The organism is Klebsiella sp. 10 (genome assembly GCF_018223925.1).
Taxonomy (GTDB): Bacteria; Pseudomonadota; Gammaproteobacteria; order Enterobacterales; family Enterobacteriaceae; genus Klebsiella; species Klebsiella pneumoniae.
In genome coordinates this window covers 1-57,671 of record NZ_JAGRRB010000012.1, presented here as the reverse complement: position 1 = coordinate 57,671, position 57,671 = coordinate 1, and the positions used below count along the sequence as shown (strand labels likewise).

Below are 57,671 nucleotides of genomic sequence, written 5' to 3'. Positions count from 1 at the left end.
GCTGCGGTTTATCGGGCGCAAAGCACACTGCCTGCGCGCCGTTGCGCGCGATCGCCAGCAGGGTAATCACCGCCTCATGGATTTCACTGCCGTCGTACACGCCGCAGCCGCCCAGTACCACACCAATTTTTTTCATCGCTTTCGCTCCTCCATGCAACTCGCTGAAACCAGTCAAAAATGTCGATTAACTCGCTATGCTTCACATATTTTACTGATTCATGTAACAAATTAGTTAAGCTTTGCTATCTTAATGAGCGAGCAATCCACTTCTTCGGTTGCGCCACGTAACAACATCACTCAAACAACACTGGCTCAACCACCAGTTCCCTGGTGTTGGCGCAGTATTCGCGCACCCCGGTCTGTCCGGGGTCATTTTTTGCTGGCTTTCGCCACCCACGCCTTCAGTACCGCTACATCGTTTTGCCACTCGGATTTCATCTCTTCAACCCATTCAGCGACATTATCAGACCAGGCAGGCAGATCCGGAGTCTGGATCTGCTGGCCCAGCTGCTGGATGTGGCGCAGTCCGATAGAACCGGCCGCCCCTTTGATCTTATGTCCCTCTTCGACAATCCCTTTTTGGTCGCGGGCGGTCAGATTAGACTCCAGAACGGACATGTAGCCCGGCATCATCTTCTCAAACACCGCGAGACCATCGTTGATAAGCTTCGGTCCCACCAGCTCGATATATTGCTCCAGCATATCGGTATCCAGCACCGCGTCGGCTTTATGCAGATCGGCCGCCGGCGCTTCCTGCGCTTCCTCATCCGGTGCATCCCAGAATTTCTTGATCATGGCCGTCAGCGCTGGCACCGATAGCGGCTTACTCAACACATCGTCCATTCCGGCGTCGAGATACTCTTTCTTATTCTTCAGCACGTTGGCGGTCAGGGCGACCAGCGGCGGTAGCTCGTCAGCGGCAAAGCGCTGTTTCAGTTCCCGGGAAATATCCAGTCCGGTCATGTCCGGTAACTGAATATCCAACAGCACAAGGTCATATTCGCCTGGCTCAAACATCTCCAGCGCGGCTTTCCCGGTCATCGCCACATCAACGCTGTTACCCAGTTTTTCCAGCACTGAACGGGCCACAATAACGTTGAGCTCAATGTCCTCAACCAGCAGCACGTTGAGCGCCGGTAATGGCATGTCGTCTTCCGCCAGCGTATCTTCCACTTCTTCCGCAATGGCTGGCGCATGGACGGTAAGCGTAAAGGTCGCCCCTTTACCCGGCTGGCTGGTAACGCTGATATCACCGCCCATATTACGCGCCAGGCGACGCGAGACGGCGAGACCAATCCCGGTTCCGGTGGCCGGTTTGCCGCCGTGGCTGTCTTTGACCTGGTAATACATGGCGAAAATTTTGTCCTGTTCCGCTTCAGGAATACCAATTCCGGAGTCTTCCACTTCGAAGTGCAGGATATCGCCTTCGTCATAGCGCACGCGGACGTTTACCCCTCCGCCCTGCGGGGTAAACTTCACGGCGTTACTGATAAGATTCCACAGGATCTGCCGCAGGCGGGTCCCATCCGTGATTACCTTATGCGGCAGCGGCAGGCTCGGCTCCAGCACAAAGCGCAGCCCCTTCTGCTGTGCCTGCAGGCCGGATAGGTTTTCAAGGTCGGCAAGGAAGCTGGTGAAGTCCACCGGCTGGTTATCGAGCTGCACCTTGCGGCGCTCCATTTTGTCCATGTCGATAATATCATTGAAGATATTCCCCAGCGTCACCGCCGATACATGGATAGTTTTCAGGTATTTTTCCTGTTCGCTGGTCAGTTCGGTATCCAGCAAAATTCGGCTCAGCCCGACGATCCCGTTTAGCGGGGTACGCAGCTCATGACTGATGGTGGAAATAAAGGTGGTTTTATCCCGGCTGGCGCGCTCAAGAGCGTCCTGATAGCGTTTACGTTCGGTGATATCGCGGCCGAAGCCCATCAGGCCGCGACGCTTACCGACGCGATCGTAGTAGGGGACCTTGCGGATTTCAAAGCACGCTTTGCGGCCATCGGGATAGTCCAGCCACTGCTCATAGGTCAGCGATACATTATGGCGGAACACCTTCTCGTCGGTCTCCAGTACCTTTTCCGCCGCCTCTTCGCTATAGACGTCCTGCGGTTTGAGGTGGATCAGCTGTTTCTCGCTTTTGCCGGTCAGCAGCTCCATCGCCCGGTTACAGCCTGAAAACTCCTTATCCTCATTGCGATAGAAGACCAGGTCCGGGGAAGCATCAAGGAAAGAGCGCAGAAAGGAGGATTGCTGTTCGAGCTGGATCTGTGTCTCTTCACGCTCTTTCATCTCAATCTTCAACTGCTCGAGGGTGGTCTCGCGCTCGGCTTCCGCTTTTTCACGTTCGCCAATCTCCTGATTCAACTGCGCGATGTTATCTTTCAGTTGGACGTTCAGCTTTAGATCGCGCTCACGCATCTCCTCCAGCTTGTCCACCAGCCGCGAAAGACGCTGACGGGACTCTTCGAGCTGCTCCACCACCACCGAGAGAAAGTAGACCGCCCAAGGCGTGATCAGCAGGCCAAAGAAGATAGAGCGGATAACGTCGATACTTTCAACCTGGCCATGCAGCACCATGGTAACCGCCATCTGTACCACGATGGCCAGCACCACCAGCGCAAGAGCCAACAGCATCGAAAAGCGGACCAGACCCAGCTTCATCATCAGGTCGACATAATACTGCGCCAGCATACGAATTTGCTTCATAGGGGATTCCTTCACGACAACTCCGCACAATAATACTCAATTCTGAGCAATGCGCTGTAAGTTGTGCAAAAAATGCGGGCAGGAGTCGATACGGCGGCCGGCCGCAGAGGCGAACCAGCCGCAAAAGAGGGGGATCAGAAGAGGGATTAACGCTTGCTTAACGCCTCCCAGAGTCCTTTCAGGTAGGTCACGCCGAGGGCGCGGTCGAACAGGCCATAGCCCGGCCGTCCGGTCTCTCCCCAGATAAAGCGACCATGATCCGGGCGAATATAGCCGTCGAATCCGTTGTCATACAGCGCTTGCATCACTTTGTACATATCCAGGGAGCCGTACTCTGACGGATGGGCGCACTCGTAAAAGTCTTTATCCTGCATCAGCTTTATATTGCGGACGTGGGCAAAATGAATTCGCTTACGCCGCGTAAATTCGGCCAGGATGGCGTACACGTCATTATCAGGATCTTCGGCAATCGAGCCGGTGCAGAGCGTAATGCCGTTGGCGGGTGAATCGACGGCCCGGCAGATCCAGTCCAGATCGTCGCGGTTTTTGACCACCCGCGGCAGGCCAAAAATGGAGTACGGCGGGTCGTCCGGGTGGATCGCCATTTTCACCCCAACCTCTTCGCAAACCGGGATCACCGCCTGCAGAAAATAAACCAGGTTCTCCCGCAGCTTCTGATCATCCACCGCGCTATATTTGGCAAACAGGGTCTGCACCTCCGCCAGCCGTTCCGGCTCCCAGCCCGGCAAGGCGAAGCCGTTTGAATTCTCAAGCACCTCCTTCACCACGTCTTCCAGCCGCTTATCGATATCTTTCTTCTCAAACGCCATCGTCAGCGAGCCATCCGGCAGGACGTAGTTCATATCCGTCTTCATCCAGTCGAAAACCGGCATGAAGTTATAGCAGATGACTTTAACGCCAAAGCGGGCAAGGTTGCGGATGGTCTGCTGGTAGTTGGCAATATAGCGGTCACGGGTAGGTAGGCCGATTTTGATGTCGTCATGGATGTTGACGCTCTCTATCACCTCCATTTTCAGGCCTGCGGCATGGGCCTGACCGACCAGACGCTCAATTTTATCCACCGGCCATACTTCGCCCACCGCGACGTCGTAGAGCGCGCCGACCACCCCCTCAACGCCAGGCACCTGGCGAATATGTTCTAATGAAATCTTGTCTTCCTCTGGTCCAAACCAGCGCATTGTCATCTGCATTGTCTTCACCTGCTCAACTTAGTTTAATTTACCCTACTACCATACCAGTAATCATAGATGATTGAGCGTTGGCTGTCGTGATAGCGATCACATTCCTGCCGACCGGCTCGCCAGCGGTGAATGCGTCGGTGCATTCATAATTTTTTTCAATTTATTTCAATAGATTAATCATGCCATGGCTTTTTCTGCCGAGCTTTCTCAAATGTGATCCAGGCCTGATTATGATCTTTTGCATACTTGTATGGTAATAAAAGTAGCGTAATTTGTTCAGAAAAAAGACAATGGAAGGAATCAAAATGAGAAGCGTCGTCGTCAAAGAGCCAGGCCAACTGAACATTGAATCACGTCCGGTTCCAGTTCCGGGCGCCCATGAAGTACGGGTGAAAATTGCTTTTGCCGGGATCTGTGGTTCCGATGTACACATCTATCACGGCCACAACCCTTTCGCGAAATATCCCCGCGTCATCGGCCATGAATTCTATGGCATCATCGACGCCGTCGGCGAGCAGGTATCTCCGGCACGCATCGGCGAGCGTGTCGCGGTGGACCCCGTTGTCAGCTGCGGCCATTGTTATCCTTGCTCGGTAGGAAGGCCGAATGTCTGTACGCAGCTCCAGGTCATAGGAGTTCACCGCGACGGGGGATTTAGCGACTATGCCTGCGTGCCGGCGAAAAATGCCTGGCGCATCCCCGAGGCTATCAGCGACCGTCAGGCAACGATGGTTGAGCCTTTTACCATCGCGGCAAATATTACCGCCCAGCTGCAGCCCACGGCGCAAGATATTGCCCTGGTTTACGGCGCTGGCCCGATGGGGCTGACAATCATTCAGGCGCTAAAGGGGGTATATGGCGTTAAGCAGGTGATCGTCGTGGATCGCATTGCCGAACGTCTGCAGATGGCCCGGGAAAACGGCGCCGATCTGACGCTCGATAACACTGACCAGCCGCTCGCGGAACAGCTGGCGCAGCGGCAGCTTGCCCCCACGCTGGTCATTGATGCCGCCTGCCACCCGGCGATCCTGCAGGAAGCCATTCTCCTCGCCTCCCCCGCCGCCCGCATCGGTATACTCGGTTTCTCCGGCGAGGCCTCGACCCTCACTCAGCAAAGCATCACCAGTAAAGAAATTTCTATTTTCTCCTCCCGGCTGAACAGCGGGCGTTTTCCGCTGGTCATCGACTGGATGGAGAAAGGCCTTATTCGTCCGGAGGCGTTAATCACCCATTGTATGCCGCTGGAGCAGGTGAAAGAGGCCATGGAGATTTTTGCTAACGACCGTAAGACCTGCTGCAAAGTGCTGCTGCAGCTGGGTTAAACCGGCATCGTATAGAATAACGGCCGACGGATATCTGCATATCCGCCGCGCCTGATATAAATAATATAATGAGCATGGTGTTATCATGGGAAAAAATATCCGCTGGATTATCGTCCTGTTATTATTTTTAGTATATATGATAAATTATCTGGACCGGGTGGCATTATCCATCACGGTCCCGATGATTGAAAAGGACCTTGCACTTAACGCTGAACAATTCGGCATTATTTTCGGCAGCTTTTTCTTCGGCTACGCGGTATTTAATTTTATTGGCGGTTTGGCCGTGGATAAGTTTGGCGCAACGCTGGTAATGGGCCTGGCGGTCGGTCTGTGGTCGCTGTTTTGCGGCTTAACCGCGGTAGCCACCGGCTTTTATTCCATGCTGGTGCTGCGGGTGCTTTTCGGGATGGCGGAAGGCCCGATCTGCGCATCGGCGAACAAGATGATCAACGGCTGGTTTCCTAAAAAGCAAGCGGCTACCGCCGTCGGCTTTCTCAGCGCAGGCTCTCCGCTGGGCGGCGCGGTCGCCGGCCCCATCGTCGGTTACCTGGCCCTGGCATTCGGCTGGCGCCCGGCTTTTATGATTATTTTCGCTATCGGTATTGTATGGATGATAGCGTGGTTTTTCATTGCCGCTAATTCGCCCGAAAAGCACAAAAAAGTCAGCCAGGAAGAACTTAAGCTGATTAATAAAATGAAAGAAGAAGAAGTCGCGCTGGAAACAATAGAAAATCAAACAGCTCACTCGCTGGGTTATTATTTGAAACAGCCAATTATTCTGGTAACGGCCTTTGCCTTCTTCTGCTACAACTATATTCTGTTTTTCTTTCTCAGCTGGTTCCCGTCCTATCTGGTACAACAGCACCATCTGGATATTAAACAGATGAGCCTTACCACTATGATCCCATGGATAGTCGGCTTTGTCGGTCTGGCGCTTGGGGGCTATATTTCCGATAAAATTTTTAAACTCACCGGGCGCCTGCTGCTGTCGCGCAAAATTGTGCTGGTGGTATGCCTGCTGATGGCCGCTATCTGCGTGGGACTGGCGGGTACCGTCAGCAGCGTCGTGCCTGCCGTTCTGCTGATGTCGGTCTCCATCTTTTTCCTCTATGTAACCGGGGCGATCTACTGGGCGATTATCCAGGACGTGGTGCATAAATCCCGCGTCGGCGGCGCCAGCGGCTTTATCCATCTTATCGGCAGCGTCTCCGGCATCGTGGGGCCGATTGTTACCGGCTATATCGTGCAGTCTACTGGTAAATTTGACAGCGCTTTCGTTCTCGCCGGCACTATCGCCGCGCTTGGCGCCCTGCTGGTGCTGTTCGTGATCAAAACTCCGCGTGTGACGATGAAAGCCAGCCAGGCATAAATGGCAGGAGCGCGATGTCCGGCATTGTTCCGGACATCGCGCTCGTACTTCTCACTCAGCCTGGGGAGCAACCCAGCTACGGCCCAGCGCCGAGCCCTGAGCGCCCTGCTGATTCAGATAACGATCCAGTTCAACCATGCCGGTCCAGCGATTTTCACACCACAGCGGCGCCAACAGCGTGGGCCGACGGGCGCTGGCGGAAATACGGTGGTAGATCACCTCCGGCGGCGTATGGCGGATCATCTCTCCAGCGGTGACGGTATACGCCTCCAGCTCAATGCCATCGAGACGCCCGGCCTGCCACGCTTTGGCCATAATGCTGCCTTTCACAATATGCAGTGGATGCAATTTGATCCCATCCACGCCGGTCGCCACTACCTGCTCCAGCGTCTGCAGACAATGCCCCTGGCTCTCTCCGGGCAGACCGACGATCAGATGCGCACAGACTTTCAGCCCCCGCTCTCGCGCCAGGCGCGCGGTACGCTGATAACAGGCGAAATCGTGTCCACGGTTAATGCGATGCAGGGTCTTATCATGAGCAGTTTGCAGCCCCAGCTCCAGCCATACCTCATACCCTTGCTGATGGTATTCACTCAGCAGGTCAAGGACCGCCTGCGGAACGCAGTCCGGGCGGGTGCCGACGCACAGGCCAACGATATTTGCGGCACTGACGGCCTGACGATACATTGAACGGAGCACCTGCACTTCAGCGAAGGTGCTGGTGTAGGCCTGAAAATAGGCCAGATAGCGCTTCGCCCGGTTGACGAGCTGCGCCTGATGAGCGAGCTGTTCGGCGATAGAGCGATGCTGCTGCGCCTCATCGGCAAACGATGCCACGTTACAGAAAGTGCAACCGCCGCGGCCCAGCGTGCCGTCGCGGTTTGGGCAGCTAAAACCGCCGTGCAGCGTTAGCTTATGGACCTTTTCGCCATAGCGACGCATAAGATCCCCACCAAACATATTGACTAATTTCTGTAACTGCATAATCTGATAGACCGCCCTCAACAAAGGGGGCCAAGCCTGCCACTTTTCGTCACCGACGGCGATGACATAGATCAATCGTCAGCGCGGCGATCAACCCTATTGCATAAACAATCAAGATTACTGCAATTTCATTCAACCCCCAGGTGATGAGTTTTCCTTATATTTTATCTTAGCATTGCCCTAATCTGCTTTCTGGTAAAAAACGGTATTAATGTCCAGTAGTTAAAAATATTGCAGTCAAATATGCTAATAATGAAATGTATTTCAGCGCATATTGGTAATGCAAAGCCGCGTGCACAGTGAGACAGATCACACTAGCCGCACCACCAGCAGGCGTATTCAAAGCATAAAAATTGCCATTATTTTCTTTAATAACAATTAGTTAACTTGTGTATAGCACATTTTTGTATTAATAAGATTGCCATTTGACGTAAGTGTGGATTCCCGATAAGTTGGGAATCCGCTGGAAGCTTTCTGGATGAGCACTCTGCTCATCATATTTATGCAGTAATTGAGATTCCCTCTTAACAGCAAGTCCTCAAACTTGTGTACCGATGCGAAAAGGATTTAAAGAGGGCGAATGCGAGGTGTAAACCCCGTCGCCATGCTCTTTCTGTGCCTGTGCGCAATCGGTATCGGAGGGTGTCCGTAGAGCCTGGGGAGGTTCACTGATATGTTGTACGACAAATCCCTTGAGAGGGATAACTGTGGTTTCGGCCTGATCGCCCACATAGAAGGCGAACCTAGCCACAAGGTAGTGCGAACCGCAATACACGCACTGGCCCGCATGCAGCACCGTGGCGCAATCCTTGCCGATGGTAAAACCGGCGACGGTTGCGGTCTGCTGCTGCAAAAACCCGATCGTTTCTTCCGCATCGTTGCCGAAGAGCGCGGCTGGCGTTTAGCCAAAAACTACGCCGTTGGGATGCTGTTCCTGAATAAAGATCCTGAGCTGGCTAAAGCGGCGCGCCGCATCGTTGAAGAAGAACTTCAGCTTGAGACCCTGTCGATTGTCGGCTGGCGCGATGTGCCGACCAACGAAGGCGTGCTCGGTGAAATCGCCCTCTCCTCGCTGCCCCGTATTGAGCAAATCTTTGTCAACGCCCCGGCTGGCTGGCGCCCGCGCGATATGGAGCGCCGTCTGTTTATTGCGCGTCGTCGCATTGAAAAACGCCTGCAGGAAGACAAGGATTTCTACGTTTGTAGCTTGTCCAATCTGGTCAACATCTATAAAGGTCTGTGTATGCCGGCGGATTTGCCGCGCTTCTACCTGGACCTCGCGGACCTGCGCCTGGAGTCGGCTATCTGCCTGTTCCACCAGCGCTTCTCCACCAACACCGTACCACGCTGGCCGTTGGCGCAGCCGTTCCGCTACCTGGCGCACAACGGTGAAATTAACACCATTACCGGCAACCGCCAGTGGGCCCGCGCCCGTACCTATAAGTTCCAGACCCCGCTGATCCCTGACCTGCACGACGCCGCGCCGTTCGTTAACGAAACCGGCTCCGACTCCAGTTCTATGGACAACATGCTGGAGCTGCTGCTGGCCGGCGGGATGGACATCGTGCGCGCCATGCGTCTGCTGGTGCCGCCAGCCTGGCAGAACAACCCGGATATGGATCCGGAGCTGCGTTCGTTCTTCGACTTTAACTCCATGCATATGGAGCCGTGGGACGGCCCGGCGGGCATCGTCATGTCCGATGGCCGCTACGCGGCCTGTAACCTCGACCGTAACGGTCTGCGCCCGGCGCGCTACGTCATTACCAAAGATAAGCTCATCACCTGCGCCTCCGAAGTCGGCATCTGGGATTACCAGCCTGACGAAGTGGTCGAGAAAGGCCGCGTGGGCCCGGGCGAGCTGATGGTTATCGATACCCGTGCCGGACGCATTCTGCACTCAGCGGAAACCGATGACGATCTGAAGAGCCGCCACCCGTATAAAGAGTGGATGGAGAAAAACGTTCGTCGCCTGGTGCCGTTCGAAGATCTGCCGGACGAAGAGGTTGGCAGTCGCCAGCTGGATGACGACACGCTCGCCAGCTACCAGAAACAGTTTAACTACAGCGCGGAAGAGCTGGACTCCGTCCTGCGCGTGCTCGGCGAAAATGGCCAGGAAGCAGTCGGTTCGATGGGCGATGACACGCCTTTCGCCGTGCTCTCCAGCCAGCCGCGCATTATCTACGATTACTTCCGTCAGCAGTTCGCCCAGGTGACTAACCCGCCGATCGACCCGCTGCGCGAAGCGCACGTCATGTCGCTGGCTACCAGCATCGGCCGCGAAATGAACGTCTTCTGCGAAGCGGAAGGCCAGGCGCATCGTCTGAGCTTCAAATCGCCGATCCTGCTGTACTCCGATTTTAAACAGCTGACGACGATGGAAGAAGAGCACTATCGCGCCGACGTCCTCGATATCACGTTCAACCCGGCAGAGGCCTCCCTCAGCGAGACGGTGAAAGCGCTGTGCGATAAAGCGGAGCAAATGGTGCGCGACGGCACCGTGCTGCTGGTGCTCTCTGACCGCAACATCGCCAAAGACCGTCTGCCGGTACCGGCGCCGATGGCCGTTGGCGCGATCCAGACCCGTCTGGTCGATAAAAGCCTGCGCTGCGATGCCAACATCATCGTTGAAACCGCCAGCGCCCGCGATCCGCACCACTTCGCCGTGCTGCTCGGCTTTGGGGCGACGGCTATCTATCCATACCTCGCCTACGAAACGCTGGCGAAGCTGGTCGACAGCAAAGCCATCGATAAACCGTACCGTGCGGTGATGCTGAACTATCGCAACGGTATCAATAAAGGTCTGTATAAGATCATGTCCAAGATGGGGATCTCGACCATCGCCTCCTACCGCTGCTCGAAGCTGTTCGAAGCGGTCGGTCTGCATCGCGATGTCTCCGATCTCTGCTTCCAGGGCGTGGTCAGCCGCATCGGCGGCGCCAGCTTCGACGACTTCCAGCAGGATCTGCTGAATCTGTCGAAACGCGCCTGGCTGGCGCGTAAGCCGCTGGCCCAGGGCGGTTTGCTGAAATATGTGCACGGCGGCGAATATCATGCCTACAACCCGGACGTGGTGCGCACCCTGCAGCAGGCCGTGCAGAGCGGCGAATACAGCGATTATCAACAATACGCGAAATTGGTTAACGAACGTCCAGCGGCCACGCTGCGCGACCTGCTGGCGCTCAACCCAGGCGAAGACGCTATCAGCATCGACGAAGTAGAGCCGGCGAAGGAGCTGTTTAAACGCTTCGATACCGCGGCGATGTCGATCGGCGCCCTGAGCCCGGAAGCGCACGAGTCGCTGGCGGAAGCGATGAACAGCATCGGCGGCTTCTCCAACTCCGGTGAAGGCGGTGAAGACCCGGCGCGCTACGGCACTAATAAAGTGTCGCGCATCAAGCAGGTCGCGTCCGGCCGCTTCGGCGTCACGCCAGCCTACCTGGTCAATGCCGACGTCATCCAGATCAAAGTCGCCCAGGGGGCGAAACCGGGTGAAGGTGGCCAGCTGCCGGGTGATAAAGTCACCCCGTACATCGCTAAACTGCGCTATTCGGTACCGGGCGTCACGCTGATTTCCCCGCCGCCGCACCACGATATCTACTCTATCGAGGATCTGGCGCAGCTGATTTTCGACCTCAAGCAGGTCAATCCGAAAGCGATGATTTCGGTCAAACTGGTTTCTGAGCCGGGCGTTGGCACCATCGCCACCGGCGTGGCCAAAGCCTATGCCGACCTGATCACCATCGCCGGCTACGACGGCGGCACCGGGGCGAGCCCGCTCTCTTCGGTGAAATATGCCGGCTGTCCGTGGGAGCTCGGCCTGGTGGAAACCCAGCAGGCGCTGGTCGCTAACGGTCTACGTCATAAGATCCGTCTGCAGGTGGATGGCGGCCTGAAAACCGGTCTCGATATCATCAAAGCGGCGATCCTCGGCGCGGAGAGCTTCGGTTTCGGTACCGGCCCGATGGTCGCGCTGGGCTGTAAATACCTGCGTATTTGCCACCTGAACAACTGCGCTACCGGCGTGGCGACCCAGGATGACAAACTGCGTAAGAATCACTATCACGGTCTGCCGTTCAAAGTGACCAACTACTTTGAATTTATCGCCCGTGAGACCCGCGAGCTGATGGCCCAGCTGGGCGTCAAGCGTCTGGTGGATCTGATTGGCCGCACCGATCTGCTCAAAGAGCTGGATGGGTTCACCGCCAAGCAGCAGAAACTGGATCTGGGTAAACTGCTGGAGACCGCAGAGCCGCATCCGGGCAAAGCGCTGTACTGCACCGAGAACAACCCACCGTTCGATAACGGCGTGCTCAACGCCCAGCTGCTGCAGCAGGCGAAACCGTACGTGGATGAAAAGCAGAGCAAGACGTTCTGGTTTGATATCCGTAACACCGACCGCTCCGTGGGGGCCTCGCTGTCCGGGTATATCGCCCAGACCCATGGCGACCAGGGACTGGCGGGCGACCCGATCGTCGCTCACTTTAGCGGCACCGCGGGCCAGAGCTTCGGCGTGTGGAACGCCGGCGGCGTGGAACTGCATCTGACTGGCGACGCCAACGACTACGTCGGGAAAGGCATGGCGGGCGGTCTGCTGGCCATTCGTCCGCCGGTGGGCTCTGCGTTCCGCAGCCATGAAGCCAGTATTATCGGCAACACCTGCCTGTACGGCGCGACCGGTGGTCGTCTGTACGCCGCAGGCCGCGCGGGCGAGCGTTTCGCCGTGCGTAACTCCGGCGCCATCACCGTGGTGGAAGGCATCGGCGACAACGGCTGCGAATATATGACCGGCGGCATCGTCTGCGTGCTCGGAAAAACCGGCGTCAACTTTGGCGCAGGGATGACCGGCGGCTTTGCCTATGTCCTGGATGAAGATGGCGACTTCCGCAAACGCGTGAACCCGGAGCTGGTGGAAGTACTGGACGTTGATTCTCTGGCCATCCATGAAGAGCACCTGCGCGGTTTAATCACCGAGCACGTACAGCTTACCGGTTCGCAACGCGGCGAAGAGATCCTCGCCAACTGGCCGGCCTTCTCCGCGAAGTTTGCGCTGGTTAAACCAAAGTCCAGCGATGTTAAAGCACTGTTGGGTCACCGTAGTCGTTCCGCAGCTGAGCTGCGGGTGCAGGCGCAGTAAGGGGTTAAGATGAGTCAGAACGTTTATCAATTTATCGACCTGCAGCGCGTTGATCCGCCAAAGAAACCGCTGAAGATCCGTAAAATTGAGTTTGTGGAAATTTACGAGCCGTTTTCAGAAGGCCAGGCCAAGGCGCAGGCGGATCGCTGCCTCTCCTGTGGCAACCCGTACTGCGAATGGAAGTGCCCGGTGCATAACTACATCCCGAACTGGCTGAAGCTGGCCAACGAGGGGCGTATTTTTGAAGCGGCCGAGCTGTCGCATCAAACCAACACTCTGCCGGAAGTCTGCGGGCGCGTCTGCCCGCAGGACCGCCTGTGTGAAGGCTCCTGTACGCTGAACGATGAGTTCGGCGCGGTGACCATCGGCAACATCGAACGCTATATCAACGATAAGGCATTCGAGATGGGCTGGCGTCCGGATCTCTCCGACGTGAAGCCGACCGGTAAAACCGTCGCGATCATCGGCGCTGGCCCGGCGGGCCTCGCCTGCGCCGACGTGCTGACCCGTAACGGCGTCAAGGCGGTGGTATTTGACCGCCATCCGGAAATCGGCGGCCTGCTGACCTTCGGTATCCCAGCGTTCAAGCTGGAAAAAGAGGTGATGACCCGCCGCCGGGAGATCTTCACCGGCATGGGCATTGAGTTCAAACTCAATACCGAAGTGGGCCGCGACGTGCAGCTCGACGACCTGCTGAAGGAGTACGATGCGGTGTTCCTCGGCGTCGGGACCTATCAGTCGATGCGCGGTGGACTGGACAACGAAGACGCCCCGGGTGTTTACGACGCGCTGCCGTTCCTTATCGCTAACACTAAGCAGATCATGGGCTTTGGTGAAACCGCCGATGAGCCCTATGTCAGCATGGAAGGCAAACGCGTGGTGGTGCTCGGCGGTGGCGACACCGCGATGGACTGCGTACGCACCTCCGTCCGTCAGAATGCGGCGCACGTGATCTGCGCCTATCGCCGTGACGAAGAGAACATGCCCGGCTCAAAACGCGAAGTGAAAAACGCGCGCGAAGAAGGCGTTGAGTTCCAGTTTAACGTCCAGCCGCTGGGCGTGGAAGTGAATGCCAACGGTAAGGTTTGCGGCGTGAAGATGGCGCGCACCGAAATGGGCCAGCCGGATGCGAAGGGCCGCCGCCGCGCGGAGATCGTCCCCGGCTCTGAGCACGTGGTGCCGGCTGACGCCGTAGTCATGGCATTTGGCTTCCGTCCGCACAGCATGGAGTGGCTGGCGAAGCACAGCGTCGAACTGGACTCCCAGGGCCGTATTATCGCCCCGGAAGGCAGCGAAAACGCCTTCCAGACCAGCAACCCGAAAATCTTCGCCGGTGGCGATATCGTTCGCGGTTCCGATCTGGTGGTCACCGCGATTGCCGAAGGTCGTAAAGCGGCGGACGGGATCCTCAACTACCTTGAAGTCTGATTAGGTCCGGAGCCTCACGCATAAAAGCCCGATGGTTAACGTCATCGGGCTTTTTTATTGCTCATTCGCCGGGTAAACCGCCGCTTTCAGCGCCGTATTATACCAGCCGCAGATATGCTCCAGGCGGGTAATCGCCGAGCCGACGGTCACCGCCCACGCGCCGCAGCGCATCGCCTCCGCCGCCTGGGCAGGCGTGTTATAGCGCCCTTCGGCAATCACTCTGCAGCCCGCCACGCTCAGGCATTGCACCAGCGCCAGATCCGGCTCATCCGGCGTCTCTTCTGCGGTATAGCCGGAGAGAGTCGTGCCGACAATCTCAGCCCCCAACTGCCAGCACTCGAGAGCATCGTCGAGAGATGAGCAATCGGCCATCGCCACTTTTCCCAGCCGATGAATTTCTGCTAATAGCGCCGACACTGACGCCGGACGCTGACGCTGGGTGCCGTCAATAGCAATAATATCCGCTCCGCCCTGCGCCAGCGCGTCGATATCTTCCAGCCACGGCGTAATACGCACCGGGCTATCGGGCAAATCGCGTTTGATCAACCCAATAACGGGCACCGTCACTAACGGACGAACGGCCTGCAGGTTGGCCTGGCCTTCGATGCGCAGCGCTACCGCTCCCGCCTGCTCAGCCGCCAGCGCCATTGCCGCGACGATAGCGGGATTATCCAGCGGACTGCCCGGCACCGGCTGGCAGGAGACAATTAATCCGCCATGATGACGGATACGCTGGTCCAGTTGTGCGAGTAAAGACATGTCTGCTCCCTAAAAACTACCTGTGGCGATGACGATACCAGCCATGGGACGCCTCGTTTGTGGCAGAGTTAACAAAGCGGACAGACAAAAAAACAGGCCCCGCAGGGCCTGTCAGAGAAGGGATTTACTTCACCACGCGCAGCGCCGGGCGACCACCGCGCGGCGGCGGCGTGTCGTCAGGATCGTCGTCGTGATTATCCGGCTTATCGCCATCGATCACCGACATCACCGTTTCGCTTTCACTCTCCGGCGCGACGTCATCATCGTTGAGGCTGCTGACGTCTTCGTCATAGGCCGCTTCCGGTTCGAACATCGTACCAGCGCCGTTCTCACGGGCGTAGATGGCGAGTACCGCAGCCAGCGGGACAGACACGTTGCGTGGTACGCCGCCAAAGCGCGCGTTGAAGCGCACTTCGTCGTTCGCCAGCTCGAGATTGCCTACCGCTCGCGGGGCAATATTGAGAACGATTTGCCCATCGCGCGCGTACTCCATCGGCACGAGCACGCCCGGCAGCGTCACATCCACCACCAGGTGCGGCGTCAGCTGGTTATCCAGCAGCCAGTCATAAAACGCCCGTAACAGATACGGGCGACGCGGCGTCAGCTGTGATACATCCATTATTTAGCCCCGACCGAGGCGCATTTCACGCTCGGCTTCAGTTAAAGAAGCGAGGAAGGAATCACGCTCAAATACGCGAGTCATATAGCCTTTGAGCTCTTTCGCGCCAGCGCCAACCAGCTCCACACCAAGAACCGGCAGACGCCACAGCAGCGGCGCCAGGTAGCAGTCCACCAGGCTGAACTCATCGCTCAGGAAGTAAGGTTTCTGGGTGAAGACCGGCGCGATGGCCAGCAATTCTTCACGCAGCTGCTTACGCGCAGCATCAGCTTGCGCTGCGGTACCGCTCTGGATGGTGTTCATCAGCGAATACCAGTCCTTCTCGATACGTTGCATATACAGGCGGCTTTCACCACGCGCCACCGGATAAACCGGCATTAACGGCGGGTGCGGGAAACGCTCATCCAGATACTCCATAATGATGCGGGATTCCCACAGAGTGAGCTCACGATCCACCAGCGTCGGTACGCTTTGATTCGGGTTGAGGTCAATCAGATCCTGAGGCGGGTTATCCTTCTCCACGTGCTCTATCTCAAAACTGACACCCTTCTCGGCCAGCACAATGCGGACCTGATGGCTATAGATGTCAGTAGGACCAGAAAACAGCGTCATTACCGAACGTTTGTTGGCAGCGACAGCCATGAAAACCTCCAGGTATATTCAGAATTTTGTACTGCTGCCGGCCACTCATGACCAGCCAGATGTAAAAACCCCATTAGCGCGATGTCACCTTCGTTCACGAATAAAACAAAAAATGAACAATCACCAGCATTTGGGCAGAAAATTGGATGATAGTTTACCAGATTTTGAAGACGTTGTGGTGAGGGGATTCTGGAAATGCTGAAAAAGTGGCGAGAACCGGCGCTATGCTTGTGGATAACAGCCGTTTTATCCATAAAAAAACCCGCCGAAGCGGGTTTTTTCGCAAATTGTTCTGCGTGAGCAGAAAACAATTAACGCTTGGAGAACTGCGGACGACGACGTGCTTTACGCAGACCGACTTTCTTACGTTCAACCTGACGAGCGTCACGAGTAACGAAGCCAGCTTTACGCAGTTCGGAACGCAGGGACTCGTCGTACTCCATCAGAGCGCGGGTGATACCGTGACGGATCGCACCAGCCTGACCAGAGATACCACCACCTTTAACAGTGATGTACAGATCCAGTTTCTCAACCATGTCGACCAGTTCCAGCGGCTGACGAACTACCATGCGGGCAGTTTCACGACCGAAGTACTGTTCCAGAGAACGCTGGTTGATAACGATTTTACCGTTGCCCGGTTTGATGAAAACGCGAGCTGCGGAACTTTTGCGGCGACCAGTGCCGTAGTATTGATTTTCAGCCATTGCCTATAATCCCGATTAGATGTCAAGAACTTGCGGTTGCTGTGCCGCGTGGTTGTGCTCGTTACCCGCGTAAACTTTCAGTTTACGGTACATAGCACGACCCAGCGGGCCTTTTGGCAGCATGCCTTTAACCGCGATTTCAATCACACGCTCAGGACGGCGGGCAATCATCTCTTCAAAGGTCGCTTCTTTGATACCACCGATGTGGCCGGTGTGGTGGTAGTACATTTTGTCTTCGCGCTTGTTGCCGGTAACAGCAACTTTTTCTGCGTTCAGAACGATGATGTAATCACCGGTATCAACGTGCGGAGTGTATTCCGCTTTGTGCTTACCGCGCAGGCGACGAGCCAGTTCAGTAGCCAGACGGCCCAGAGTTTTACCGGTCGCGTCAACAACATACCAGTCGCGTTTTACGGTTTCTGGTTTAGCTGTAAAAGTTTTCATTAAAAGCTTACCCAAATAATAAGTTACACGTTGGTGAACACCCAAACGTTTAGTCAGTTGAGGTTCACACGACATTGTCCAGCAAACCTACCCCTTCGAATAGCCTATGCCGGCGCATAGAAAGTTTCGGGAAAAAAACCTTCTCGTAACGTGGGGTCGCAAGATTATAGAGAAGTCGGGGTCAAAGATCGACCCCTTTATGAGATTTTTCAGGCCGCGCCCGGGGCGGCCTTGCGGCCCTGAATCCGCCTGAAAAAGTCCCCTGTCAGGGCATATGCGGACATTTGAGGTACTCTTCGCTCTGCATCTCCTGCAGACGCGAGAGACAGCGCTGGAACTCAAACTTCAGCCGCTCGCCCTGGTAAATGTCGTACAGCGGCACTGCCGCGCTGACCACCAGCTTTACATGGCGCTCGTAGAACTCATCCACCAGAGCGATAAAGCGGCGGGCCTCGCTCTCCAGCTGCGCGGTCATCACCGGCACGTCGAACAGCATCACCGTATGGAACAGTCGGGAGAGCGCGATATAGTCATGCTGGCTGCGCGCATCCACGCATAGCGTGGCGAATGACGCCGCCAGCGTCTGGTTTTCTACGCCGAGGGTAGGCAGCTCGCGATGGTTAATCTCCAGCGTCGGCCCGGCAGCGCGCGGCGCGCCCGCCAGCGCGAGCCACAATTTATCCATCTGTTCGCGGGTGTCGTTATTCAGCGGCGACAGCCACAGGTGCGCCTGCGTCAGGGTACGCAGCCGATAATCGATGCCGGCATCGACGTTCATAATATCGCAATGCTGCTTGATGGCGTCGATCGCCGGTAGAAAACGGGCCCGCTGCAGGCCATTGCGATAGAGTTCATCCGGCGGAATATTGGAGGTCGCCACCAGAGTGATGCCGCGGGCGAACAGGGCTTTCATCAGCCCGCCCAACAGCATGGCGTCGGTAATATCGGAGACAAAAAACTCGTCGAAACAGAGCACGTCGGTTTCCGCTTTAAAGCGGTCGGCGACGATCTCCAGCGGGTCGCTATGTCCCTGCAGGGTGGTCAGCTCTTCGTGTACGCGCAGCATGAAACGATGGAAATGCAGGCGCTGTTTACGCTCGCCCGGCAGGCTCTGGTAAAACAGGTCCATCAGCCAGGTTTTGCCTCGCCCCACGCCGCCCCACATATACAGGCCGCGGACAGGTGCCGTCCCGGCAGCCGGCTCGCGCTTACCCAGCAGTTTGCCGAATTTCGCGCGCAAACCGCCGCCTGACGCGACCGGCGCGGGCTGCGTCTGCAGTTCCTGGTAAATGGTATCAAGGCGGCTCACCGCTTCTTGCTGGACGTCGTCGGGTTGATGGCTGCCCTCTTTCAGGGCTAAAAGGTAACGCGATGTTGGAGACAGGCTTTGCATGATCTAATTGTTATTCCTTGAAAACCGTAATGCCGAAGCTCACGATTGACGAAAAAAAGGCCGTTCTACACTACGCGATGATACGCCAGGATTCCACTTCTGTGGAATTAGCGGTTATAGTGGCACTATCGGGCGCAGGCGGAGAGCCTAAGAGCCACCCTACGGAACCACAATACAACGGGAGATGTTCATGACCTGGGAATACGCGCTAATTGGGTTAGTCGTCGGTATCATCATTGGTGCCGTCGCCATGCGTTTCGGCAACCGCAAACTGCGCCAACAGCAGGCGCTGCAGTACGAACTGGAAAAGAATAAAGCCGAGCTTGAAGAGTACCGTGAAGAGCTGGTGAGCCACTTTGCGCGTAGCGCCGAACTGCTGGATAACATGGCGCACGACTATCGTCAGCTATATCAGCATATGGCGAAAAGCTCTAACAACCTGCTGCCGGACTCGATGGCAGACGCCAACCCGTTCCGCAACCGTCTGGAAGAGTCTGAAGCCAGCAACGATCAGGCGCCGGTCCAGATGCCGCGCGACTACTCCGAGGGCGCATCCGGTTTACTGCGCGGAGGCGCAAAACGCGATTAAGCCTCGCTGCGATTAAAATATTCTCCGGGCGCGCCCGTCGCGCCCGCTCCTTCCCCCACTTCCCGGCTACAATTTAAACCAGTCCCCACGTTGTTACCTGTGCAAAAATTCAATAACATCAGGTTATTCAGGACATTTTTCCATACACCTCAGGTTACGAGAGCCAGCATCTAATGAAGAAACAGACTTTGCTGTTGAGTGCGTTAGCGTTAAGCATTGGGTTATCGTTGTCGGTCCTGCCTCCGGCAGCGGCATCCTTACCGACTCAGGTGCCCGGCCAGGGCGCGTTACCAAGCCTGGCGCCGATGCTGGAAAAGGTTCTGCCGGCGGTGGTTAGCGTACAGGTGGAAGGCACCGCCTCGCCGACGCTCAATATGCCGGAAGAGCTGAAAAAATATTTTGGCGATAACGCCCCGCAGGAGCAGGCGCAGCCGTTTGAAGGGCTCGGCTCCGGCGTTATCATCGACGCGGCGAAAGGCTATGTGCTGACCAATAACCACGTCATCAATCAGGCGCAGAAGATCAGCGTCCAGCTGAACGATGGCCGTGAGTTCGATGCCAAACTGGTCGGGAGCGATGAACAGAGCGATATCGCTCTGCTGCAGCTGATTAAGCCAGACCACCTGACGCAAATCGCCATTGCTGACTCTGATAAACTTCGCGTCGGCGACTTCGCCGTCGCCGTCGGCAACCCGTTCGGCCTTGGCCAGACCGCCACATCCGGCATTATCTCTGCCCTTGGCCGCAGCGGCTTGAACCTTGAAGGGCTGGAGAATTTCATTCAGACCGACGCCTCGATTAACCGCGGCAATTCCGGCGGCGCGCTGCTGAACCTCAACGGCGAGCTTATCGGGATCAACACCGCGATCCTCGCGCCGGGCGGCGGCAGCATCGGCATCGGCTTTGCCATTCCAAGCAATATGGCGAAAACCCTCGCCGACCAGCTTATTCAGTTTGGCGAAATCAAGCGCGGCCTGTTGGGCATTAAAGGCATGGAAATGAGCGCCGACATCGCCAAAGCGATGAATCTCAACGTTCAGCGCGGCGCCTTCGTCAGTGAAGTCCTGCCAAACTCCGGCTCCGCCAAAGCGGGGATTAAATCCGGGGACGTCATCGTGAGTCTGAACGGCAAACCGCTGAACAGTTTCGCCGAACTGCGTTCGCGGATCGCCACCACCGAACCGGGTACCAAGGTCAAACTGGGCCTGCTGCGCGACGGAAAGCCGGTCGATGTCGAAGTGACCCTGGATAAGAGCACCTCCTCAACCGCCAGCGCGGAACTGATTATCCCGGCGCTGCAGGGGGCCTCGTTCAGCGACGGCCAGATGAAAGATGGCACCAAAGGAGTGGTGATCGATAATGTGGATAAAGGCAGCGCCGCCGCCCAGGTCGGTCTGCATAAGGATGACATTATCATTGGCCTTAACCGGCAGCGTATTCACTCAATTGCCGAACTGCGCAAAGCGCTCGAAGGCAAACCGCCGGTCATCGCCCTGAACGTGATCCGCGGCAACGAAAGCATCTATCTGCTGCTGCGCTGATTGTCTCTCCGGGCATCGCCGCCATGTGCGATGTCCGGACAACTCATGCTATGCTGCGCCTGACCATTCATTAACGATATCTGCATCATGCCTGGAAAGTTATTACGTTCAGTACTCATCGGTTTGCTTGTCGGGGGTCTGCTGCTGGCCCTGATGCCCTCGCTGCGCCAGTGGCAGTTGGCGCCGACTACCCAGAACGATACGGCAGACGACTCCCCGGCGAGCTATAACGCCGCGGTGCGCCGCGCGGCGCCCGCCGTGGTGAACGTCTATAACCGCGCCCTGAACAGCACCAGCCATAATCAGCTGACGCTGGGTTCCGGAGTGATCATGGATCAGCGCGGCTATATCCTGACCAACAAGCATGTTATCAACGATGCCGATCAGATTATCGTCGCCCTGCAGGACGGCCGCGTCTTCGAAGCGCTGCTGGTAGGATCCGATTCCCTCACCGATCTCGCCGTGCTCAAGATCAATGCTACCGGCGGGCTGCCGGTGATCCCGATCAATCCGAAACGCACGCCGCACATCGGCGACGTGGTGCTGGCGATTGGCAACCCTTATAACCTGGGGCAGACCATCACCCAGGGGATTATCAGCGCCACAGGGCGCATTGGCCTCAATCCGACCGGCCGCCAGAACTTCCTGCAGACTGACGCCTCGATCAACCACGGTAACTCCGGCGGGGCGCTGGTGAACTCCCTCGGCGAGCTGATGGGGATTAACACCCTCTCCTTTGACAAGAGCAATGACGGCGAAACGCCGGAAGGCATTGGCTTTGCGATCCCGTTCCAGTTAGCGACCAAAATTATGGATAAATTGATCCGCGATGGCCGGGTGATCCGCGGCTATATCGGCATTAGCGGCCGGGAGATCGCCCCGCTGCATGCGCAGGGCGGAGGGATCGATCAGATTCAGGGGATCGTCGTTAACGATGTGGCCCCGGACGGTCCAGCGGCTCAAGCCGGGATCCGCGCCAACGACGTAATCATCTCCGTGAATGACAAACCCGCCGTCTCGGCGCTGGAGACGATGGATCAGGTGGCCGAGATCCGCCCGGGATCGGAAATTCCGGTGGTCATCATGCGTGATGATAAGAAAATCACGCTCCATATCGCCGTCCAGGAATACCCGGCCACCAACTAAACGGCTCCCCGTTTGGGGAGCCACGTTAATCGCTAAATACCGGACCGGCCGGGAATCTGACCAGAAACCCGGTTTCCATGAATGCTAGACAATAAAAAGCCGGAACAGCGGTTCCGGCTCTTCTGTTAGGGCGAGATTACTTGTTGACGAAGTCTTCGCCGAGCGCGATATCTTTCTTCAGGGTGTCCAGCATGCCCCCCAGCGCCTGCTGTTCAAAGGCGCTGAGTTTGCCGATAGACTGTCGCTCTTCCACGCCGTTTTTCCCCAGCAGCAGCGGCTGGGAGAAGAAACGCGCATAGTGGCCGTCGCCTTCCACGTAGGCGCACTCCACCACGCCTTTTTCCCCCTGCATGGCGCGAACCAGAGAGAGACCAAAACGGGCAGCCGCCTGGCCCATCGACAAGGTCGCCGACCCGCCGCCCGCTTTCGCTTCCACGACTTCAGTACCGGCGTTCTGAATACGTTTAGTCAGGTCGGCAATTTCCTGATCGCTAAAGCTGACGCCGGGGATCTGCGACAGTAAAGGCAGAATGGTGACCCCGGAGTGACCACCAATGACCGGGACTTCCACCTCGGTTGCCGATTTACCTTTCAGCTCCGCCACAAAGGTATTGGAACGGATGATGTCCAGCGTGGTAACGCCGAACAGTTTGTTTTTATCGTACACGCCGGCTTTTTTCAGTACTTCGGCGGCGATAGCCACGGTGGTATTCACCGGGTTGGTGATAATGCCGATGCAGGCCTGCGGGCAGGTTTTGGCAATCTGCTGCACGAGGTTCTTCACGATACCCGCATTCACATTAAACAGGTCGGAACGATCCATGCCGGGCTTACGCGCCACGCCCGCGGAGATCAGCACTACATCCGCGCCTTCCAGCGCCGGAGTAGCGTCTTCACCGGAAAATCCTTTAATTTTTACATCTGTGGGGATATGACTTAGATCTACCGCCACGCCCGGCGTAACCGGAGCGATGTCGTACAACGAGAGCTCTGAACCTGAAGGCAGTTGGGTCTTAAGTAGTAGGGCAAGCGCCTGGCCGATACCACCGGCAGCGCCAAGGACTGCAACTTTCATCCTAAACTCCTTATTATGGTTAATTTAGTCTTTCGTTATTCCGTCGCCTGGACCTTAATTCACAAGATGAACAATTACAATGATTATGGCTGAAGAATGCATTATTGTGCGTAGCAATAGAACAGCGGCGCACTTTATGCTTCCTGACTGACCATCCAGCAAAGCGAAGTACCGGATCGACTATTGGTTACAATACACCCAGCCAGTTGCGCAAAACAACACCAACTCAATAACATTTCATTTACTTTTACATGGCTTTAAGCGTTGTGATGAGAACATGTTCCTTATACGGTTTTTTTGCTAAAATATGCCCCCTTCATAACATTATTGACCTATCCTTTCGCGGATTATTTGCATAAAAATTCATGGTTATGCATAATGATGTTGATTTTACCACCATAATCTGGGTGACTTATGCGAAGTTCGGCAAAACAAGAAGAACTGGTTAAAGCGTTTAAAGCGCTGCTTAAAGAAGAGAAATTCAGCTCGCAGGGAGAGATCGTCCAGGCGCTGCAGGAAGAGGGCTTCGAGAATATCAACCAATCGAAGGTTTCCCGCATGCTCACCAAATTTGGCGCGGTGCGTACCCGTAACGCCAAAATGGAAATGGTCTATTGCTTGCCTGCCGAGCTTGGGGTACCGACCACCTCCAGCCCGCTGAAGAATTTGGTGCTGGATATCGACTATAACGATGCCGTAGTGGTGATTCATACCAGCCCCGGCGCCGCACAGCTGATCGCCCGTCTTCTCGACTCGCTGGGCAAAGCGGAAGGCATTCTTGGCAGTATCGCCGGGGATGACACCATCTTTACCACGCCTGCGCGCGGTTTTACGGTGAAAGATCTGCACGACGCCATTCTGGTCCTGTTTGAGCAGGAACTCTGAGTAATTCCCCTCTGGCTACCGTCAGAGGGCGACTCCCCTTTCTTTTGCCTCTCCCGCCTTCTGGCACAACAACTATTTAACACTTAGTGTCATTTACGCCGTCTATACGTTCTTTTACTAACGCGAAAATCGTAAAACGCACAAAAGATCAAATTCGTATACCTTTATGAATTTATTAGAAATAAATCTTATCACTGTCGCTAACGTGTCATTTTTAATTCTTATCCGTTATAAAAAGCGCAATCCATTGTAACTATTAACGCACAAAACAATTAGCATGGTATTAATATTTTTGGTGATTAGTGTATACTTGGTTTTGTGATGAGGGTCACGAAACAAAGACCCCCAACAAAAAGATTCGACGAGGTGAACATCATGAAAATCAAAACCACTGTAGCTGCTATCAGCATCCTGTCCGTCGTGTCGTTTGGCGCTTTCGCCGCTGATATTATCAACAGCGAGCAGGCCCAGGGCCGCGAGGCCATCGGCACGGTTTCCGTCGGCGCGGTAGCATCTTCCCCGATGGATATGCATGAAATGCTGAACAAAAAAGCGCAGGAAGAAGGGGCTTCTTCTTACCGCATTATTGAAGCCCGCACTGGCGACCACTGGCATGCCACTGCTGAGCTGTATAAATAAGTTTTAGACGTCAACGATTAACCTGACAAAAATTCTCTACCGCGGCCCGGCGACATACATCGCCCCGCCGCGGCAAAACAAAGACTGGAGTAAAGATTATGAAACGCGCAATGATCATCGCATCCCTTGGCCTGGCTTCCCTTCTCTCTTTCGGTGCCAGCGCGGCTGTCCAGCAAGTGAACGCAGAGCAAGCCCAAAATCTGCAATCCATGGGCACCATCTCCGTATCCCAGGTAGGTAGTGCGCCAATGGACATGCGTCAGGAACTGGCGGCTAAAGCCGAGAAAGAAGGCGCCAGCAGCTACCGTATTATTGAAGCACGTACCGGCGATAGCTGGCACGCCACCGCTGAGCTGTACAAATAAACCCTCGTCGTCTTATTTCGACGACTTGCCCCCGCCTGCCGGGGGCTTTTTTATGCTTGTCGGGCATTAAAACGCAACTCCCCCTCCAGCTCTTCCTCTGCTTCATCAAACAATAAAATCAATGCGCCAAAGCGCCGGCGCTGCTTGTCATTTAAATGGATGAACTCAATATCCAGCGGCAGCGGTAGCAGGCCACCGGTCACTGCGTCCCATAGCGAATCCAGGTTGTTGACCTTATCCTGAGCCAGCTCGAAGGTTCGGGAAAACTCCCGGTAGAAATCCTGTTGTTCGGCGATTTCGTCAAAATCAAACGTATAGGTGGTCATGACAGCCCCTCCCGCTTCTCTTTCTGTCGCCGTTAAGTATAGCGATAAAAAAACCGACGCCTGGGCGTCGGTTTATGGGTTAGCTGCTGGTCAGCACATGCTGGTACTTATGCAGCATCTCAACCAGTCGCCGTACCGGCTCGGTAACCTGCGGCGAGGCCTCCCAGACCCGCAGCTTCTCCTGATAGACATCAAGCTCCGCCAGCAGCTGGGTAAAATAGCGCCGACGCTTATCATCGCTGCCGGCGGAGATCACATGGTCCGCGGTACGTCGCAGCTGACGATGGAAGGCGGAGAGATCGTCGTTCACCGGCACGGGCGCATCGCGCAAGCGCTGATGGGCGATGATTAACGTCAAGGCCAGACGGAAACGGGCGACGTCACCTGGGAATTTATTGAGTAATAAAAACAGCTGCTGATAGAGCGCGGGCAGATGATTCTCTTTGCGACGCGCCGAGTTGGTGGTCAGCGAAGAGACCGCCGCGGAGACAAACTGGTTCAGCAGCACCCGACCGGTTCTGGCCCGGGAGTTATCCCTGACAATGAGAATAACCATCAGAGCGAGGAAACAGCCGACGATCTGCCCCAGCGCGCTATCGAGGAACTGGCTGAACTGGAACTGCATCGGGTTATCCAGCACCAGAATGTTGATGGTGCTCGCCAGCGCCCCCAGCGATCCGAGACGCCTTTTCTGCACTTCGATCCCGATAAAGAACGCCATCGCCGCCAGGCTGATGCAAAGCAACAGCATGCTCTGCTGCGTCGCCGGCATGATCACCAGGAAGTACAAGGTGCCCAACGGTAACGCCGCCAGGGTGCCATAGAGGAAGTCTATCGCCACCATACGCGGGTTTGGCAGGCGCATCGCCAGCGCGGTAACCACGGCGATCATTACCATCGCGCCGCTGCCTGAGGTCCAGCCCGTCCACAGCCAGAATAGCGTTCCGAGAATACAGGAGACAGAGGTGCGCCAGAAGTTCACCATCGCGTGATGACGTTCGGCGGACTCCACTTTAACCACCGTTTCGCCGCGCAACACGCCATCCTCGATACGGCTGATTTTAGTATTCCCCACCACGCCGCGCTTAAGCAGCAGGTAACGCGTGGCGGCGCCCACCCAGCTATAAATCGTGACCGGGGTATTATGCTCGCCTTTCCAGGTCAGGAAGCGGCGCATGCGCTTCAGCTGCTGGTGAACATCCTGCACCGTCTCAACCGGCTCGGCGAACAGCTCGCGATAGTCGTCCGTGACCATTTCCGGGCGTGAGTTCTGAATCAGATAGGTTTCGCAAGCCTGGGTGATAAGGGTTAGCGAAAGGGTGTTGATCGCCTTCAGGCGCTGATTCGCCTTTGCCCAGCGTGAGGATTCCATAATCAGGTTGCTACGCATACCTTCCAGCGCCGTAGTGCGGCGTACCAGCGCTCCCCAGGCTTGATCCACTTCCTCTTTTTCACCGTGCGCGACGCATAACTGCATCAGCTTATACTGTGCAATCAGCAGATTATCGAGCTCGAGGTCGATCTCTTTTTTAATCGAACGCGGCGAAAACAGGAGATCGGCGACGATGGCGCTGACAATACCGATGACAATTTCGCTGCAGCGTTCGACAGCAAACTGCGGCGCCAGCATCGGATTGGTATGGATGGTAATAATGATAATCAGCGCGGTGTACCCGGCCAGCCCCCAGGCATAGGAGTTTTCGACCTTGACCAGCGACGAAACCCAGGTACAAAACCCGGCCCACAGACAGCAGACCAGCATCATCAACAGAGGCGCACGGATCATCAGGATGATGATAACCAGCGCCGCAATACAGCCAATAAAGGTCCCGGCAATACGCAACATACCGCGATAGCGGATCGCGCCGGAGTACGGTTCGCCGCCAGCAGCAAAGGCCGGCCCGGCGGCGACGATCGCTGCCGTCAGTACCGCCCAGCGCGGCGTTTCGAGCTGAAAATGGAAACCGACAAACAGCGCCAGCACCACCGCGCATGCAAGCTTAATGGCAAAGCGGAGATGCCGGGGAGCAATGGTATATGTCCCCATAGCGATTAACCAAATTCGCGCAGGCGCATAGCCAGTTTCTGGAAGAAGTTGGCCTGGCTGGTATCACGATCTTCTTGACCGGTGATCACTACCGTCGCCGTGGTGCCCGATGGCCACAGATTCCCCTGCTGGTGATCGAGGCGAATACGCACCGGCACACGCTGCGCCAGACGCACCCACTCAAGGTTGGAGTCGACCGAGGCCATCCCTTTCGAGTCGCTGCTGCTGCTGGCGTTGGTCACCCCCGCAGCGATACTGTCCACCGTCCCTTTAATGGTTTTGCTGCTGCCCAGCGGGGTAATCTCCGCACGATAGCCTGGACGGACGCCCTCCAGTTTGGTCTCTTCCAGATAGGCCATGACGTAAAACGTATTCTCTTTCACCAGCGCCACCGCCGTGGAGCCACGGGTGATAAATTCCCCAGTGTAGACGTTAAGGTTAGTCACCCAGCCATCCGCAGGGGCGCGAATGACCGTCCGCTCCAGATCTAGCCTGGCCAGGTCGCGACTAGCCACCGCTTTCGCCAGCTGATGTTCAACGGTTTGCAGTACGTTGTTCGCCTGATCAATCTCTTCCCGCGACATCGCCTGTACGCCAAGCTTATTACGCCGACCGGCTTCGACGCGTTTTTCCTGAGCTAACGTCTGATAATAGGCGACATCAGCTTCCGCCTGCGCCAGCGCTTTTTGGTAACGAGGTTGGTCAATAACGAACAATACCTGGTCTTTCTTAACCAGTTGGTTATCCTTGACGTTTACCTGAGAAATCAGCCCGGAGACGTCGGGGGCAATCGCCACAATGTCGGCGCTAAAGCGCGCATCACGCGTCCACGGCGAGGCGGTGTAATAAACCCAGGCGCGGAAAATCGCCACGAAGGCCAGAATGACCAGTATCACGGTAATGGCAGTACGGAGGATATTTCTTGTTAGTGTTTTCACATCAACCTCAAACGAACAAGCGCGATATCAAATAAAAAAGGCAGCAATAGAGCGCCGTATTAAACAGTGCTGGGTGCCAGACAAAATCGTAAATGCCGGTCGGAACCAGCAGTCGGTGCACCAGCCAAAAGATAGCCAGCGACAAAAGCAACTCGAAGAAGATCGGCGGAAACGATAAGCCGAAAATCACGATGACAGGAAACAGACTCATGATGACCTTGAATAAGAAGCGTACAGGTAGTGAGCAGATGCGTTTATTATGTAGCTAACAATATATTAACGTAACGATTGCCGCATTATCTACAATGTGTGATCTAAATCACTTTTAAGCCAGAGTGAATAATGGAACGATTAAAACGCATGTCCGTTTTCGCCAAAGTGGTCGAATTAGGTTCATTCACCGCAGCGGCCCGCCAGCTTCAGATGAGCGTTTCCTCGATCAGTCAGACCGTCGCCAAACTGGAAGATGAACTGCAGGTAAAGCTGCTCAACCGCAGCACCCGCAGCCTTGGCTTAACTGAAGCAGGTAAAATCTATTACCAGGGCTGCCGTAGGATGCTGTTTGAAGCGCAGGATGTCCATGAGCAATTATACGCATTTAACAATACCCCCATCGGGACGCTGCGCATCGGCTGCTCTTCAACTATGGCACAGAATGTTCTGGCGCGCATAACGGCGAAAATGCTCAAAGAATACCCCGGGCTCTCTGTTAATCTGGTCACCGGCATACCTGCGCCAGACCTGATCGCCGACGGCCTTGACGTGGTGATCCGCGTGGGCGCCCTGCAGGATTCCAGCCTTTTTTCCCGCCGCCTGGGCTCAATGCCGATGGTATTATGCGCCGCTAAAAGCTATCTGGCGCAGGCTGGCAATCCAGAGAAACCGGCCGACCTTGCCGGACATGCCTGGCTGGAATATAGCGTGCGGCCGGACAATGAGTTTGTCATTATCGCGCCGGAAGGGATCTCGACCCGCCTGACCCCGCAGGGGCGCTTCGTGACCAACGACCCTATGACGCTGGTGCGCTGGCTGACCGCCGGGGTGGGTATCGCCTATGTACCCTTAATGTGGGCGATCGAAGAGATCAACCGCGGTGAGCTTGAGATCCTGCTGCCCAGCTATCAGTCCGATCCGCGACCGGTCTACGCCCTGTATACGGAAAAGGATAAACTGCCGCTGAAAGTGCAGGTCTGTATCAACTATCTGACGGAGTATTTTGTCGACGTGGCGAAGATCTATCAGGGCATGCACGGGCGCGGGATCGCCCGGTGAAGCGGTTCCCGGCAGCGCCGGGAACCAGGTCAGGATCAGGCGGTGCCGCCGACGGTAAGGTTATCGACCTTCAGGGTCGGCTGGCCGACGCCCACCGGCACGCTCTGGCCCTCTTTGCCACAGACGCCGACGCCGTTATCCAGGCGCAGGTCGTTGCCCACCATCGAAATCTGCTGCATGGTCTCAATGCCGGAGCCAATCAGCGTGGCCCCTTTCACCGCCTTCGTGACCTTCCCTTTTTCGATCAGATAGGCCTCGGAAGTGGAAAAGACGAATTTACCGGAGGTGATATCCACCTGCCCGCCGCCGAAGTTAGGCGCAAAGATACCGTAGTCGACCGATTCGATAATCTCCTGTGGCGTCGACTGGCCCGCCAGCATATAGGTGTTGGTCATACGCGGCATCGGCAGATGGGCATACGACTCACGTCGGCCATTGCCGGTCGGTGCGACGCCCATCAGGCGCGCGTTGAGTTTATCCTGCATATAGCCTTTCAGAATGCCGTTTTCGATTAGCACGTTGTATTGCCCCGGCGTCCCTTCGTCATCAATGGCCACCGAGCCACGGCGATCGGCGATGGTGCCGTCATCCACTACGGTGCACAGCTCAGAGGCGACTAATTCCCCCATATGGCCGCTAAAGACCGAGGTGCCACGCCGGTTGAAATCGCCTTCCAGCCCATGGCCGACCGCTTCATGCAGCAGGACGCCAGGCCAGCCGGCGCCGAGCACCACCGGCAGCATCCCCGCAGGGGCGGCGACCGCCGAGAGGTTGACCAGCGCCATGCGCACCGCTTCTTTCGCCCAGGCATCGGCCCGCACGTCGCCCTCCTGGGAGGCGAGGAAATAGTCATAACCAAAACGCCCGCCACCGCCGCTACTGCCGCGCTCACGCTTGCCATCCTCTTCCACCAGCACGCTGACGGAAAGACGAACCAGCGGACGAACGTCGGCGGCCAGAGTGCCATCGGTGGCGGCGACCAGGATCAGCTCATACACCCCGCTCAGGCTGGCTGAAACCTCCTGCACCCGCTGGTCCGCCGCCCGGGCGACTTTGTCTACCCGGCGCAGAATATCCAGCTTCTCTTCCCGGGTCATACTCTGCAGCGGGTCGATGCTGGTGTACAGGGCACGATGCTCTACGGCGCCGAGGGTCTGCACTTTGCCATTGCCGGTGTCGCGCACAATGGTCCGCGCCGCCTGGGCGCTCTGCTCCAGCGCCAGTTTGCTGATCTGATCGGCGTAGGCAAAGCCCGTTTTTTCGCCGCTGACGGCGCGCACGCCTACGCCCTGGTCGATATTGTACGACCCATCTTTAATGATGCTGTCTTCCAGAACCCAGGATTCGTGATAGCTCGACTGAAAATAGAGATCGCCGTAATCGAGGCGGCGCTCGGTCAGTTGACCAAGAATGGCAAACAGGTCCTGATGATTCAGGCCATTTGCCGACAGTAATTGTTCACTTACCAGGTTCAGACTCATCGTTATGCTACTCGTTTGTTGCCGCCTGACAGGCGGAAATACAGAAGGCTATCTATTGAGATTGCGGCAATTCCCGGCAATCGTCAAATCATTGCTTTTTATTGCTGCGCGCCTGGCGCAGCACTTCATTGATCTGCGGCTGGTCAATCGGGCCAGTGATGCGATAGCGCAGAATCGAAACTTTATTCCACAGCGGACCCAGCACTTTGCTGGCGGCAAATACCGCCGCGCCGACGATGGGGTTGACGGCAAAGGCCGCCGCCACGCCGACGGTCGCGGAGATCTCCGGCGCCACCACCGCCTGCAGATCCAGCTGGCGACGCACCAGATCGACCGACCCTTTCATAGCAATATCCGCTTCAAGGCCATCCACCAGCGTATCATCGGTATGCAGTACGCCATCCTTAATCCATGCCGTACTGTTAATCGAATCAAAGTAAAAGCCTTCGCTGAAGGTATCGCTGAAATCGAAACGCAGTTTACGCAGCAGGGCATCCACACTCAGCAGACGCAGCAGCTGGCCAGCGTGCCCGGTACTCAGGTCGGTAAACTGCCCCTTGCCCAGGTGGCTTTTAATGATGCCATTGAGCGACGCAACATCGGGTGACCAGGGCGGCGCGCGCCAGTGCAGATCGTAGTCGATATCAAACGGCGAATCCTTCACCGGCGTGGAGACGCCAAAGAAATCCGCAAATGCATCCGTCTTATTGCCGTGCAGTCTGCCTTTCAGCGAGGTTCGAACCCCTGAAGGGGCGTTCACCCACACGCCGTTGGTCGTCAGCCGGCCAAACCCGGTATCCACCAGGCCGTTGGAGAGCGTTAAGGTATCCCCTTTGATCGCCACATCCCCATCGATGCGGCCATATTTTTGTCCCCACAGCCAGCATTCCGCGCAGCGTAGCTGCAGATCGGGCCAGCCATGGAAATCCAGCCGCGTCGCCGTCTGGGGGGCCACATTCTCTGTTGCGTTCTGGCCGCTGGCGCTGGCCGGATTGAAATAGAGATAACGCACATTTGCCAGCCACGGAGCATTGTCGCGCATCGTCAATATGGCATTGATCTCACGCCCCTGCGCCTCAACCTGCGAGCCGCCGGCGACCGGCTGGGACATCAGACTGACGTTGTTCCACTGTTGCCCCGCGAGGGCCAGCGACGGCGTACGCAGCACAATGCGCGGTGGAAAGAGCACGCTGCTGCTCACTTCATTTGCCGCGCCGTTCTCGAAGAGCGCCAGCCACTGCGCGCCATCCATCGGCGGCAGGTTGAGCTCGATACCGGGCTGATCGGGCAGCGGAGAGTGCCCTTTGCTGTCAGTGGTAAGGATCGCTCTATCCAGCGTCAGCTTATGATTGAGCAACCAGCGGCTGTTAATATGATTCTTCGCCCCGATGGAGCCGGTCAGGTCGAAGCTGCTCAGGCCGCCGGCGACGTTAATTTTGACCGGAAGGGGTTCGCCGGCGGGCTTACTGACTGGCGAAGGTAAGCGACTGCTCACATTCTTCAGATCGCCGTTGATATCGACCTTATAGCTGGCATTGCCATGGTACGGCAGTTCGATGGCGACCTTGCCATCCCACGGGACGCTACCGCTCAACGCCTCACTCACGGCTTTCGGCAGCAGCCCGGTGCGCGACGGCTGCCAGTTGGCATTCATCCCGACATCCACCAGAAACGCTTTTTCACCTTCGCGGGTGGAAAAATTGAGGTTCAGCGGCTGATTAAACCAGGTCGCGCTCAACGTTTGACTATTGAGATCGCCATTCACAAAGCTGAAATTACCGCTCAGGTTCTGCAGCGTAGTATCTAACGGTTTGATAAACAGGCTATTATTCTGCAGGCGCACATCGCCTTTCGCGGTGGTCATCTCGCCGTCGAGGGGGATATTAAGATGTAAGCGAGCGCTCACATCCCCATCCAGCTGCAGGGAATCCAGCGCCGCCCCGAGCGACTCTTTCAGCGGCGTAGTATTAAAGTAAGGTCCAACCTCTTTTCCCGGGCCTTTGATATCGGCATCAATCAGCAGTTTTTCCTGCGCATAGTCCGGGATCGCGGCATCGAGATTGCTGGCGGTCACGTTGCCAAGCATCGCTTTATCCGCCCGCATCCACAGGCCGTTGTTGATAAAATTGAGATCGATGTTCAGCCCGGTTAGCGCCGGCCAGTCCGGTTGGAAGGCAAAAGTGGCGTTCTTCAGCGGAACATAAACCTGGAATTGGCCTTCATTATGCGGATAAGGGAATAAATGCGGATTGCCGCCATACACCAGCGTCGCATCGCTGGCTTGCCCCGCTTTAATCGCGCCGCTCAGATAGTCCACCAGCGCTTTGCCCATCAGATTTTCCGGGAAATAACGCCATGCCTGGCCACCGTCATTGGTGCTGATGCCCGCCAGAATGCCCAGCCAGGGATCGTCCCCCTGCGGTTGCAGATAGCGGAAGCCGCCGCGGGCGCGTACGCCTGTCGCCTGCACGTCTATATCGCGGCCATCAAGCATAAACCCTTTGTCGTTTTTCACCCAACTGAGCGTGGCTTCGCCAGCGGCTATCTCCAGCGGCGCGCGGAAGACGCCGGCATACGGCATCAGCGCCTTCGCCATATGGGCGCGTAATTCCCCGTGCTCAACGCTGCCATTCAGACTGCCGGAGAAGTGCTCTGCCCCAGGCAGGAGTTTCCACTGCTTCCACGCCAGATCGCTCCACTGCGCCTGAAAACGCGTTTTCTCCGTCGCCTGCAGGGGGATATCGAGAGCCAGCAAATTGATTTTGCCGCCAGGCTGCGTGGTACGCCAGAGTTCGCCCAGAGAAGGCGCCAGCTTATCAGCAAACGGCTGTAACCCGCTCAGGCCGCTGAGGGCCAAATTGCTGGCGCGAATACGTAACTCATCGCTACGCTGACGATCGTCGCCACCAACGTCCTGCGCCGGGATCCACGCCATCGCCAGGGCTCCGCTTGGCCAGGGTTTATCATCGATAGCGATCCGCGTATCGGGAATATAAAAGGCCCAGCTTTGCTTATCATGGGAGAGATGCGCCGTCAGGTTATCCACCGACAAATGATGGACTTCGTTATCGCCCTGCCAGCTGGCGCCCCCTTTTTTCAGCCATACGTCGCCGCTGGCCACATCGCCTTTTTCAATGGTCATCCAGCCTTCGAGGCTGAAGCGGGCGCTTTTCAGGGCGATATTGTCCTGCATCCAGCGTCCCAGCCACGGTTTGACGTCGATATCATCCGCCTGCAGCCAGACCCGGCCTTTATTCAGCAGGCCATCCTCATCGCGAAGATCCATCCGCACCTGCATGACGCCATGCTGGCCGGTGAGGCTGGAGAGGCTGAGCTGCCCCTCGGCGCGATGACGGTTCCTGCCGTTAAGCCATGTCAGTTGCGGAACCGCCAGCTCCGCCCGCTGACCGGAAAGGGTCAGGAAGCTCAGATGGCTGTCGCGCAGAGTAAAGTGATCGAACTGACGTAAAAAGAGATCGCTGATGCGGTCGGTTTTCAGGCTTTCGCCACCGTCATTGGTCTGAATAGGGGTATTGGTATGGACCTGCAGCTGCCAGAAGGTGAGGTCGCGGAACTGCCAGCGCATATGCAGCAGGCTCTGCCAGACATCCAGCGCCAGGGTTACGCGCTTGACCGCCATTGTGCCGCCATCTTTCAGCCCGACATGGATATCGCGGGCGTCTAACGTCGGACCAAAAGTCTGCCAGCTGGCGGTGATCTGCGAGGCGTCCACCGGCGTACCGGTGAGGGTGGAGATCTTCTCCAGCAGCTGCGGACGCCAGGCGTCGAGCTGTGGCAACACGAGACGCAAGCCACTCACCAGCAGCGCGACGATAACAATCAATGTTGCCACGGTGAGCAATAAAATCCCGGGCAGTCGCCTCACGCCTCTCTCCTTGTCAGCCGCACAATGACGCAGTGTCTTACATCATAACAACATCGAACTGCTCTTGATTATAGAGCGGCTCAATTTGTACCTTCACCTGTTTGCCGACAAAGATTTCCACTTCCGCCAGCGCATGCGACTCTTCCCCTTTCAGGGTTTCCGCCACCGCAGGGGAAGCATAGACCAGGAAGCGATCGGAATCATAAGCATGATGTACGCGGACGATCTCACGCATAATCTCATAGCACACCGTTTCCACCGACTTTACCGTTCCACGTCCGTGGCAGGTTGGGCACTCGTTGCACAGCACATGCTCCACGCTTTCACGGGTGCGTTTACGGGTCATCTCCACCAGGCCCAGCTGGGAGAAGCCGTTAATGCTGGTCTTCACCCGATCTTTACTCAGCGCCTGCTCTAAAGAGTGCAACACCCGTCGACGGTGATCTTCATTGTTCATGTCTATGAAATCAATGATGATAATGCCGCCGAGATTACGCAAACGTAGCTGGCGGGCTATCGCCTGGGTGGCTTCGATGTTGGTATTGAAGATCGTATCGTCAAGATTGCGGTGCCCGACAAAGGCCCCGGTGTTGATATCGATGGTGGTCATCGCCTCGGTCTGGTCGATGATCAGATAGCCCCCCGATTTGAGCTCGACTTTACGCTCCAGCGCGCGCTGAATTTCGTTCTCAACGTCAAAGAGATCGAATATCGGCTGACGGCCGCTGTAGTGTTCCAGCTTGCTGGTCATTTCCGGGATATATTCGGCGGTGAATTCGAGCAACGCCTCATAGGTCAGGCGCGAGTCGACGCGAATGCGATCCAGTTGCGCATCGGCAAAATCACGCAGCACGCGCTGGGCCAGAGCCAGCTCGCCATACAGCTGATAGCGGGTCTGGTTGCGCTTTTTGCGCTCCATCACCTTGGTCCATACGCGCTTAAGATAAGCGGCATCGGCGGCCATCTCCTGCTCGTGAACGCCTTCCGCAGCGGTGCGAATGATAAACCCGCCCTGCTCATCGCAATATTCTGCGACGACCTTTTTTAGGCGCTCGCGCTCGGCTTCGCTTTCAATCCGCTGAGAGACCCCCACGTGGGAGGCGCCTGGCATAAAGACCAGATAGCGGGAAGGCAGGGTAATATCGGTGGTCAGACGCGCGCCTTTGGTACCCAGCGGATCTTTAACCACCTGGACCATCAGGTCCTGGCCCTGGCGCACCAGCTCCGAAATATCGCGCACGGTAAACTGCTTTTGCTCCTCACCGGCGACGCACTCGGTATGCGGCATGATATCGGAGGCGTGAAGGAACGCCGCCTTATCCAGACCAATATCTACAAAAGCCGCCTGCATTCCCGGCAGCACTCGGCTAACACGACCTTTGTAGATATTGCCTACTATTCCGCGTCGCGCTTCACGCTCAATATGGATTTCCTGCAGAATACCGCCATCAATATACGCAACGCGCGTTTCGGATGGCGTTACGTTAACTAATAATTCAGCCGTCATCTTTATCCCTTTCCTTTACGCAGTGAGTTAAAGTTACTGAGCAACTCATACGTTTCCACCAGCGGTAAGCCGACTACGGCGTGATAGCTGCCATTAATCTTCCTGACGAAGCAACCACCCAACCCTTGAATACCGTATGCACCTGCTTTATCTAAAGGCTCGCCGCTGGCCACATAATCGGCGATATCCTGCTCGCTGAGCCGCCGGAAGGTCACTTCCGTGACCACCAGACAGTCCAGCGTTTGCTGCTTATCCGCCAGCGCCACCGCGGTCATGACCTGATGGGTGTGGCCGGAAAGCAAACGCAGCATCGCTGCAGCGTGTTCGGCGTCGCGCGGTTTTTCCAGCACTTCGCCGTTCAAAATGACAATCGTATCCGCTCCCAGCACCGGCAAATCGCGGGTGGCCATCGCCACCCCGGCCTGCGCTTTTTCGCGCGCCAGGCGGACGACATAGTGCTGGGCGCTCTCCTGCGGCTGGCGCTGCTCCTCGATACCAGGAACCAGACGCTCGAAAGCGAGACCAAGCTGAGTCAGCAGTTCCTGCCGACGCGGGGAACCAGAAGCGAGATACAGAGTTGTCATATCAACCTTATTGCACTGCAAATTGCTGACGCACTTTACGCATCAGCAGGAAGAGCCATGGCCAGAGGATACCGTTTACTACACTACTCCAGAATACTTCCGGACGGAAAGAGACGTTGATCACTAAAAACTCTGCCCAGAAAACAATGATATCCACGGCCAGGGATAACAGCATTACCACCAGCGCCTGTTGCCACAGCGCCAGGTTACGGAACAGCTGATACTTCAGCGCGACCAGATAGGCGACGATGCTTAAAGACAGCGCGCGAACGCCGAGCGTTGAACCGCTGATGAGATCAAGAATAGCCCCCATCACGAAACCCGTCCCCACGTTTACCCGGTGCGGCAACGCGAGGATCCAGTACAGCAGGATCAATAATACCCAGTTGGGCCGGAAAACGCTGATGTCCGCCGGCCAGGGCATAATTTGCAGCAATAGCGCGATAAGAAACGAGAGCCAGATAACCCAGCGTCCCTGGCTACGGTAACTTGCCACTATTGCCCCCCTGCAGGCTGCGACGGCTGAGGCGGCGTCAACCCGGTGGCGGGCGCCGGCATCTGCGGCCCCATCGCATCCGGCGCAGGCAGTACCTGCGGCATCATCTGCATCAGACGTTCGTTAGCCACCCGATGAACCTCTTCCGGGGTCATCGGGTTAGCGCCATTACGATCGGCGCCCCACAGCAGCAACAGATAGCGCAAGCGCTGCAGCCCGGCCGTCGGACGCGCCTGAATCACGGTATAGGCGCGCTGGGTGTCCAGTTTCACCGAGGAGACTACCCCAACCGGATACCCTTCAGGGAAACGACCGCCGAGACCGGAGGTCACCAGCACGTCGCCGACGCGAATATCGGTATTTGCCGGCAGATGCTCAAGCTGGAGATCGTCCGTGCAGCCGTTACCGGCGGCAATGACGCGAATGTCGTTACGCAGAACCTGGATCGGCAGCGCATGAGTGGCATCGCAGATCAGCAGCACCCGGCTGGTCATTTTCGCCACGGCCACGACCTGCCCCACGACGCCTTTATCGCTGATAACCGGCTGGCCTTCATAGACGCCGTTCACGCTGCCTTTGTCAATAACCACCTGATCGCTGTAAGGGTCGTTGACCGTTGAGATGACCTGCGTCACCATTTTTTGCTCGTCCTGGCGCAGCGGCGAGCCAAGCAGTTCACGCAGGCGCGCGTTCTCCTGCTTGTACTGGCCCAGCATCAGCAGATCGCTGTTTTTCAGCAACAGCTCCTGGCGCAGCGCGCGGTTTTCCAGTTCGAGCTGGTCGCGGGTAGCTAGCGTCTGCGATACGCTGTCGAGCAGTTCCCGGGGACCATTAGAGACAAAGTAGAAAGGGCTGACGGCTGTATCCATGTACGTTCTGATTTGACTGAACGTACCCAGGCGGCTGTCGGCGATAATCACGCCAAGCGCCACCAGCACCGCCAGAATAAGGCGAATCTGTAGCGAGGGGCCACGGCTAAAAATTGGCTTCATAGGCTATGCGTATTCTCGTGTCAGTAAAGACCAGGGGCAGCTCGTATGCCGCCCCAGACCTTCAGGCTGACTACTCTTCGCTAAACAGGTCGCCGCCGTGCATGTCGATCATCTCCAGCGCCTTGCCGCCGCCACGCGCTACGCAGGTCAGCGGATCTTCAGCAACCACGACTGGAATACCGGTTTCTTCCATTAACAGACGGTCCAGGTTGCGCAGCAGCGCACCACCGCCGGTGAGAACCATCCCGCGTTCAGAGATATCAGACGCCAGTTCCGGCGGGCACTGCTCAAGGGCAACCATGACCGCGCTCACGATGCCGGTCAGAGGCTCCTGCAGCGCTTCAAGAATTTCGTTTGAGTTCAGGGTGAAGCCGCGTGGCACGCCTTCCGCCAGGTTACGACCGCGCACTTCAATTTCGCGCACTTCATCGCCCGGGTAAGCCGAACCGATTTCATGCTTGATACGTTCAGCGGTCGCTTCACCGATCAGGGAGCCGTAGTTACGACGCACGTAATTGATAACGGCTTCGTCGAAGCGGTCACCGCCGATACGTACAGAAGAGGAATAGACCACGCCGTTCAGGGAGATAACCGCCACCTCAGTGGTACCGCCACCGATATCCACCACCATGGAGCCGGTCGCTTCAGAAACCGGTAAGCCTGCGCCAATCGCTGCCGCCATCGGCTCTTCGATCAGGAAGACTTCACGGGCGCCTGCGCCCTGCGCGGATTCACGAATAGCGCGACGTTCGACCTGGGTTGCGCCAACCGGTACACACACCAGCACGCGCGGGCTCGGGCGCATAAAGCTGTTGCTGTGCACTTGTTTGATAAAGTGCTGCAGCATCTTTTCCGTCACGAAGAAGTCAGCGATAACGCCGTCCTTCATCGGGCGAATCGCCGCGATATTACCCGGGGTACGGCCGAGCATCTGCTTCGCTTCATGACCCACGGCGGCGACGCTTTTCGGCGATCCGGCACGATCCTGACGAATGGCCACCACGGAAGGCTCATTCAATACGATGCCTTGTCCTTTTACGTAAATAAGGGTATTCGCGGTACCCAGGTCAATGGACAGGTCATTGGAAAACATGCCACGAAATTTTTTTAACATACTAAGGGATAATCCTGAAAGCTGGGGCGGAAAACAAAATCCGCTTACTTTACCAACCACACGCAGCAGCGACAAGGCGCAAAAATCACCTGCTGCGGTGAAAATTAGTGCAGTTCATTTCCTTTGTTACAAATTTTCCCGACTCCGTTCATTGCTGAAATCTTCAGCAGCGCTCCACGCCTGAATTTGTAACCTGTCAAAGGAGGGTCACTGGCATTTACATTGCGATGATCCGGCAGGTAGACAAGCACACCCCCTTCACGATGGCGCGCGTTATTCTACGTGAAATCACGCTAAACGGCAGATCAAACCGAGTATCTTTGCGAATATTTTTTCACATTTGTGTCAAGTGGCTGTGAGGCGGCAAAAAATTCCCCCTGCCCGCCCGTGACACCGCATTGGGACAGTACCAACCACTCGCTGCGGCTACGTACGCCCGTCGCAAAAACTTGCATAGGCATGCCTTTACAGGCTTCCACCAGGCTTTGCACCAGCAGTTGGTTCTCGCTGCGCTTTTCGATGTTGCGCGCCAGACCCGGATGCAGTTTGATCAGCTCCGCATCCAGCTGCTTGATCCAGCTGGTTCCAACCAGGGTTAACCCCGCCTGAACCACTGCCACCCGAACGCCCAGAGCGTTAACCAATCGCATAACCGGCTGCAGACGGCCGATATATTGACAAACATCTGCCTCTGCAAGTTCAAAAATAATCCGCTGACGCTGCGATTTTTCACACTGCATCAAGGCATCGCGCAGCCAGCGCTGGAAACGCGGACGGATCAGCGACTCCACCGACAGCTGGAGCGCCAGATTCTCCTCGGGCCAGAAGCCTAAAAACGGCAGCAGGCGCGTTACCTGCAGGCGGTCATACTCCTCCGCCAGGCCAAACTGCAGCACCATCGGCATGTATTCCGCTGCAATCACCTCTTCTTTACCGTCGTACATCCGCGACATCAGTTCACGATGATGTACCCGCCCGTCGCGGGTGACAGCAGGTTTTTGGTACAACCGCGGCCCGCCGCGGCTCAGCATCTGTTCGATCAGCGTTCGCCAGCGAACGTTGCCACGACCTTTCTCCGGAAGGGTGTCATCATAGACCGACCAGCTGTTGCTGCCCTGCAGCACCGCGTTGCGCGTCGCCGCTTCCGCATGTTCCATCACCTGCGCCGCCGATTGCCCGCTGCGGAAAGAACAGATGCCGATATGCATCATATCGTCGCGATCGAGGATACGCGTTGGAGGCAGCGCATCCATCGCCTTCAGCAACAGGCCGGCGATACTATCCGCCTCTTTCAACGTACGGTGCGGCAGCAGCACGGCGAAGTCGCTACGGTGATAGCGCGCCAACAGCGCGCCGGGGTAACGCATAATAAAGGTAGAGAGCAGGTTGATAAGCGTAAAGTAATGTTCTTCGGCCGCCGCCCGTCCCCAGTTGTCCCGTAGCAGATCAAACTCCGGCAGACGGATCATCATCACGATGCCGTAGGCTCCCACCTTCTCCTGGTCTTCCAGCAGCGTGGCCAGCTGATTGTCAAAAAACAGGCGGTTATTCAGTCCGGTTTTCGAATCCTGCGCCGCGTAGGAGCGAATAAGCGTATCCATCCGGCTGCGCTGATCGCTGGCGAACTGCAGCTCCGACAGCAGCATATCCAGCGCGCTACTGGTGCTGGCCGGCCATTCATAGACCGACCCGCGCACCTGCGGCCCGCGCTCGCCGCTCAGGATACGCGTGGAACGCAGCTCCAGCAGCTCCTGGCCGGCCAGCTGGCGGCGGATCCAGCGGACGGCGAAGAAAATAATTACCACCATGAAGCCAATGGAGATCGACAGCGGGGCAGTGATCGACAGCGAACGGAAATAGTTCACCATCGGGTCAACGTAGACCAGATGCAGCGTAATACCAGGATGTTTAAGCGACTGAACCGTGATCTCACGGAATTGCTCATGGCTGCCGAGCGGGCGATAGCTATCGGGTCGGGAATGGCTGTAGAGCGGTTTGCCGTTGAGCATGAAATCGATATGCACGATCTCGATCGGCGTCATCAGCTCATCCAACTGCGGTTCAAGCTTATCGAAAGAGGTGGTGATGAGCCGGTTATCCAGCATGGTCGCCACCGCCTGAACGCGGTTTTCGACCTTGTTCTCAATGCCGTTATAAAAACTCAGCGAAGCGCCAATCAGCGTGACAAAGATGGTCAGGCTAGTTAGCAGCGTAATAAAGGCTGAGAACTTCGTCGTTAATCGCATCCCTGTGTTAACTCCGCGAGTGAATGACTACCCGATGAACCATCAGGCTCCCGTGCCGGCGCGCGCCTTGCCGCAAGCATTAACCTTTTAAAGCGCGACGCATACTATCAAAGATGGCGAGTCTGGCAATGGAATGCGTATTATCGGTAAAAGTATGCCGATAGCGAGTATAGTTTGCAGAAAAAATTTGCCAATCGTCGCCCGCCTGCGGCCTGCGCCAGAAGCGCTTTAATTTTAGACGCAGGATGGCAAACCCGCGCCAGCGACGCAAATTATTACCGGTTTACCGTTTGGCCTGCTTGCCGCCCCCTTTTCCCTGCTAAAGATGCCGGGTCATGCGCGGCAAAGGAAACGTCTTGCGCCACTTTCCGATGATTCCTGGACGACCGCGCCTCAGCTTCGGCGGCGGCTCCTCATCCTAATGTGCAATTTTTCGTGACATATTCGCCATTCATCGCCGTCTCCGTCATGCTTAGGAAAACGCATGACGGAGGACACCATGAAAAGAAAAAAACTGACGGAAGCCGACGTCACGGCCGAATCCGTTTTTATGCTCAAGCGGCGCCAGGTGCTGAAAATGCTGGGTATCAGCGCGACCGCGCTTTCCCTTCCCGCCGCCGCGCAGGCCGACCTGCTGGACTGGTTTAAAGGCCACGACCGCCCACCAGCGCCAGCGGGCAAGGCCCTGGAGTTTGCTAAACCCGCCGAGTGGCAGGCTAATCTGACGCTTACCCCAGAAGATAAGGTCGCCGGTTACAATAATTTTTATGAATTCGGCCTCGATAAAGCCGATCCGGCGGCGAACGCGGGTAGCCTGCGCACCGATCCCTGGACGCTCACCATCGGTGGCGAAGTGGCGAAACCTCTGACCCTTGACCATGACGATCTGACCAAACGCTTCCCGCTGGAAGAGCGCATTTATCGTATGCGCTGTGTGGAAGCCTGGTCGATGGTGGTCCCCTGGGTCGGCTTCCCGCTGCATAAACTGCTGGCGCTGGTGGAGCCCACCAGCAGCGCGCGCTATGTGGCCTTCAAAACCCTCTATGCTCCGGATCAAATGCCCGGCCAGAAAGACCGGTTTATCGGCGGGGGGCTCGCTTACCCTTACGTGGAGGGGCTACGGCTGGATGAAGCGATGCACCCGCTGACGCTACTCACCGTCGGGGTGTATGGCAAAGCGCTGCCGCCGCAAAACGGCGCGCCGGTCCGCCTGACCGTGCCGTGGAAGTACGGTTTTAAAGGCATAAAATCCATTGTTAGTATCGAGCTGACCCGCGAGCGGCCGCCAACCACCTGGAACCTGGCGGCGCCGGACGAATACGGCTTCTTCGCCAACGTCAATCCGCACGTCGATCACCCCCGCTGGTCGCAGGCTAGCGAGCGGTTTATCGGCGCCGGCGGCGTGCTCGATGTGAAGCGTCAACCGACGTTGCTGTTTAATGGCTATGCCGACGAAGTGGCGTCGCTGTATCGCGGCATGAATCTGCGGGAGAACTTCTAGTGCGTTTCACCGTCAAACAGATCGTCTGGCTGAAGGTTTCACTTCACCTTGCGGGGTTTTTGCCGCTGGTCTGGTTATTCTGGGCCGGGCACCAGGGCTACTTTAGCGCCGATCCAGCCAAGGATATCCAGCACTTTACCGGCAGAATGGCGCTTAAGTTTCTGCTGGCGACGCTGCTGGTCTCTCCGCTGGCGCGCTATGCGAAGCAGCCATTATTGATTCGCGTTCGTCGGCTGTTAGGTTTATGGTGTTTTGCCTGGGCGACGCTACACCTGACCAGCTATACCCTACTGGAGCTGGGCATTAACAATCTGGCTCTGCTGGGCTCGGAGATTATCACCCGCCCCTATCTGACATTGGGCATGATCAGCTGGGCGATTCTGCTGGCGCTGGCGGTGACCTCCACGCAAGCGATGCAGCGAAAACTGGGGCGTCGCTGGCAACTTTTACACAACTTCGTCTATCTGGTGGCGATCCTCGCGCCGATACACTACCTGTGGTCAGTGAAGATCGTCTCGCCGCAGCCCGTTATATATGCCCTGCTGGCAGCGGGGCTATTGACATGGCGTTACAAGAAGTTCCGCCAGTGGTGGCGCGCAATCCGGTAATGTGCAGTTTCCCGCAGATCCTTTATCAACCGCGACTCTTTTTCAGATAGCGGTTGATAATCTTCCCTGATAAGACCAGTATTTAGCTGCCAATTGCTACGAAATCGTTATAATGTGCGACTTTGGTTTTCCTGACGGGGTTTTCTGACCCTGAAAAGGTGACAAGGGCGCATTGAAGGTATATGTTGTTTTTTACCCGAAAATGGCAGGAGATCGCCACACAATGGCAGTGAAGTTTCACATTTTGCTTTTGAATGGTCCAAACATTAACATGCTCGGTACCCGCGAGCCTGAGAAGTATGGCCCTCTCACGCTGGCTGAAATTGTTAACCGTTTAACATCTGAAGCGGCGGCGCTGAATGTGAGTCTGGATCACCTGCAGTCCAACGCGGAGCATGCGTTAATCGACCGAATTCATCAGGCTAAAGACAACGTGGACTATATCCTGATTAATCCGGCCGCGTTCACGCATACCAGCGTAGCAATCCGTGACGCTTTGCTCGCCGTGAACATCCCGTTTATCGAGATTCACCTGAGCAATGTGCATGCACGCGAACCCTTCCGCCAGCACTCGTATCTGTCAGATGTCGCCGCTGGCGTCATTTGCGGGCTGGGGGCGGATGGTTATTCATACGCTTTACAGACGGCGGTAAAACGCCTGTCACAATCACACTAAACAAAGAGTACGGAACCCACTCATGGATATTCGTAAGATTAAAAAACTGATCGAGCTGGTTGAAGAATCAGGTATCTCCGAACTGGAAATTTCTGAAGGCGAAGAGTCTGTTCGCATCAGCCGCTCTGCACCGGCCGCAAGCTATCCGGTTATGCAGCAGGCTTATGCTGCGCCGATGATGCAGCCTCAGGCGCCTGCCGCCGCGACTGCCGCACCAGCTGCTGCGGCTGAAGCGCCGGCGAAAGCGGAAATCAGTGGTCACATCGTACGTTCCCCGATGGTTGGTACTTTCTATCGTACGCCGAGCCCGGACGCGAAAGCGTTTGTGGAAGTTGGCCAGAAAGTTAACGTGGGCGACACCCTGTGCATCGTCGAAGCGATGAAAATGATGAACCAGATCGAAGCCGACAAAGCCGGCGTGGTGAAAGCCATTCTGATCGAAAGCGGCCAACCGGTAGAATTCGACGAGCCGCTGGTAGTTATCGAGTAACGAGGCGAACATGCTGGATAAAATTGTCATCGCTAACCGTGGCGAGATCGCACTGCGCATCCTGCGTGCCTGTAAAGAATTGGGCATCAAGACTGTCGCTGTGCACTCCACTGCGGATCGCGATCTAAAACACGTATTGTTAGCGGATGAGACGGTCTGCATCGGTCCGGCTCCGTCCGTAAAAAGCTATCTGAACATTCCGGCCATTATCAGCGCCGCTGAGATCACTGGCGCGGTAGCGATTCACCCGGGTTATGGCTTCCTCTCTGAGAACGCTAATTTTGCTGAGCAGGTTGAGCGCTCCGGTTTCATCTTCATCGGCCCGAAAGCCGACACTATCCGCCTGATGGGCGACAAAGTGTCCGCCATCACCGCCATGAAGAAAGCTGGCGTTCCGACCGTTCCAGGTTCTGACGGCCCGCTGACCGACGACATGGACGCTAACCGCGCCCATGCCAAACGCATCGGCTACCCGGTGATCATCAAAGCCTCCGGCGGCGGCGGCGGTCGCGGTATGCGCGTTGTACGTAGCGACGCTGAACTGGCGCAATCCATCTCCATGACCAAAGCGGAAGCCAAAGCGGCTTTCAACAACGACATGGTCTACATGGAGAAATACCTGGAAAACCCACGCCACATTGAAATTCAGGTGCTGGCGGATGGTCAGGGTAACGCTATCTATCTGGCTGAACGCGACTGCTCCATGCAGCGCCGTCATCAGAAAGTGGTCGAAGAAGCGCCGGCGCCGGGCATCACCCCGGAACTGCGTCGCTACATCGGCGAGCGTTGCGCTAAAGCCTGTGTGGATATCGGCTACCGCGGGGCGGGTACCTTTGAGTTCCTGTTCGAAAACGGCGAGTTCTACTTCATTGAAATGAACACCCGTATCCAGGTAGAGCATCCGGTAACTGAAATGATCACCGGCGTTGACCTGATCAAAGAGCAGCTGCGTATCGCAGCCGGCCAGCCGCTGTCCATCAAGCAGGATGAAGTGGTGGTTCGCGGCCATGCGGTGGAATGCCGTATCAACGCCGAAGACCCGAACACCTTCCTGCCGAGCCCGGGCAAAATCACCCGTTTCCACGCGCCGGGTGGCTTTGGCGTGCGCTGGGAGTCACATATTTACGCCGGTTACACCGTACCGCCGTACTATGACTCCATGATCGGTAAACTGATCTGCTACGGCGAAAGCCGTGACGTGGCGATTGCCCGCATGAAGAATGCGCTGCAGGAGCTGATCATCGATGGCATCAAAACCAACGTCGATCTGCAGATGCGCATTATGAGCGACGAGAATTTCCAGCATGGTGGCACCAATATCCACTATCTGGAGAAAAAACTCGGCTTGCAGGAAAAATAATTCTGCTCTCTCAGCAAAAGGCCGGGTAAACCGGCCTTTTTTCTTTTTCTCTCTCCTCATCTATACCATGCGGTACAATCCCCGCTTTCTTCATCCTCAAGGGACAAAAAATGGACAAACGCTTTGTTCAGGCCCACAAAGAAGCGCGCTGGGCGCTGTGGCTGACCCTTCTCTACCTTGCCGCCTGGCTGGCCGCCGCCTATTTGCCGGGGGTGGCTATTGGCTTTACCGGCCTGCCACACTGGTTTGAAATGGCCTGCCTGCTGGTACCGCTGCTGTTCATTCTGCTGTGCTGGGCGATGGTCAAACTGATTTTCCGCGATATTTCTCTGGAGGACGATGATGCAGTTTGAGGTCATTATTCCCCTGATCGCCTACCTGGTGGTGGTGTTCGGTTTATCCCTCTACGCCATGAGAAAACGCGCCTCAGGTAGCTTTCTTAATGAGTACTTTCTCGGCAGCCGCTCGATGGGCGGCTTCGTGCTGGCCATGACGCTAACCGCCACCTATATCAGCGCCAGCTCATTTATCGGCGGACCCGGCGCCGCCTATAAATACGGCCTGGGCTGGGTGCTGCTGGCGATGATCCAGCTCCCCGCCATCTGGCTGTCGCTGGGCGTGCTGGGGAAAAAATTCGCCATCCTTGCGCGTCGCTATAATGCTGTCACCCTCAATGACATGCTGTTTGCTCGCTATCAGAGTCGCCTGCTGGTCTGGCTGGCCAGCCTGAGTCTGCTGGTGGCCTTTGTCGGCGCCATGACCGTCCAGTTTATCGGCGGCGCCCGCCTGCTGGAGACGGCTGCCGGTATTCCTTACGATACCGGCCTGCTGATCTTCGGGGTCAGCATCGCGCTGTATACCGCCTATGGCGGCTTTCGCGCCAGCGTGCTCAACGACACGATGCAGGGCATGGTAATGCTGATCGGCACGATCGTGCTGCTGGTGGGCGTGATCCACGCCGCCGGGGGGGTTGGCCATGCGGTAGAGACGCTGCAGTCGATCGACGTCAAGCTGGTGTCCCCGCAGGGCGCGGAGGATATCCTCTCGCCAACCTTTATGGCCTCGTTTTGGGTGCTGGTCTGCTTCGGCGTTATTGGTCTGCCACATACCGCAGTGCGCTGTATCTCCTACAAAGACAGCAAAGCCGTGCATCGCGGCATCATTATCGGCACCATCGTGGTGGCGATCCTGATGTTTGGCATGCATCTGGCTGGGGCATTAGGCCGGGCGGTGATCCCCGATTTAACCGTGCCGGATCTGGTGATCCCGACGCTGATGGTTAAAGTGCTTCCGCCCTTTGCCGCCGGGATCTTCCTTGCCGCGCCGATGGCGGCGATTATGTCGACGATCAATGCCCAACTTCTGCAAAGTTCCGCTACGATCATCAAAGATCTGTACCTGAACTGGCGGCCGGATCAGGCGACTAACGAAAAGCGGCTTAAACGCATGTCCGCCGGCATCACGCTCCTGCTGGGGGTCTTGTTGCTGCTCGCGGCCTGGCGGCCGCCGGAGATGATAATCTGGCTGAACCTGCTGGCCTTCGGCGGCCTGGAAGCCGTCTTCCTGTGGCCGCTGGTGCTGGGCCTTTACTGGGAACGCGCCAACGCGGCTGGCGCGCTGAGCGCGATGATCGTAGGCGGCGTCCTGTATGCCGTACTGGCCACGCTGAAAGTGCAGTTTCTGGGCTTTCACCCGATCGTTCCCGCGCTGCTGCTGAGTTTGCTGGCGTTTGTGGCGGGGAACCGTTTCGGTCGTCCCGCCCCACAGTCCCCCATTTTGACTACTGATAAATAAAGAGTTTTGCTATGCCATGGATCCAACTGAAACTAAATACCACCGGCGCGAACGCTGAAGATCTTAGCGATGCGCTGATGGAGGCCGGATCGGTCTCGATCACCTTCCAGGATACGCACGATACGCCGGTATTTGAGCCATTGCCCGGGGAAACCCGCCTGTGGGGGGATACCGACGTAATCGGCCTGTTCGATGCTGAAACCGATATGAAAGCGGTCGTTGCCCAACTGGAGCAGCATCCGCTGCTGGGCGCCGGGTTCGCGCATAAGATCGAGCAGCTGGAAGATAAAGACTGGGAACGGGAATGGATGGATAACTTCCACCCCATGCGCTTCGGGGAGCGGCTATGGATCTGCCCAAGCTGGCGCGATGTTCCGGATGAAAATGCCGTCAACGTGATGCTCGATCCGGGTCTGGCCTTTGGCACCGGTACGCATCCGACGACATCCCTGTGTCTGCAGTGGCTGGATGGACTCGACCTCAACGGAAAAACGGTGATTGATTTCGGCTGCGGCTCCGGCATCCTGGCGATTGCCGCACTGAAGCTGGGGGCGGCAAAAGCAATCGGGATTGATATCGACCCGCAGGCTATTCAGGCCAGTCGTGATAACGCGCAGCGTAACGGCGTTTCTGAACGCCTGGAGCTCTATCTTCCTCAGGACCAACCGGAGTCGATGAAAGCCGACGTGGTGGTCGCGAATATCCTGGCAGGCCCGCTGCGTGAGCTGGCGCCATTAATCAGCGTCCTGCCCGTTTCAGGCGGTTTGCTGGGGCTTTCCGGCATCCTTGCCAGCCAGGCGGAGAGCGTCTGTGAAGCCTATGCCGATCTCTTCGCCCTTGACCCGGTGGTCGAGAAGGAAGAGTGGTGCCGGATTACCGGCCGGAAAAACTAAGCGCGATGCGGCCTACGGGCCGCATTTTTGTTTCCAGTAGCCACCAAATAATGCCAGGAAATGAGAGGCAGATCGCACTACAGAGCACTTTTTTGGCTACAAAAACAGCGTTTTATATCGCCATACGGCCAGTTTATCCAAGAAAAATCGAGAAGTTTTATGATTTTATAAATGGACACAAATTATCCACCATCCATTAAATCAATGATTAATATAAGTATTTATTCATCCCTTTTACGCTAGTCCCGGATTCATTGATCTGCAACAGAGGATTGCTCAAAGTTTGGCCTTTCATCTCGTGCAAAAAATGCGTAATATACGCCGCCTTGCAGTCACAGTATGGTCATTTCTTAACTCATGCGCATCGGACACCACCAGCTCAGAAATCGCCTGATCGCAGCGCCCATGGCTGGCATTACTGACAGACCATTCCGGACGCTGTGCTACGAGATGGGAGCGGGTTTAACCGTTTCCGAGATGATGTCTTCTAACCCACAGGTGTGGGAGAGCGACAAGTCCCGTTTACGGATGGTGCATATCGATGAGCCCGGTATTCGTACCGTGCAAATCGCCGGTAGCGTGCCGGAAGAGATGGCTGCCGCCGCGCGGATTAACGTGGAAAGCGGCGCCCAGATTATTGATATCAATATGGGATGCCCGGCGAAAAAGGTGAATCGCAAGCTTGCAGGTTCAGCCCTCTTGCAGTACCCCGACCAGGTGAAGTCGATCCTGACGGCGGTCGTTAACGCGGTGGACGTTCCTGTGACTCTCAAGATTCGCACCGGTTGGGAACCGGAACACCGTAACTGCGTAGAGATTGCCCAACTGGCCGAAGAGTGTGGCATTCAGGCTCTGACTATTCACGGACGCACCCGCGCCTGCTTGTTTAACGGAGACGCTGAGTACGACAGTATTCGGGCAGTTAAGCAGAAAGTTTCCATTCCGATTATCGCGAATGGCGACATTACTGACCCGCTTAAAGCCAGAGCTGTGCTCGACTATACAGGGGCTGATGCCCTGATGATAGGCCGTGCAGCTCAGGGAAGACCCTGGATCTTTCGGGAAATCCAGCATTATCTGGACACTGGAGAGCTGCTGCCCCCACTGCCGCTGGCAGAGGTGAAGCGCTTGCTTTGTGCGCACGTTCGGGAGTTGCATGACTTTTATGGTCAGGCAAAAGGGTACCGAATCGCGCGTAAACACGTCTCCTGGTATCTTCAGGAACATGCTCCAGATGACCAGTTTCGGCGCACATTCAACGCCATTGAGGATGCCAGCGAACAGCTGGAGGCGTTGGAGGCATACTTCGAAAATTTTGCGTAATAGAAATAAAGAGCTGACAGAACTATGTTCGAACAACGCGTAAATTCTGACGTACTGACCGTTTCTACCGTTAACTCTCAGGATCAGGTAACTCAAAAGCCCCTGCGTGACTCGGTTAAACAGGCACTGAAGAACTATTTTGCTCAACTGAACGGTCAGGATGTGAATGACCTGTATGAGCTGGTACTGGCTGAAGTTGAACAGCCCCTGTTGGACATGGTGATGCAATACACCCGTGGTAACCAGACCCGCGCTGCTCTGATGATGGGCATCAACCGCGGTACGCTGCGTAAAAAACTGAAAAAATACGGCATGAACTGATACTAGTCAGTTGCTTGCTTGATATAAAAGGCGCTCTTCGGCATGGGGAAGCGCCTTTTTTATTATCTGCGCCAACAGACCTCATTACTGATTCACCAGCCGTAGCGCAGGCCCTCCGGATAAACGCGCAGCACAGACCACCGCCATTATATTATCCACCAGCGCAGGCGCCTGCTGATAAAGATCGAAGCGTTGCGGATCGAGCAGCCAGTTTTTAATCAGCCCGGAAAAAGCACTGTGTAAAACAATTAATATCATCTCAATGTTTGTTTCGGCTGGCAATATATTGTTACGCACGCAGCACTGCAGGATGCCGCCAATGAGTGAATAATTAAAACCAATACGTTGGCGAATTTCGTATTCCGAAAGCATATCACTGGAAAACTCACAGCGCTGATAAAGAATTTGCATCAGAGCGCGCTGTCGAGGATTCGTAGCAATATAGCGCAGGCCTGCAATAAACCGCTCGCGTAAAGCATTTAACGGCTCCTGTTCGTACTCTATGGCCTGACTGGGCTGAATCAAATCTCTAAGCGGCGGCTGCTGCTGCCACATTTCATTAAACAGCTCCGTCTTACTGGCAAAATGCCAGTACACCGCGCCGCGAGTCACTCCCGCCGCATCGGCGATATCCGTCAGGGTGGTGTTGGTTACTCCGCGCAGGGCGAACTGCTGGATTGCGGACTCAATCAGGAGCTGCCGCGTGCGCTGCGCCTCTTCTTTTGTTTTTCTTGCCATACAAGGCCCCACTTCCCGATAAGCAGATAATATAGGATATTCTTAATTAGAATTAATCTAGCATTTGCCATGAAGTATTATTTAGCAAAAATGCAGACAAGTTAATCCTGATGCAAAAAGAGAATTAATTATTCAAGTGAATATCACCGGAAAATACATTCACTGAAATAATGTCTATTTATCAACTTTTACAATTGCGATAAATCGCAATACTACAGTGACCATTTTTTTGTTTTTGCGTGCCTTGCTGACTGCTTAAAAATAAGTATCTCTTACATCCAACAGCGTTTATTTGTAGGATGGCAAACTGCTTTTTGATTCCCTCTTTCTTTCACAGATTCGCCGCCTGATTGGGTACGTAATCTATAAGGAACCGCCATGACGACTCACGCCAGAGTGACACTTTTATCCGGTTTAATTATCTCGGCCTTATTGCTAACCGGTTGCGATAATTCTGACAACCAGCAACCCCATGCGCGGGCGCCGCAGGTGACGGTCCATGTCGTCAACAGCGCGCCGCTATCAGTCACCACCGAACTGCCGGGCCGAACCTCTGCTTTTCGCGTAGCGGAAGTCCGCCCCCAGGTGAGCGGTATCATTCTGAAGCGTAACTTTGTTGAAGGAAGTGATGTCGAAGCAGGCCAGTCGCTCTATCAGATCGATCCGGCGACCTACCAGGCGGCGTGGAACAGCGCCAAAGGCGATGAGGCCAAAGCCGAAGCCGCGGCCGCTATCGCCCATTTGACGGTGAAACGCTACGTTCCACTGCTGGGTACTAAATATATCAGCCAGCAGGAATACGATCAGGCAGTGGCCACCGCCCGCCAGGCCGATGCCGATGTCATCGCCACCAAAGCTGCCGTGGAAACGGCCCGTATCAACCTGGCCTACACCAAAGTAACCTCCCCCATTAGCGGGCGCATCGGTAAATCGAGCGTCACCGAAGGGGCGCTGGTCACCAACGGCCAGTCGGATGCCCTGGCTACCGTCCAGCAGCTCGATCCCATCTATGTTGACGTGACGGAGTCCAGTAATGACTTCATGCGCCTTAAGCAGGAAAGCCTGCAGCGCGGCGGTGATACCAAAAGCGTTGAGCTGGTCATGGAGAACGGCCAGGCCTATCCGCTCAAAGGTTCACTGCAGTTTTCTGACGTCACTGTTGATGAAAGTACGGGCTCAATTACTCTGCGCGCTATCTTCCCTAACCCGCAGCATGTCCTGCTGCCGGGGATGTTCGTCCGCGCCCGCATAGACGAAGGCGTCGATCCGCAGGCTATCCTGGTACCGCAGCAAGGGGTGACCCGCACGCCGCGTGGTGATGCCTCTGTGATGCTGGTGAATGACAAAAACCAGGTTGAAACCCGGGAAGTGGTCGCGACTCAGGCCGTTGGCGATAAGTGGCTTATCACCAGTGGGCTGAAGCCGGGCGATAAAGTGATTGTCAGCGGCTTACAGAAAGTCCGTCCAGGCGTCACTGTCAAAGCGGAAGCGGAGCGTGCGGCGCCGGCCGTGCAATAAGGATACCCAGCCATGTCTAAGTTTTTTATTCATCGACCGGTCTTCGCCTGGGTGCTGGCTATCATTATGATGATTGCCGGCGGCCTGGCCATCCTGCAGCTGCCGATAGCTCAGTACCCGACAATCGCCCCTCCTGCGGTAGCGATCTCCGCCACCTACCCCGGTGCAGATGCCCAGACCGTACAGGATACCGTCACCCAGGTTATCGAGCAGAATATGAACGGCATCGACAACCTGATGTATATGTCGTCGACCAGCGACTCTGCCGGTTCGGTAACCATTACGCTCACCTTTAAATCGGGTACCGATCCCGATATTGCCCAGGTACAGGTGCAAAACAAACTGCAGCTGGCCACGCCGCTGCTGCCCCAGGAAGTACAGCAGCAGGGGATTAGCGTCGAGAAATCCAGTAGCAGCTTCCTGTTGGTCGCCGGCTTTATCTCTGATAACCCGACCACCACCCAGGACGATATCTCTGACTATGTCGCCTCCAATGTCAAAGATCCTATTAGCCGCCTCAACGGCGTGGGCGATGTGCAGCTGTTCGGCGCGCAATACGCCATGCGCGTCTGGCTGGATGGCAACCTGCTGAATAAATACAACCTGACGCCGGTGGACGTCATCAATGCGCTGCAGGTCCAGAACGATCAGATCGCCGCGGGTCAGCTCGGCGGTACGCCAGCGCTGAAAGGCCAACAGTTGAACGCGTCAATCATCGCTCAGACGCGGCTCAAAGATCCGCAGGAGTTTGGCAAGGTCACGCTGCGGGTCAATGCCGATGGCTCTGTCGTCCATCTGAAAGACGTCGCCCGCATTGAGCTGGGGGGAGAGAACTATAACGTTGTCGCCAGAATTAACGGTAAACCTGCCTCTGGTCTGGGTATTAAGCTTGCGACCGGCGCCAACGCCCTGGATACCGCCACCGCGATTAAAGCGAAGCTGGCCGAGCTGCAGCCCTACTTCCCTCAGGGGATGAAGGTGGTTTATCCGTATGATACGACCCCTTTCGTCAAAATCTCCATTCACGAAGTGGTCAAAACGCTTTTTGAAGCAATTATTCTCGTCTTTCTTGTCATGTATCTGTTCCTGCAGAACATGCGCGCAACGCTCATTCCAACCATTGCCGTACCCGTGGTGCTGTTGGGAACCTTCGCGGTATTGTCGATGTTTGGCTACTCCATCAACACGCTGACAATGTTTGGCATGGTGTTGGCGATAGGTCTGCTGGTCGATGACGCTATCGTAGTAGTGGAAAACGTCGAACGTGTGATGGTTGAGGAGAAGCTCTCGCCAAAAGAAGCGACGGAAAAATCTATGTCGCAGATCCAGGGAGCGCTGGTGGGTATCGCCATGGTGCTCTCCGCAGTATTTGTCCCGATGGCCTTTTTCGGCGGCTCAACCGGCGCGATTTATCGTCAGTTTTCAATCACCATCGTCTCCGCCATGGCGCTCTCCGTGCTGGTTGCGCTGGTACTGACGCCGGCGCTCTGCGCCACGTTGTTGAAGCCAGCCTCAGCTGAACACCATGAGAAAAAAGGATTTTTCGGCTGGTTTAACGCCCGCTTCGACCAGAGCGTTAACCACTATACCAACAGCGTCAGCGGTATTTTACGTGGAACTGGCCGTTATCTGGTGATCTACCTGCTGATCGTCGTGGGGATGGCCGTGCTGTTCATGCGCTTGCCCACGTCCTTTCTGCCCGACGAAGACCAGGGCGTCTTCCTGACCATGATCCAGCTGCCGTCCGGTGCTACCCAGGAGCGCACGCAGAAGGTCCTGGATACGGTGACAGACTACTACCTGCATAACGAGAAGGCCAACGTCGAAAGCGTCTTTACCGTTAACGGCTTCAGCTTCAGCGGCCAGGGACAAAACTCCGGTATGGCGTTTGTCAGCCTGAAGCCCTGGGAAGCACGCAGCGGCGATAAAAACAGCGTGGAGTCCATCATCAAGCGGGCCACCGTAGCCTTTAGCCAGATCAAAGACGCCATGGTTTTCCCGTTCAACATGCCAGCCATTATTGAGCTGGGTACCGCCACCGGCTTCGACTTTGAACTGATCGACCAGGGCGGACTCGGTCATACCGCTCTGACCCAGGCGCGCAATCAATTGCTGGGCATGGTGAAACAGCATCCGGATCAGCTGGTTCGGGTACGCCCTAATGGGCTGGAAGATACCCCTCAGTTCAAACTGGATGTCGATCAGGAAAAAGCGCAGGCGCTGGGCGTATCACTCTCTGATATCAATGAAACGATATCAGCCGCGCTGGGCGGATACTACGTCAATGACTTTATTGACCGCGGCCGCGTGAAAAAAGTGTACGTTCAGGCTGATGCCCACTTCCGTATGCTGCCGAGCGACATTAACAACATGTATGTTCGCAGCGCCAACGGCGAAATGGTGCCGTTCTCCGCCTTTGTCACTTCACGCTGGATATATGGCTCGCCGCGCCTGGAGCGCTACAATGGGTTGCCATCTATGGAGATCCTCGGTGAAGCTTCGCCAGGCAAAAGTACCGGGGAAGCCATGGCGCTGATGGAAACGCTGGCCAGTAAACTGCCGAGCGGCATCGGTTATGACTGGACCGGGATGTCTTACCAGGAACGGCTCTCCGGCAACCAGGCGCCTGCGCTCTATGCCATCTCGCTGATCGTCGTCTTCCTGTGTCTGGCGGCGCTGTATGAGAGCTGGTCGATCCCCTTCTCAGTCATGTTAGTGGTTCCGCTAGGGGTCATTGGCGCGCTGTTAGCCGCCACGCTGCGTGGGCTGAATAATGACGTTTACTTCCAGGTCGGACTCTTGACCACGATCGGTTTGTCGGCCAAGAATGCGATCCTGATCGTCGAGTTCGCCAAGGATCTGATGGAGAAAGAAGGGAAAGGGATCATTGAGGCCACGCTGGAGGCATCGCGGATGCGCCTGCGGCCTATTCTGATGACCTCTCTGGCCTTTATTCTCGGGGTCATGCCGCTGGTGATTAGCCATGGTGCCGGCAGCGGGGCGCAGAATGCGGTTGGCACCGGCGTGATGGGCGGGATGCTGACCGCGACGCTGCTGGCGATCTTCTTTGTTCCGGTGTTCTTCGTGGTCGTTAGACGACGCTTTACCCGGCACGCTGAATAACTCGGCTATGTCTTGAAGGCGCCCCTTGCGGGCGCTTTTTTTCGCATGCAATATTGGCAGCCAGCTAAACGCGCCGCAGTCTGGCAACCGCCATCGCACGCAGCATCGCTGAATCACAATCTTTCTCTCCATCTTTTCTGCATATTCCCGCGCTTATCTTCACGATATTTACGCGGCTCATATATTGAGATGATTTCGGCCTCCGGCCCGGACAATTCGCGGTGATAAAATAAGCCATTCCGTTCTGCACTGGCTTTCAGTACAACCCAGCGGATTATCCAGAGGTAATATCATGAAAAAGTATTTAATCGTGGCGCTGCTGGCCTCTCTGCTGGCAGGCTGTGCCCATGACTCTCCCTGCGTACCGGTTTATGACTCGCAAGGCCGCTTAGTCCATACCAATACCTGTATGAAAGGCACAACAGAAGACAACTGGGAAACCGCAGGCGCAATCGCCGGGGGTGCGGCCGCGGTAGCCGGCCTCACGTTAGGGATCGTTGCTCTGACCCGCTAGATCGCTTCCCCAACCGCAGATACAGGTGTATCCCCTGTATCTGCTCCACTCCATTCCCCAAAGTAAGCGATCATTCAGGTTCTTCCTGACGATAGTTCGCCAGCTTTCTTAGCCGTTGTTGTTGCCAGGGACCGCTGGCAATGAGTCGTCCATCGCTATCGGCAAACTTTTCAGATTCAGGGTTCAGAACCAACAAACACCAAAGGCCCGGTCGAAGAGCGGGCCTTTACTCTGATGGTGAGCAATGATGGCGAACGTCCTTTCCCTCTCTCCGGGCCGTTGCTGCGCAATGTTCATATCGATGCCAGTTAGATTTTCCCTGGGCAGCAAAGAAGCTCATCGGCAAACAACAGATAACACAAAAGCAAAAGGCCCAGTCTTTCGACTGGGCCTTTTGCTTTATTTGATGCCTGGCGATTCCCTACTCTCACATGGGGAGACCCCACACTACCATCGGCGCTACGACGTTTCACTTCTGAGTTCGGCATGGGGTCAGGTGGGACCGCCGCGCTATTGTCGCCAGGCAAATTCTTTACAACGTGCCGAACTTTAACCTAAAAAGTGGTGCTGATACCCAGAGTCGAACTGGGGACCTCACCCTTACCAAGGGTGCGCTCTACCAACTGAGCCATATCAGCACGCTAAATTTGATGCCTGGCAGTTCCCTACTCTCACATGGGGAGACCCCACACTACCATCGGCGCTACGGCGTTTCACTTCTGAGTTCGGCATGGGGTCAGGTGGGACCACCGCGCTAGTGCCGCCAGGCAAATTCTGTTTTATCAACACGTCTCACCAACGTATCGATTAATCTGTATCAGAGCTGAAAATTCTCTCAATCCGCCAAAACATCTTCGGCGTTGTAAGGTTAAGCCTCACGGTTCATTAGTACCGGTTAGCTCAACGCATCGCTGCGCTTACACACCCGGCCTATCAACGTCATCGTCTTTAACGTTCCTTCAGGAGACTTAAAG

General features: G+C 56.1%; 49 protein-coding genes, 1 tRNA gene and 3 rRNA genes (1 of these 53 running past the window's edge). 24 read left to right on the top strand and 29 right to left on the bottom strand.

Going from position 1 to position 57,671, the window contains the following annotated elements; all coding sequences use genetic code 11:
• The 3 genes from elbB to uxuA all read right to left on the bottom strand — a co-directional run.
• Positions 1-136, bottom strand: partial view of an isoprenoid biosynthesis glyoxalase ElbB gene (gene elbB / locus KHQ26_RS13690; RefSeq protein ID WP_004889584.1) — the beginning only. It extends 518 nt beyond the left edge of the window; 136 of the gene's 654 nt are visible here — the first part of the coding sequence; it begins with the start codon at positions 134-136; its stop codon lies off the left edge, out of view.
• 233 nt (positions 137-369) lie between these two features.
• Complete coding sequence (gene arcB / locus KHQ26_RS13685) at positions 370-2,709, bottom strand: aerobic respiration two-component sensor histidine kinase ArcB (RefSeq protein ID WP_002918444.1); 2,340 nt, start codon at positions 2,707-2,709, stop codon at positions 370-372.
• Between the two features lie 146 nt (positions 2,710-2,855).
• Positions 2,856-3,920: a mannonate dehydratase gene (gene uxuA / locus KHQ26_RS13680; RefSeq protein WP_004174133.1), complete on the bottom strand. Its 1,065-nt coding sequence runs from the start codon at positions 3,918-3,920 to the stop codon at positions 2,856-2,858.
• Between the two features lie 296 nt (positions 3,921-4,216).
• Here uxuA and KHQ26_RS13675 point away from each other — a divergent pair, with 296 nt between their 5' ends.
• A complete protein-coding gene (locus tag KHQ26_RS13675) occupies positions 4,217-5,233 on the top strand; it encodes a Zn-dependent oxidoreductase (RefSeq protein ID WP_002918451.1) in 1,017 nt (338 codons plus the stop codon).
• Between the two features lie 85 nt (positions 5,234-5,318).
• Entirely contained in the window at positions 5,319-6,602 is a 1,284-nt protein-coding gene (locus tag KHQ26_RS13670; RefSeq protein WP_002918453.1) for an MFS transporter, read from the top strand.
• 51 nt (positions 6,603-6,653) lie between these two features.
• On the opposite strand, the gene KHQ26_RS13665 is transcribed toward KHQ26_RS13670, so the two are convergent.
• Positions 6,654-7,586: a TIGR01212 family radical SAM protein gene (locus KHQ26_RS13665; protein WP_002918455.1), complete on the bottom strand. Its 933-nt coding sequence runs from the start codon at positions 7,584-7,586 to the stop codon at positions 6,654-6,656.
• 673 nt (positions 7,587-8,259) lie between these two features.
• Between KHQ26_RS13665 and gltB the strand changes: the two genes are divergently transcribed.
• Together gltB and KHQ26_RS13655 are read left to right on the top strand one after the other, a co-directional pair.
• Positions 8,260-12,720: a glutamate synthase large subunit gene (gene gltB, locus KHQ26_RS13660; protein ID WP_004144939.1), complete on the top strand. Its 4,461-nt coding sequence runs from the start codon at positions 8,260-8,262 to the stop codon at positions 12,718-12,720.
• A 9-nt stretch (positions 12,721-12,729) separates the two neighbouring features.
• Entirely contained in the window at positions 12,730-14,148 is a 1,419-nt protein-coding gene (locus KHQ26_RS13655) for a glutamate synthase small subunit (protein WP_002918461.1), read from the top strand.
• A 54-nt stretch (positions 14,149-14,202) separates the two neighbouring features.
• Here the strand turns inward: KHQ26_RS13655 and KHQ26_RS13650 are convergent, their stop codons facing one another.
• The 6 genes from KHQ26_RS13650 to zapE all read right to left on the bottom strand — a co-directional run bounded on the left by KHQ26_RS13650 (position 14,203) and on the right by zapE (position 18,709).
• The gene (locus KHQ26_RS13650; RefSeq protein WP_004174129.1) at positions 14,203-14,907 is read right to left on the bottom strand and encodes an N-acetylmannosamine-6-phosphate 2-epimerase; all 705 of its coding nucleotides are present in this window, start codon (positions 14,905-14,907) and stop codon (positions 14,203-14,205) included.
• 124 nt (positions 14,908-15,031) lie between these two features.
• Entirely contained in the window at positions 15,032-15,526 is a 495-nt protein-coding gene (sspB, locus tag KHQ26_RS13645; protein WP_002918465.1) for a ClpXP protease specificity-enhancing factor, read from the bottom strand.
• 3 nt (positions 15,527-15,529) lie between these two features.
• Positions 15,530-16,168, bottom strand: coding sequence for a stringent starvation protein SspA (gene sspA, locus KHQ26_RS13640; protein ID WP_002918467.1), 639 nt, complete (start codon positions 16,166-16,168; stop codon positions 15,530-15,532).
• A gap of 311 nt (positions 16,169-16,479) precedes the next feature.
• On the bottom strand, positions 16,480-16,872 hold the full coding sequence (gene rpsI / locus KHQ26_RS13635) for a 30S ribosomal protein S9 (protein WP_000829818.1): 393 nt from the start codon (positions 16,870-16,872) through the stop codon (positions 16,480-16,482).
• Between the two features lie 15 nt (positions 16,873-16,887).
• Positions 16,888-17,316, bottom strand: a complete 429-nt coding sequence (gene rplM / locus KHQ26_RS13630) for a 50S ribosomal protein L13 (RefSeq protein ID WP_002918559.1) — start codon at positions 17,314-17,316, stop codon at positions 16,888-16,890.
• A 265-nt stretch (positions 17,317-17,581) separates the two neighbouring features.
• On the bottom strand, positions 17,582-18,709 hold the full coding sequence (gene zapE / locus KHQ26_RS13625; RefSeq protein ID WP_004174128.1) for a cell division protein ZapE: 1,128 nt from the start codon (positions 18,707-18,709) through the stop codon (positions 17,582-17,584).
• 190 nt (positions 18,710-18,899) lie between these two features.
• Here zapE and zapG point away from each other — a divergent pair, with 190 nt between their 5' ends.
• From zapG to degS, 3 genes are all read left to right on the top strand, one after another.
• The gene (gene zapG / locus KHQ26_RS13620; RefSeq protein WP_002918565.1) at positions 18,900-19,298 is read left to right on the top strand and encodes a Z-ring associated protein ZapG; all 399 of its coding nucleotides are present in this window, start codon (positions 18,900-18,902) and stop codon (positions 19,296-19,298) included.
• Between the two features lie 173 nt (positions 19,299-19,471).
• Positions 19,472-20,839 (top strand): serine endoprotease DegQ, encoded by a 1,368-nt coding sequence (degQ, locus tag KHQ26_RS13615; RefSeq protein ID WP_004174125.1) that lies wholly within the window; start codon positions 19,472-19,474, stop codon positions 20,837-20,839.
• 87 nt (positions 20,840-20,926) lie between these two features.
• Positions 20,927-21,985 (top strand): outer membrane-stress sensor serine endopeptidase DegS, encoded by a 1,059-nt coding sequence (gene degS, locus KHQ26_RS13610; RefSeq protein ID WP_002918568.1) that lies wholly within the window; start codon positions 20,927-20,929, stop codon positions 21,983-21,985.
• Between the two features lie 136 nt (positions 21,986-22,121).
• Here degS and mdh read toward each other — a convergent pair whose 3' ends face one another.
• Positions 22,122-23,060 carry a malate dehydrogenase gene (gene mdh / locus KHQ26_RS13605; RefSeq protein WP_020804357.1) on the bottom strand — a complete coding sequence of 313 codons (939 nt, stop codon included), beginning with the start codon at positions 23,058-23,060 and terminating at the stop codon, positions 22,122-22,124.
• Between the two features lie 414 nt (positions 23,061-23,474).
• Here mdh and argR point away from each other — a divergent pair, with 414 nt between their 5' ends.
• The 3 genes from argR (at position 23,475) to yhcN-B (ending at position 24,949) form a co-directional block, all read left to right on the top strand.
• Complete coding sequence (gene argR / locus KHQ26_RS13600; RefSeq protein WP_002918625.1) at positions 23,475-23,945, top strand: transcriptional regulator ArgR; 471 nt, start codon at positions 23,475-23,477, stop codon at positions 23,943-23,945.
• 375 nt (positions 23,946-24,320) lie between these two features.
• A complete protein-coding gene (yhcN, locus tag KHQ26_RS13595) occupies positions 24,321-24,584 on the top strand; it encodes a peroxide/acid stress response protein YhcN (RefSeq protein WP_002918626.1) in 264 nt (87 codons plus the stop codon).
• A 98-nt stretch (positions 24,585-24,682) separates the two neighbouring features.
• Positions 24,683-24,949, top strand: coding sequence for a DUF1471 family stress response protein YhcN-B (gene yhcN-B, locus KHQ26_RS13590; RefSeq protein ID WP_002918627.1), 267 nt, complete (start codon positions 24,683-24,685; stop codon positions 24,947-24,949).
• 50 nt (positions 24,950-24,999) lie between these two features.
• Here yhcN-B and KHQ26_RS13585 read toward each other — a convergent pair whose 3' ends face one another.
• From KHQ26_RS13585 to aaeX, 4 genes are all read right to left on the bottom strand, one after another.
• The gene (locus KHQ26_RS13585; protein WP_002918629.1) at positions 25,000-25,275 is read right to left on the bottom strand and encodes a barstar family protein; all 276 of its coding nucleotides are present in this window, start codon (positions 25,273-25,275) and stop codon (positions 25,000-25,002) included.
• Positions 25,276-25,354: 79 nt separating this feature from the next.
• On the bottom strand, positions 25,355-27,322 hold the full coding sequence (gene aaeB, locus KHQ26_RS13580) for a p-hydroxybenzoic acid efflux pump subunit AaeB (protein WP_002918632.1): 1,968 nt from the start codon (positions 27,320-27,322) through the stop codon (positions 25,355-25,357).
• A 5-nt stretch (positions 27,323-27,327) separates the two neighbouring features.
• Positions 27,328-28,260: a p-hydroxybenzoic acid efflux pump subunit AaeA gene (aaeA, locus tag KHQ26_RS13575; RefSeq protein WP_002918639.1), complete on the bottom strand. Its 933-nt coding sequence runs from the start codon at positions 28,258-28,260 to the stop codon at positions 27,328-27,330.
• A 7-nt stretch (positions 28,261-28,267) separates the two neighbouring features.
• The gene (aaeX, locus tag KHQ26_RS13570) at positions 28,268-28,471 is read right to left on the bottom strand and encodes a p-hydroxybenzoic acid efflux pump operon protein AaeX (RefSeq protein ID WP_002918640.1); all 204 of its coding nucleotides are present in this window, start codon (positions 28,469-28,471) and stop codon (positions 28,268-28,270) included.
• A 131-nt stretch (positions 28,472-28,602) separates the two neighbouring features.
• Between aaeX and aaeR the strand changes: the two genes are divergently transcribed.
• A complete protein-coding gene (gene aaeR, locus KHQ26_RS13565) occupies positions 28,603-29,532 on the top strand; it encodes an HTH-type transcriptional activator AaeR (protein ID WP_002918641.1) in 930 nt (309 codons plus the stop codon).
• Between the two features lie 35 nt (positions 29,533-29,567).
• Here the strand turns inward: aaeR and tldD are convergent, their stop codons facing one another.
• From tldD to KHQ26_RS13520, 9 genes are all read right to left on the bottom strand, one after another.
• Complete coding sequence (gene tldD / locus KHQ26_RS13560) at positions 29,568-31,013, bottom strand: metalloprotease TldD (RefSeq protein ID WP_004144958.1); 1,446 nt, start codon at positions 31,011-31,013, stop codon at positions 29,568-29,570.
• Positions 31,014-31,101: 88 nt separating this feature from the next.
• Positions 31,102-34,899 carry an AsmA2 domain-containing protein YhdP gene (gene yhdP, locus KHQ26_RS13555; protein WP_004174111.1) on the bottom strand — a complete coding sequence of 1,266 codons (3,798 nt, stop codon included), beginning with the start codon at positions 34,897-34,899 and terminating at the stop codon, positions 31,102-31,104.
• A gap of 37 nt (positions 34,900-34,936) precedes the next feature.
• Positions 34,937-36,406 carry a ribonuclease G gene (gene rng, locus KHQ26_RS13550; protein WP_002918644.1) on the bottom strand — a complete coding sequence of 490 codons (1,470 nt, stop codon included), beginning with the start codon at positions 36,404-36,406 and terminating at the stop codon, positions 34,937-34,939.
• Between the two features lie 2 nt (positions 36,407-36,408).
• Positions 36,409-36,990, bottom strand: coding sequence for a Maf family protein (locus KHQ26_RS13545; protein ID WP_002918646.1), 582 nt, complete (start codon positions 36,988-36,990; stop codon positions 36,409-36,411).
• Between the two features lie 7 nt (positions 36,991-36,997).
• Positions 36,998-37,486 (bottom strand): rod shape-determining protein MreD, encoded by a 489-nt coding sequence (mreD, locus tag KHQ26_RS13540; protein ID WP_002918648.1) that lies wholly within the window; start codon positions 37,484-37,486, stop codon positions 36,998-37,000.
• Positions 37,486-38,478 (bottom strand): rod shape-determining protein MreC, encoded by a 993-nt coding sequence (mreC, locus tag KHQ26_RS13535; RefSeq protein WP_004149974.1) that lies wholly within the window; start codon positions 38,476-38,478, stop codon positions 37,486-37,488. Before mreC ends, mreD begins: the two co-directional genes overlap by 1 nt.
• Before the next feature lie 70 nt (positions 38,479-38,548).
• On the bottom strand, positions 38,549-39,592 hold the full coding sequence (mreB, locus tag KHQ26_RS13530) for a rod shape-determining protein MreB (RefSeq protein ID WP_002918653.1): 1,044 nt from the start codon (positions 39,590-39,592) through the stop codon (positions 38,549-38,551).
• Between the two features lie 305 nt (positions 39,593-39,897).
• Positions 39,898-41,838: an RNase E specificity factor CsrD gene (gene csrD / locus KHQ26_RS13525; RefSeq protein WP_002918686.1), complete on the bottom strand. Its 1,941-nt coding sequence runs from the start codon at positions 41,836-41,838 to the stop codon at positions 39,898-39,900.
• Positions 41,839-41,917: 79 nt separating this feature from the next.
• Positions 41,918-42,109, bottom strand: coding sequence for a hypothetical protein (locus tag KHQ26_RS13520; protein WP_002918687.1), 192 nt, complete (start codon positions 42,107-42,109; stop codon positions 41,918-41,920).
• 228 nt (positions 42,110-42,337) lie between these two features.
• On the opposite strand from KHQ26_RS13520, the gene msrP reads away from it, so the two are divergent.
• The 10 genes from msrP to fis all read left to right on the top strand — a co-directional run bounded on the left by msrP (position 42,338) and on the right by fis (position 50,804).
• Positions 42,338-43,339 carry a protein-methionine-sulfoxide reductase catalytic subunit MsrP gene (msrP, locus tag KHQ26_RS13515; RefSeq protein ID WP_004174108.1) on the top strand — a complete coding sequence of 334 codons (1,002 nt, stop codon included), beginning with the start codon at positions 42,338-42,340 and terminating at the stop codon, positions 43,337-43,339.
• A complete protein-coding gene (gene msrQ / locus KHQ26_RS13510) occupies positions 43,339-43,947 on the top strand; it encodes a protein-methionine-sulfoxide reductase heme-binding subunit MsrQ (protein WP_020804354.1) in 609 nt (202 codons plus the stop codon). Before msrP ends, msrQ begins: the two co-directional genes overlap by 1 nt.
• Before the next feature lie 223 nt (positions 43,948-44,170).
• Positions 44,171-44,623 (top strand): type II 3-dehydroquinate dehydratase, encoded by a 453-nt coding sequence (gene aroQ, locus KHQ26_RS13505; RefSeq protein ID WP_004174104.1) that lies wholly within the window; start codon positions 44,171-44,173, stop codon positions 44,621-44,623.
• A gap of 22 nt (positions 44,624-44,645) precedes the next feature.
• Positions 44,646-45,113, top strand: coding sequence for an acetyl-CoA carboxylase biotin carboxyl carrier protein (gene accB, locus KHQ26_RS13500; RefSeq protein WP_002918736.1), 468 nt, complete (start codon positions 44,646-44,648; stop codon positions 45,111-45,113).
• Positions 45,114-45,123: 10 nt separating this feature from the next.
• Positions 45,124-46,473 (top strand): acetyl-CoA carboxylase biotin carboxylase subunit, encoded by a 1,350-nt coding sequence (accC, locus tag KHQ26_RS13495; protein WP_004174096.1) that lies wholly within the window; start codon positions 45,124-45,126, stop codon positions 46,471-46,473.
• Positions 46,474-46,583: 110 nt separating this feature from the next.
• A complete protein-coding gene (locus KHQ26_RS13490; RefSeq protein WP_002918740.1) occupies positions 46,584-46,826 on the top strand; it encodes a YhdT family protein in 243 nt (80 codons plus the stop codon).
• Positions 46,816-48,267, top strand: coding sequence for a sodium/pantothenate symporter (panF, locus tag KHQ26_RS13485; RefSeq protein WP_004188394.1), 1,452 nt, complete (start codon positions 46,816-46,818; stop codon positions 48,265-48,267). The genes KHQ26_RS13490 and panF overlap by 11 nt, the downstream gene beginning before the upstream one ends.
• Positions 48,268-48,278: 11 nt before the next feature.
• Positions 48,279-49,160 (top strand): 50S ribosomal protein L11 methyltransferase, encoded by an 882-nt coding sequence (gene prmA, locus KHQ26_RS13480; RefSeq protein ID WP_002918745.1) that lies wholly within the window; start codon positions 48,279-48,281, stop codon positions 49,158-49,160.
• Positions 49,161-49,517: 357 nt separating this feature from the next.
• Entirely contained in the window at positions 49,518-50,483 is a 966-nt protein-coding gene (dusB, locus tag KHQ26_RS13475; protein ID WP_004144972.1) for a tRNA dihydrouridine synthase DusB, read from the top strand.
• Positions 50,484-50,507: 24 nt separating this feature from the next.
• A complete protein-coding gene (gene fis / locus KHQ26_RS13470; protein WP_000462905.1) occupies positions 50,508-50,804 on the top strand; it encodes a DNA-binding transcriptional regulator Fis in 297 nt (98 codons plus the stop codon).
• An 84-nt stretch (positions 50,805-50,888) separates the two neighbouring features.
• On the opposite strand, the gene envR is transcribed toward fis, so the two are convergent.
• The gene (gene envR, locus KHQ26_RS13465; protein ID WP_020804353.1) at positions 50,889-51,542 is read right to left on the bottom strand and encodes an acrEF/envCD operon transcriptional regulator; all 654 of its coding nucleotides are present in this window, start codon (positions 51,540-51,542) and stop codon (positions 50,889-50,891) included.
• 378 nt (positions 51,543-51,920) lie between these two features.
• On the opposite strand from envR, the gene KHQ26_RS13460 reads away from it, so the two are divergent.
• From KHQ26_RS13460 to KHQ26_RS13450, 3 genes are all read left to right on the top strand, one after another.
• Entirely contained in the window at positions 51,921-53,060 is a 1,140-nt protein-coding gene (locus KHQ26_RS13460; protein ID WP_020804355.1) for an efflux RND transporter periplasmic adaptor subunit, read from the top strand.
• A 12-nt stretch (positions 53,061-53,072) separates the two neighbouring features.
• Positions 53,073-56,183 (top strand): efflux RND transporter permease subunit, encoded by a 3,111-nt coding sequence (locus KHQ26_RS13455; protein ID WP_004174089.1) that lies wholly within the window; start codon positions 53,073-53,075, stop codon positions 56,181-56,183.
• A 292-nt stretch (positions 56,184-56,475) separates the two neighbouring features.
• Complete coding sequence (locus KHQ26_RS13450; RefSeq protein WP_002919103.1) at positions 56,476-56,697, top strand: membrane protein; 222 nt, start codon at positions 56,476-56,478, stop codon at positions 56,695-56,697.
• A 408-nt stretch (positions 56,698-57,105) separates the two neighbouring features.
• Here the strand turns inward: KHQ26_RS13450 and rrf (KHQ26_RS13445) are convergent.
• From rrf (KHQ26_RS13445) to KHQ26_RS13430, 4 genes are all read right to left on the bottom strand, one after another.
• Positions 57,106-57,221 (bottom strand): 5S ribosomal RNA (gene rrf, locus KHQ26_RS13445).
• Positions 57,222-57,259: 38 nt separating this feature from the next.
• Positions 57,260-57,335: transfer RNA gene (locus tag KHQ26_RS13440), tRNA-Thr, on the bottom strand.
• 14 nt (positions 57,336-57,349) lie between these two features.
• Positions 57,350-57,465 (bottom strand): 5S ribosomal RNA (gene rrf, locus KHQ26_RS13435).
• Between the two features lie 96 nt (positions 57,466-57,561).
• Positions 57,562-57,671 (bottom strand): 23S ribosomal RNA (locus KHQ26_RS13430); the annotation flags it as partial.

Excerpts from the sequence above, each read along its gene's own strand:
- mreC (WP_004149974.1), bottom strand. The coding sequence starts at position 38,478 with ATGAAGCCAATTTTTAGCCGTGGCCCCTCGCTACAGATTCGCCTTATT.
- dusB (WP_004144972.1), top strand. The coding sequence starts at position 49,518 with ATGCGCATCGGACACCACCAGCTCAGAAATCGCCTGATCGCAGCGCCC.
- aroQ (WP_004174104.1), top strand. The coding sequence starts at position 44,171 with ATGGCAGTGAAGTTTCACATTTTGCTTTTGAATGGTCCAAACATTAAC.
- aaeX (WP_002918640.1), bottom strand. The coding sequence starts at position 28,471 with ATGAGTCTGTTTCCTGTCATCGTGATTTTCGGCTTATCGTTTCCGCCG.
- KHQ26_RS13450 (WP_002919103.1), top strand. The coding sequence starts at position 56,476 with ATGAAAAAGTATTTAATCGTGGCGCTGCTGGCCTCTCTGCTGGCAGGC.
- accB (WP_002918736.1), top strand. The coding sequence starts at position 44,646 with ATGGATATTCGTAAGATTAAAAAACTGATCGAGCTGGTTGAAGAATCA.
- prmA (WP_002918745.1), top strand. The coding sequence starts at position 48,279 with ATGCCATGGATCCAACTGAAACTAAATACCACCGGCGCGAACGCTGAA.
- rplM (WP_002918559.1), bottom strand. The coding sequence starts at position 17,316 with ATGAAAACTTTTACAGCTAAACCAGAAACCGTAAAACGCGACTGGTAT.
- KHQ26_RS13585 (WP_002918629.1), bottom strand. The coding sequence starts at position 25,275 with ATGACCACCTATACGTTTGATTTTGACGAAATCGCCGAACAACAGGAT.
- KHQ26_RS13460 (WP_020804355.1), top strand. The coding sequence starts at position 51,921 with ATGACGACTCACGCCAGAGTGACACTTTTATCCGGTTTAATTATCTCG.
- KHQ26_RS13670 (WP_002918453.1), top strand. The coding sequence starts at position 5,319 with ATGGGAAAAAATATCCGCTGGATTATCGTCCTGTTATTATTTTTAGTA.
- aaeR (WP_002918641.1), top strand. The coding sequence starts at position 28,603 with ATGGAACGATTAAAACGCATGTCCGTTTTCGCCAAAGTGGTCGAATTA.
- yhcN (WP_002918626.1), top strand. The coding sequence starts at position 24,321 with ATGAAAATCAAAACCACTGTAGCTGCTATCAGCATCCTGTCCGTCGTG.
- degQ (WP_004174125.1), top strand. The coding sequence starts at position 19,472 with ATGAAGAAACAGACTTTGCTGTTGAGTGCGTTAGCGTTAAGCATTGGG.
- gltB (WP_004144939.1), top strand. The coding sequence starts at position 8,260 with ATGTTGTACGACAAATCCCTTGAGAGGGATAACTGTGGTTTCGGCCTG.
- KHQ26_RS13490 (WP_002918740.1), top strand. The coding sequence starts at position 46,584 with ATGGACAAACGCTTTGTTCAGGCCCACAAAGAAGCGCGCTGGGCGCTG.
- msrP (WP_004174108.1), top strand. The coding sequence starts at position 42,338 with ATGAAAAGAAAAAAACTGACGGAAGCCGACGTCACGGCCGAATCCGTT.
- degS (WP_002918568.1), top strand. The coding sequence starts at position 20,927 with ATGCCTGGAAAGTTATTACGTTCAGTACTCATCGGTTTGCTTGTCGGG.
- argR (WP_002918625.1), top strand. The coding sequence starts at position 23,475 with ATGCGAAGTTCGGCAAAACAAGAAGAACTGGTTAAAGCGTTTAAAGCG.
- KHQ26_RS13455 (WP_004174089.1), top strand. The coding sequence starts at position 53,073 with ATGTCTAAGTTTTTTATTCATCGACCGGTCTTCGCCTGGGTGCTGGCT.
- csrD (WP_002918686.1), bottom strand. The coding sequence starts at position 41,838 with ATGCGATTAACGACGAAGTTCTCAGCCTTTATTACGCTGCTAACTAGC.
- sspB (WP_002918465.1), bottom strand. The coding sequence starts at position 15,526 with ATGGATGTATCACAGCTGACGCCGCGTCGCCCGTATCTGTTACGGGCG.
- KHQ26_RS13545 (WP_002918646.1), bottom strand. The coding sequence starts at position 36,990 with ATGACAACTCTGTATCTCGCTTCTGGTTCCCCGCGTCGGCAGGAACTG.
- yhcN-B (WP_002918627.1), top strand. The coding sequence starts at position 24,683 with ATGAAACGCGCAATGATCATCGCATCCCTTGGCCTGGCTTCCCTTCTC.
- accC (WP_004174096.1), top strand. The coding sequence starts at position 45,124 with ATGCTGGATAAAATTGTCATCGCTAACCGTGGCGAGATCGCACTGCGC.
- arcB (WP_002918444.1), bottom strand. The coding sequence starts at position 2,709 with ATGAAGCAAATTCGTATGCTGGCGCAGTATTATGTCGACCTGATGATG.
- rng (WP_002918644.1), bottom strand. The coding sequence starts at position 36,406 with ATGACGGCTGAATTATTAGTTAACGTAACGCCATCCGAAACGCGCGTT.
- mreB (WP_002918653.1), bottom strand. The coding sequence starts at position 39,592 with ATGTTAAAAAAATTTCGTGGCATGTTTTCCAATGACCTGTCCATTGAC.
- KHQ26_RS13675 (WP_002918451.1), top strand. The coding sequence starts at position 4,217 with ATGAGAAGCGTCGTCGTCAAAGAGCCAGGCCAACTGAACATTGAATCA.
- fis (WP_000462905.1), top strand. The coding sequence starts at position 50,508 with ATGTTCGAACAACGCGTAAATTCTGACGTACTGACCGTTTCTACCGTT.
- tldD (WP_004144958.1), bottom strand. The coding sequence starts at position 31,013 with ATGAGTCTGAACCTGGTAAGTGAACAATTACTGTCGGCAAATGGCCTG.
- envR (WP_020804353.1), bottom strand. The coding sequence starts at position 51,542 with ATGGCAAGAAAAACAAAAGAAGAGGCGCAGCGCACGCGGCAGCTCCTG.
- KHQ26_RS13665 (WP_002918455.1), bottom strand. The coding sequence starts at position 7,586 with ATGCAGTTACAGAAATTAGTCAATATGTTTGGTGGGGATCTTATGCGT.
- KHQ26_RS13650 (WP_004174129.1), bottom strand. The coding sequence starts at position 14,907 with ATGTCTTTACTCGCACAACTGGACCAGCGTATCCGTCATCATGGCGGA.
- KHQ26_RS13655 (WP_002918461.1), top strand. The coding sequence starts at position 12,730 with ATGAGTCAGAACGTTTATCAATTTATCGACCTGCAGCGCGTTGATCCG.
- aaeB (WP_002918632.1), bottom strand. The coding sequence starts at position 27,322 with ATGGGGACATATACCATTGCTCCCCGGCATCTCCGCTTTGCCATTAAG.
- panF (WP_004188394.1), top strand. The coding sequence starts at position 46,816 with ATGCAGTTTGAGGTCATTATTCCCCTGATCGCCTACCTGGTGGTGGTG.
- rpsI (WP_000829818.1), bottom strand. The coding sequence starts at position 16,872 with ATGGCTGAAAATCAATACTACGGCACTGGTCGCCGCAAAAGTTCCGCA.
- zapG (WP_002918565.1), top strand. The coding sequence starts at position 18,900 with ATGACCTGGGAATACGCGCTAATTGGGTTAGTCGTCGGTATCATCATT.
- zapE (WP_004174128.1), bottom strand. The coding sequence starts at position 18,709 with ATGCAAAGCCTGTCTCCAACATCGCGTTACCTTTTAGCCCTGAAAGAG.
- uxuA (WP_004174133.1), bottom strand. The coding sequence starts at position 3,920 with ATGCAGATGACAATGCGCTGGTTTGGACCAGAGGAAGACAAGATTTCA.
- mdh (WP_020804357.1), bottom strand. The coding sequence starts at position 23,060 with ATGAAAGTTGCAGTCCTTGGCGCTGCCGGTGGTATCGGCCAGGCGCTT.
- sspA (WP_002918467.1), bottom strand. The coding sequence starts at position 16,168 with ATGGCTGTCGCTGCCAACAAACGTTCGGTAATGACGCTGTTTTCTGGT.